The organism is Mesorhizobium sp. M0293, from assembly GCF_040321735.1.
Classification (GTDB): Bacteria; Pseudomonadota; Alphaproteobacteria; order Rhizobiales; family Rhizobiaceae; genus Mesorhizobium.
The window spans coordinates 55,686-113,356 of sequence record NZ_JAMYSA010000005.1 but is presented as its reverse complement, the minus strand read 5'-3'; the positions used below and the strand labels follow the sequence as shown (position 1 = coordinate 113,356).

Sequence of the window (57,671 nt, the reverse complement as noted above, 5' to 3'; positions counted from 1 at the left end):
ATCAACGGCATGATGGAAGAGTCGCAGACACGCAATCCCTCCAGCCCATGCACCTTCAGGTCGGTACCCACCACCGCCATCGCGTCAGGCCCCATCTTGCAAGAGCCAACAGGGTGGTGGTCCGTCTTTGCCATGCGGCACGCATAGTCGAGAAGCGCCTTCGGATCCTCTGCAACCGCGGCGCCCGGCAGCGCTTCGCGCCTAGTGAACGGCTTCAACGCCGGCTGCGACATGATCTCGCGCACCATCTCAAGACCGCGTAGGGGCATCTCACGGTCATACGGCTGACCCAGTAGTTCGGGTCGATAAGCGGCACGACCCCAGGATCGGCGCTTTTCAGCCGAACACTTCCCCTGGAGCGTGGGCGCATGAACGCCGTGTTTAGTGTCGCGCCCGGGTTATCAAGACAGGCAATCCCCTTCTCGATCCCCGAGCGCTGCCCGAAATGAAACTGCATGTAGGGCGAACGCGCGTCTGAATCCGCGTACCAGAAAACCGTCAGTCTCAAACAGCGAGGGACACGACCGGTCCACTTGAAAAGCAGGTATTGTAGCCCTGCCATGAGCGTTGGCTGCGGCCGCTGCACGCTGTCATAGGAATAGTGGCCAGCGCATTCACAAAGCACGCGAGATGTCGACATGATCTGGAAGTTAGCTCCCACTCCTGGCAGATCATGTGTTGCATCGATGCCAAGGGCCTAGATATCGTCGGCCGTCCCGATGCCCGACAGCAGAAAGAGACGCGTTGAACCGATTGCGCCTGAGATTGCTCAAGACCTCTCGCGCACATTCAATGCGCGCGACCTTGTCCTCCTGCGCAACATAGACACCGCGAGCCCGCCCCACCTCAACCGCAACGCGGATCGCCTATGCCCCGGTCTGAAAGCACTAAGCGTCTGGCGCTGAAATGTGCATATATTGTGCGTAAGGGTGTCGCATATGGGATGTCGGAGATTTGTCATGACCCACGCACAGCTCGCACATTCCACGATGGTCTCAGGCCTTGTCGATAGCCTTCAGGAGCCGCGCACGCCTTATATCTCGCCGAAGCGTCTGTCGCAGGCGCTTGGCGTAAAGGTGGCCAACCTGGCGCAGCCTACGGGGGTTCACCGCAACACCCTTCGCAATCCCTCGTCGGAGCGACTGCCGGGGCCGGATGCGCGAGATGGTCAAGGTAATTTCGGCCGCGACGGAACTCACAGGCGACGTCAAAAAGGCGATCTTTTGGTACCGCAATGAACCAATTGCCGCACCTCGGCCTCATCGTGCTGGCGGCGTTCCAGTCGAGCTACAAGAGCCAGACGGGCGTCGATGCCCCGACCCGTCGCGCAATGAGGGGAATTCGCCGCCGCGCGAGAAAGGCTGGCATGAACGAAGGACAGTATTTCGACGAGTGGATCGAGTGGAAAAGACAAAGAACAAAGCAAATATGCGTTGATTGTTCGGGTCTAGCCGCGCATTATCGCGCTGGGTGGGGACATGACGAAATTTCCGAATTCTACTGAATCCGAATGTGTGGTGGTGATACCGCCACAGTTCGAGAAATACGCCGATGCCGCGATGCTTCGGCTGCAGGCGCTCTACCCCAACTGCCGTCTTGCGTGGAAGGGCGGCACGATATCAATAGGCTCATCAAGCGGTATTGCCGAAGACCAGCTTCGAAAAGATATTTTGTATGCCGTCTACCGCGAGAAAATATACGCGGAAACCTTGTTCACGCGTGAGGCACTTGTCGCCGCGGTGACAAGCCGATGAACGTATGGCCATTGAAGTTCCGCGAGATGCCGGACGGTTCGGTCCTGTTCTCCGATGACGCAGGCGAGTTCTTCAAGTCCAGCCACGGCTTCCTGGATCGGTACGCCACCGACAACCTGTCCCCCGCCGATGAGACGTTCCTGAGGGAGGGAAATCACGGCTTCGACAAGGAGTTCGACCTTCACTGGACATCGTTCGCCTACAGGTGGGCGCGGCGCCAGTCGAGGCCGACGAGAATGAACTACGTCATCCTCGTGCCGACGCTCCGCTGCAACCTTGCCTGCGGCTATTGCCAGGTTTCCCGAGCTCCCGAAAAGGCCCTCGGGTTCGACTGGTCGCCCGAAACCCTCGCTGGTGTCCTCTCGTTTCTCGATAGTCTGGAAGGTCCCGACATCAAGATCGAATTCCAGGGTGGCGAGCCCATGCTGCGGGTCGACATGCTGGAAGCCGTCCGCGACTTCTGCCGGGAAAAGTTTTCCCAATCCCAGTTCGTCGTCTGCACGAACCTGCAGCGACTGGATCCGCGCGCATGGGCGTTCCTCGATGCCGACGACACCTTCATCAGCACCTCCCTTGACGGAGACCGGGCCACCCATGAGCGCCAGCGCACCCATGGAAGCGAAGTCACCGACGCCTTCTTTGGAAATCTCGAGGCGGCCGTTTCCCGCTATCCGAAGGGCAAGATCTCGGCATTGCCGACGGTGGACGTCGCCAACCCACCGGACTTCGAGGCGCTGCTGGACAACTACGAACGCTGCGGAGTCCGGTCCGTCTACCTTCGCCCGATAAACCACCAAGGACTCGCGCGAAAGATTCAGCAGGGCGACAATGTCCTTGCGCGTTGGAACCGCCTTCATTGCGAATTCATCGACCTGCTGATCGCTCGCAACCATCGCACTGGGGGCTTCATGGAGGAATACTACTTCAGCCAGTGCCTGAAGCGTGTGCTCCACTTCGATGCCAACAACCACGTCGACATACGTAACCCGAACTTCTTCGCCTCCGACTACGCCGTGATAGACCACGACGGCCGCTTCTACCCGACCGACGAGGCCCGGATGCTGTCCAGGATCGGCCGTATTGATCTTAGCATTGGCGATGTCGGGACGGGGATCGACCGGGCAAAGGTAGACGTTCTCAATTCGGGCGCACTCAACCACTTCGATCCGGATTGCATCCATTGCGCCTATCAGCCGTTCTGCGGCACTGACGTGATCGACGATATCTCCCGGTATGGCCGGATCGACGTTCCGCGGCCTGACACATGGTTCTGCGGTCGGCACTTGTCGCTCTTCGACAAGGTCTTTGAGGTCCTCTACCGAAACGACGAGCCGACACGCGCCTCGCTGGCCGCCTGGCTCGGCGTTGCCGGCTGGACCGGCGACATGGCCCCGGTGCACCCATGATACCCCTGCGCATCAAGGTGGAAGCAAACGCTGACCAGCCTTTCGTGGTACGGCTTCGCTCGGTTGAGCTCGCGGTCTGCGAGCAAAAGACGGAACAACTGAATCCTTTCGACGCCGCGCTGGAGCGCGTCGGCCCGGAAGGGGCTGATTACGTCGGCGAGGCCGGTCCGATACGAATCCTTGGCATCGATCCCTCCAAAGTCGATGGAGACGTGTTGTTGGTGAACCCTCGGCGTGGAACTGCGGATCGCCTTATCCGTAGTACGTCTCAACACAACACCTTCTTGGTCACGGAGCGGTGCGACCAGGTTTGCCTGATGTGCTCCCAGCCGCCCAAGAAGCACCACGTCGACCTATTCCCGTATTTCGAAACCGCGGCGTTGCTTGCGCCGGAAGGCGCGACGATCGGGATCTCCGGCGGGGAGCCGACGCTTTTCAAAACTCAGCTGTTCCGATTTCTAGAGAGGGTGCTTTGGGCGCGCCCGGACCTTTCCTTCCACGTCCTGACCAATGGCCAGCATTTCGATCTGGATGATCGGGAGGCGATGAGTCGTATCGATCGGGGAAGGGTGTTCTGGGGGATCCCTCTTTATTCCTGCGATCCCGCTGTTCATGACGAGATCGTCGGGAAGGCCGGCGCGCACGCGCAACTGCTGGAGAACCTGGCGCTCATGTGCCGCCTGGGTGCCCAGGTAGAGCTCCGCACCGTGCTGATGCGTCCGAATGCGGATGGGCTGCCTCAACTGGCAAGGTTCATCGTCTCCACTCTGCCGTTCATCCGGACATGGGCAGTCATGCAGATGGAGAACATCGGCTTCGGCCGAATGAACTGGAAGACGCTATTCTACGACAGTTCGGAAGGCTTCGATGTCGTCAGCCGTTCCATCGATCTCGTGCGGAGCCGGGGAATAGATGCCTGGCTCTACAATTTCCCGCTCTGCACGGTACCGGAGCCATACCGCCATTTGGCGCCGGCTACGATCTCCGACTGGAAGCGTGCCTACCGAGAGGAGTGCGACGGATGCTCGTTGAAGGCTCGGTGCGGGGGATTTTTCGAGTGGCATCCAGCTAACCACGGATACAGCAATTTGGGGGCTATCCAATGAAGAAGCGGCTTTTCGCGATACCGTCGCTGCTCGCGGCGGGATTCTTGCCAGCCAATGCACAAGCGCTGCCAACCAAGCCAACGTTGGACGGCGACCTTGGAAGGACGAAATCTCTCTTCGATATCTTCAAGCTCGACCACCTGTACACGCTGGCCGGACATCGGAGCCACAGCAGCCATAGTTCACATTCGAGCCATCGGTCGTCGACGGGCGGCTATTCCTACACCCCGCCGGTACCAAGCGAACAGGCCCCGGTGTATAGCGCGCCGTCAACACCCGCACCGACCTACCAGGCGCCCGCTATCGCGCCAGCGCCGGCACCGCTGAAGACACTTCCAGGCAATGCCTACAAATTCAAGGAGATCGTCCAGGAGGTCCAGTTCGCCTTGCTCGCGTTCGGCTACTACAGCGGCGAGATAGACGGCGAGATGAATCCGGAGCTGAGGGCCGGGCTACTGCGCATGCAGGCAGACTACTCTTTGAAGGTAACCGGCACGATTACGCCCGAGACGCTGACTGCGTTAAGGATAGAGGCCAGATAAGGGGCTCCTACCACGCTGGGCGCAATAGAACGTAGGAAAGCGTGAACCCACACTGCTTCTGTTCCATCTCGATCTGCTTCGTAATGCGTGCGTACCCCCCCACTAACGGACACCCGACGGCGTCGAGACACCCTAGATTGAAGAGGTCTTGTACAGCAATCCCAAAACCAACTCAGAGGCTATACTCGGCCTGCCCTGACGGTGGCCGTTTGCGGATGACATCGGCTAGGTTCTCGATGTGATCTTCAATTGACCCGATCCCGACATCGTGCCCTCCCCCAGTTTATGGAATTTGCGGCCGATCGTGTCCAGCCGATAGATGGGTAACGTCGGCGCAACGGCCTCAATTCACATGAACCGACCGGCCTTGGAGAGACATGAGAAAAGCCAGAAAATGGCTGCGCCTTCGTCCCACGGGATGCCGGCGCCCGAATTCTAGTTGCATCTGCCCTTGAAGTATACGACAGAGGCTCTGGCGAGATTCTCTTTGACGAGAAGAATAGCTGTAAGGCTTCGCGCCTAGTTGATTGACAAACACGGCGAAGATGACTCTTGTCCATTAAATCCATCGGGGATAGAGATTGGCAATCACGATCAAGCAGGTGCGCGAAGCCTTTCAGCTCCTTTATGAGAGTATCCACGATCGCGAGTTTAGAAAGACGCTCGACCTGAATAACTGGAGCGAGAAGGAGGTGCTCCCGCTGGTCCGCACTTTTCTGCTTGGCTATTTCGGTCATTGCTACCCTGAGGTTTCAGTCCGCTTGCAGAGCTCGGTATCCGGCTGGGGACGCGTCGACTTTCAGATCGGCGGCGTAGCGGTCGAGTTCGCCGTCCGCCGGCCGGGTGACCGGAAGGGACCCATATCATCTAAGGTTAACACGACCGAGATGATCAAGCTGATGATGTACCAAGGCGCTGGTCTCTTGGTGCTGTTCGACTTCTCGGCGAATCCTTTCGGCGAAGAAGACATAGAACGCTTTCGCGACTATCCCTCGCTCGGCCGGGGCAACTTTCGACGGACAGCGTTCAATGTTGCTTACTACTATGTCGAGAGCGCCAGACGCCGCGATTATCGTTGCATTTCCAGAAATATCCGCGTGCGAAATGGCGCCGCATAATCAACTCTCGATTCAGGCTCTGTCCCGACGACCGACGACCCAGCGTGAACGACGCCAGTGGGCGTTTGCGTCCCCGGAGCATATGGCACATCCCCTGTGTTCAAGCGATCCAGACGACCTGAAGACCTGAAGCGCCGCGGCTGCATTGAAGATCAGGCGCGGTCTTAAACCCAGGATTCGATCCAGTTCCGATGATCTCGAAGTGGTGCGTCAGACGGTCGAGCAGCGCAACTGTCATCTCGACGTCGCCGAAACTGCTCACCATTCTCTACAGGTGACGCCCCCGATTCCAGATGTTCAGAGAATATCGGCTGTTGGCACTGTAGGAGATCAAGCAAGTCGGGGTTGCTACAACTCTGCGGCATCCTTTCCATCTCCAAAAGGAATTACAATGGCGGACGCCTCTGTCAGCGCAACCAGCTTCACGCCGTTCAGCGGCCGTATCGTCGAGCGGTTGCCGGGTCCAGGATGAGACGGACTTCATCCTGATGGCCGTCCTCAAGGCCACGGTCATCCAACGCTATAGATTATTTAGTGGGACTTTCGGGATGAGGCCGACGCCGCTGCCAGAAAGCTGTGTCCCAACGCGCGGCTGCGGCATAGTGGGCAGCAAGCGCGGGGGCGTAGTCGGCAAAGCTCTGCGCGGCGATCATCGCGTAGCGCGTCCTTGCGAGTTCGTCGCGTCCGTCGACCATGTCCGACGCGGCATAGGCGGCGAGGATACCTGAGCGCAGCGCGTGCACGATCCCGCGCGACGACAACGGATCAGCGGCGAACAAGCTGTCACCCGTCGCCACCCAGCGCTCACCCGCGGCTGGATCCACCGTGGCCGTTCCCGCCGATTTCACCAGCGTTGCGGTTTCACGCGCACCAGGAGGCAGCAGCGGTGCGATCAGCCTTGTTTCCGCCAGTGCGCGATACCAGGATTCTGCGTCGCGCAGATCGTGACCGAGGTCAGGATCGGTCAGGCATGCCACCACCCGGCGTTGGTCGGGCAAGTCGGCGCTGTACCACCAGCCTTCGGGGCACGCCTCGATGACCATTCGACAATCGCCCGGCGCGCGGTCGAAAAAGCGGGTATATGCGGCGAGGTGACCGTGCACCCGGAGCTTCGCGCCGAAGGATCGCGCCAGCCTCCAGCTTCGGCCGGTCGCCCAGATCACGGCGTCGGCGACGATCTCTGCATCGGCGAGCTCGAGACGCCAGCCTTGGCCGTCACGCACCGCCGAACGCACGGCGCAGCCAAGCCGAACCTCGACGCCTGTTGTGGCTGCCGCCTCTACTAGCAGTTGGTCGAACCGAGCCCGGTCGAGCTGCCAGCCGGAACCTTGGGCGGAGAAGATGCTAGGACGCTCGCTGAGCGCGTCGTCGGCCCAGGCTGAAACGACAGCGCGGTTGTCGACGAAAGTGGCAGCAAGGAACGGTTCCCAGGCCCCGAGCTGTCGCAGCAGCCCTTGCGCCACTGCCGGCAGCACCTCGCCTGGCTTGGCCCGGTCGTGCCGCCCAGCCTCGATCAGCACCACGCGCCGTCCAGGCGCGTGACGGCGCAATGTCAGTGCGGCCGCGGTGCCCGCCGGCCCGCCACCGATGACGACGAATTCAGCCTGCTCTGACGGCATAGAAGGACGCCACCACCCCTGCCGGGTTGGTGCTGCCGCCGTCGCCCGAATGCGGGATCGTGCGCACCACAGAGCCGACGATCGCCGGCACTTCCAGCCGGTCGGTGCTGTTGGGCCACACCGGCACGAGCCAGCCTATATAGTCGTAGATCCACTCCTCGCCGCCGACCACGCCCTTGCCCTGGAAACGGACCTGCATCGGCGAGCCGTAACCAAAACTGCCGCGCAGATCGAGCGACCATCCTGGGCCGCCGATCGTTCCCGAGAGTTCAGTCTCCGATTGCTCCACGATTGTTAGCGTGCCCTCGCCGAACAGGAGGTCGTTGGCCGCCTTGCTGATATCGGGATCGTTGAGAAAGCTGCGATAGGTCCAGTTGCCGACAAACGGATTGGTCACGGTCATTCTCCCGAATCTTCGACGCAAATGTATTTTGTCTGGGGTGAAGGCTGATCGAGCCCGCCCGCCGGATTGCGGACGATGAAGCCGAGCTTCGACCATTCGGTCACCATCTTGAGGTCGCCGGCAAGCGTCTGCGGAATGCCGCGCGCCCAGTTGCGGAACTGGAAGTCGGTACCGACCGGGTAGTAGACCTGCATCGGCCGATGCGCCGGCCACCACAAGGTCTCCCAGACACGCCGCTCGCGCTCCATCAGCGTGTTGCCGACGCTGTCGGGATAAAGGACGTTCCACTCCTCGTAGGTGACGTCGATCGTCTGCGTGGAGCATTCGTTGAAATCGGCCTGCCACGGCAGCCCGCTGAGCTTGGTAAGATCGCCAGGCTGCAGCCCAATGTCGAAGTCGCTTCCCAGCGACAGCGGATCGGAGGCATAGGCGATATAGCCTTCCTCGCTGACGCCCGCTCCCCATCGGTTGGCGTTCTCCTGCGCCGCCGTCAGCGCAAAGCTGTACCATTCCGGATCGGCTTTGATCCGGTAAGGTCCTCGCCAGATCGCCGCGTTGCGGATGATCCAAGTCACTTCACCGCCCGGACAGAAGGCGCCGCCGAGCCCGTTCGACAGCACACCCTGGTCGAGACCGCGTCCGCCCGGCACGTTCCAGTCCTTGTAGGGCTGCCACGGATCGATCGCGGGGGCAAAGCCCGCATCGACCTCGTCTATGAAGATACCGGCAGCCCACTGCCGCAGCAGGAACAATTGCGTGTCGGTCAGCCGCAGGAACTTGCTCACCGTCTTGTTGGTGATCGGATTGTCGCCCGCCAGCAGCGGCATAAGCGGCAGGTGATAGGTGCGTGTCGCCGGATTGGCGTCGAGACGGAACAGGTTCTCTTCGCCAGGCTTCCTCAGCAGATCGAACAGATACTGCCGCGCGGAGCGGCCGGGATCGGTCGTGGCGTCCTTGGCCGCGGCAGTGAGCGCACGGTCAAGCAACTGGCCGGAGCGATATTCGAACGCCAGCCGGCGCAACGCGGCCCCGATCGGCTCGTCCGGATCGGTGGTCCGGTCCGGTTCGCCGGGTTCCTGCCGCGACGAGGCCCGGGCGAGCGTCAGCATCCGCTTGCGCGGTGGTGCGGCGGCCGCGGCGATGCGCTCGATCACGCCGGCGACCACGGCGTCGAAGGCGCTGCACGCCTCGGCATAGGCCGGCTCGGCCACCGTGTCGTTGTCGGCGAACATTTTTTTCCAGCGCGCGGCATAGCTGCGCGGCGCCTCACCATCGTCAGGCGGGCAGACCGCGGCGCTGAAAGTCGCCGCTGCCGCCCTCAGCGTGGCGGCGGCATCGCCAACCACGGCATCGTCCGCCGCGCCCGGCGCCTGCGTTGCATCGAGCAGCATCAGGCTCGGTTCCACCGCAGCCTCGAGCAGCCGCCCGCCGACATGATCGTCTTTCGCGCGACCTTCCTTTTGCGCCAGCGCACGCGGCGCGATCCGCGGCGGGATGCACAAGCGATAGGGGTCGAACGTACCCCGGCTCGACTGGTTGTGCGGGAAGTTCGATTGCTGGAGGATGTTGGTGAAATAGGAGAATTCGTCGGCGCGGAAAATGATCGGCCAGATGTCGCGCCAGAACCACGGCCGGTAGGCCGGATTCCACTCCACGGGACCTGCTTTCCAATGCAACAGGGCGACCGTATCGTTGGGATCGATCTTCCGCGGCGCGTCGAAGGTTCCTGATGTTCCAAACATGTCGGTGCGATAGGCGAATTCGCGGATCGACATGTCCTCGACCACATCTTCCAGCGTGATCATGTCGAGCACTTCCGGCGCGTAGCGCGGATACCCGACCAGCACCCAGGCAGGATATTCGACATCGATGTAGCGCAGCGCTTGGACGCGCTCCTCCATCATCACCAGCCGCGCCATCACCGGCCCGTCGGATATGTCGTCGAACCACCCGTCGCTGTTGGCGTAGGTCTCGATGCGCGGATGGCCAAACCCGTTGAGGAACGAGCCGCTGTTGCCGTGTCCGCCAAGCAGCAGCAGCCGCCCGCTGTCGTCGGTCATCAATTCGCCCAGCGTGTCGATGTCGTTTGGCACCATCCCGGTCGGCGGGAAGGTGACGGCATAGGCCGGGTTGGTGTCTCGCCCGAAGCTCGCCCTGCGGCGCGACGTGCAGTCGACCGCTTGCGGGCCGGCGTCGATGATCAAATTCTGCCGTTCGACCGGATCGGTGATGCCGGCGTTGCGCAACGGCGCATCGGCGGCATAGCCCGCCTCGCCGCGCAGCCCGTCGAAGGTGAACCATGCCGCCTTCTTGTTGGCGAGCTGAACGCGCCACTGGATGTCGACCAGCTTGCCGCGGTTGCCGCCACCCTCGACATGGTCGCCGATCTTCAGCGGACTGCCCAGTGGATTGGCGGCGTCATAGACGAAGATCTGGAAACGCGCGGCCTGGCGCTTGATGCGGCCCTTGCTGTCCTTGAAGTGCTTGATCGGCGCATCGCCTTTCGCGGCATTGCCGTTGGCGTCGCATTCGATCGGCAACTGCGCCGGCTTTTCCGGCGAGATGCAGAAACCCTCGGGGCTGTCGCCGAGCCGCGCGATGCCGACGGCCGGGTGGATGCGATAGACTGTTGGGTCGGCCATTTGATTTCCCCTCGGTGCCTGCGCCGGCCGTGTCTTGTGTTTTCAATCGAGAAAGTTGAGCGAGACCCCGTCGAGCCGCAGCAACTCGCGGTCCTCCTCATAGGAGGCGCCGATCACGACCAGGCTTACTGTCAGGCTGGTGGCGCCGGCCGCGATCAGCCGGCGTGCGGCGCGCGTCACATCGATGCGGTGGTTGCGCGGCGTGTTCATGCTGCGCTCGCGTAGATCGAACTTGCGGTTCTCCGCTGGTGGAATCTCGCAATGCCCGGGCCCGCCAAAGCATTCGCCATGGCCGAAGATCGCGGCGTAACCGGCATAGCCCGGCAGGTTGAGCGGCGTGCTGGCGTCGGCATCCGGCGTGTTGAGAAACGCGCGGATAAAGCAGGAGCGCGGCAATTGCGGCACGCGGTGCAGCCGCACTTCCGCCGACCGGAAGCTCTTGGTCGCTTCGGGCACCGCGATCGGCGCCGAGACGAAGCGTCCGACCGGACTGGTCAGCCCGACCGGCATGAGGCATCCGCCACGCACATACTCATAGCCGAAGCGGTTCATGTCGAGCGTATCGCGCACCGCATAGCTCCACGGCGTCAGCGCGGAATCGAGATCGGCGGGCAGGCCGTCGGGATGGTCCTGCTGCCAGCGCCACCAGAGCCGGTCGATATTGGCGTGCACCGGCCAGAAGATCGGATCGTAGGACGCGGTCAGGTTCGAGAACATGTCGCCGAACTGCGGCTCGGAGTAGAGGTCGTCGCGCTGGTGGAACTTGCGTCCGGCAACGCGTACCGCGCTGTTGCGATCGGCGGGCGCGCTGGTCTTGAACGCGGGGTTCATACCCCCGGTCCAGATGTGCATCGTGTTGTGCGGATTCTGGTCCAGGAAGCCGAAGCTGTCGACATAAAGGCTGCCGCCGCCAAAGTCGCGGAAGGTGCGCAGGCTGAGGATCTCGTCGATGTCCTCCTGTGCCGGATAATGATAGTGGATGACGGTGTTGATCGTGCCTTTGCCGAACTGGCTGGAATAGCGCAGCGGATACCATAGCGAATTGGCCTCGAGCAGCGCGTCGATCAGCCGCTTGCGATTCTCCCCCTCCACATAGTCCTTGCCGCAGACGCCGCTGACCGCGTCATAGGCCTGCGTTGGATTGGCCCAGAGCTTGCCCACCAGCGTGCCGATCTCGGCCGGGAAACCGTGATCGCGCAGGAAGCGCACAGAGGCCTCCGTGAGGAAACCCTTGAACGCATCGGGCAGGATTGCGCCGCTTGCCGGATCCTCCGGCTTGTAGCGCGGAGCGGGGAAATCCCACCACGGCATGGTCACATCAGGGCAGAAATCCTGCAAAGCCTGTTCGAATTCATAAAGATACACGCGATGCCACGGCAGGAAACGCTCCCAGCCATGTTGACAGTGGTTCTGGTGGATCAAGGCCAGATTGTTGTAGCTGCGTTTGTCGCCGACCCATTTGTTGAGCTTGTAGAGCTCGCGAAAAGCATAGCGCAGCCGCTCCTTCTGCGCGTCGTCCAGCACATCGACATCCATTCGCTGCCGCAGCTCGCCCTTGGCGTAGCGCCATGCCGCCGGATCGGACGCCGCGCCGAAGACGGGGCCGGCAATCCCCTTCACCTCGATGCGCGCCTCGGTCGTTACGCTCACCTCGCTGGCGAGTGCAATCGATCCGATCAACGCGCCCGGGCAGCCTTCTTCGATCCACGTCTCGATCCGGTCGATGTCGTCATCGGCGACCGCCGTGCCGCCCCAGGGCAGGCGGGGGAACTGCTTACCGTCGAATGGCGGCAGTCCGCGCAGGCCGCGGATCAGCGCCGAGCGCGCCCCGCGCCCCTTGGCGTCGCTCGTGCCGCAGCAGGTGGTCGAGAGCGGCGCGACCCGCGGCATCCCGTGCAACTGCAGCGCCAGGAATTCCGGCAGCGTCAGTCCGGTCAGGTTGCCGGGTCCCGTGGTGCCGCCCGCGGCAGTGAGGATCGCCTCTACGTCGCTCCAGGTGAACGGCTGGGCAGGCATTGGCTGCGCCTTATTTGTGGACATCGTGGCCGTCCATCTGCATCAGCATCGCGCCGCCCTGGGCGGTGTCGCCCACCTGGTCGGGCAGCACCACGGCAACGTTCTGCATCATGCCCTGGTCCTCATGGTCGAGGATATGGCAGTGCAGCACGTATTCGCCGATGTAGCGCTCGTAGCGGGTGCGGACCTTGATCGTGTAGATGCCGGAGAAGCCGGCAGGCAAGGATTGCGGGATCAGGCTCTTGATCCACAGCGTATCCTTCCACACGCCCTTGAGCCCGGCATATTGCGGATCGTAGGGCTCACCGCCGGCATCGTCTATCGCGCCCGGCGCGCTGACGTCCTTGCCGTTGGGATCGATGATCGAGACGATCTGGAACGGATTGACGTGGATGTGGAACGGATGGCTGACGAAGTGCGACTGCAGCGTCCATTCCTGCGCCTTGCCCAGCGGCAGCGAGCGGTCGATGCGAGTCGGGTCGTAGGGCCTAGCGTCGGCCGTGTTGAGCGTGTTGCCGACCTCGAACTTGGTGTCCGGTCCGGTCGTGTCGATGAAGAAGGTCAGCTCCTGCGTGCCGTTGCCCTTCACCTCGTCGTCGCTAATGTCGGGATGCGGGGTGAAGCTGGTGAATTTCGTTCCGGCCTTGAGTTCGGCCACCACAGTCGCTCTGACGTCGGCGGGCATGTTGGTTTCGGCCAGGGCAACCAGCTTGCGGTTGATGTAGGTTTCCACATTGTCGACCGGCGTTCCCGGCGCGACGTCGACCAGTGCGAGCAGTTGCGGTCCGACATTGAGCCCGTTGACCACACCCGATTTGGGTGCCGAGGAGTCGATCACGCAGTAGTGTCCGGCTTCTGGAAAGACGACCAGCGCGTCAAAGCGATAGCCGGGCTGGAAGGTTGCAAGCTTGGTCGGCTGCGCCGCCGCCATCGTCAGCCCGTCGGCCGCAACCAGCGTATAGGGCACGGGCGTGGTGCTGCACGTATCCTTGATGAACGCCGCGTTGGTGTCGGCATTGAGCAGCGTTTTCACTCCGGGCTTGAGCTTACCGTCAAGCACCTTGAAAAATTGCAGGCTGATCGTGTCGCGCACGCCGGCATGGACCATGCGCCAGCGCTCGATCTGGCCCTGCGTTGCCTTCAAGGGGTCGTTGGGATTGAACACCTTGCCATTGAGCGAGGTATAGCGCCCCGATGCCGGCCAGGTGCCCGGCCCGAACTGGTCGTAGCCCTCGATGCCGCCGACGTCGCCCGGACCGCAGAAATAGTGGCCGTTGATGTCCTGCTTGATGGGGCCGAGCTCTCCGGGTTTCGCCGCCGTCGCGCGGCAGGCATACTGGATCTGCTGCATCACCAGCACCCGCTCGGGGATAGCCGAGGTCGGGATCAGCGTATCGATGTCGCCATGCGCGGCTGGCGTCGGCACGCGGTTGCCGCGAATGATCAGCGCACCGGCCATGCCGCTCGACACCTGCAGCGCAGTCGAGCCGTGGCGATGGGTGTGGTACCAGAACGTGCCGGAAGGATGATCGGACGGGATGTTGTATTCGTAAGTGAACCGCGTTTGCGGGTTGATCGACAGCAGCACATTGTCGCTGTTGCCCGATGGGCTTACCCACAGCCCATGGGTATGGAGATTGGTCCCGTTGAAGCAGTGCGGGATGTCGGGCATCTGGCCGCCCGGCATGCAGCCGGGGTCGCCGGGCTGCGGCCCTCCCGGCAACTGGTTGTCGAGGGTGACGCGCACCGTGTCGCCTGGAATTGCTTCGATCGTCGGCGAGACATAAGGAGCATTGGGATCAACGCCCTTGCCGGTGTAGCCACGCAGATGGACCTTGTCGTAGCCGCCCGTTGACGGGTTGTAGATCTGGTTGTCGATATAGTCGATTTTGAGATTGAGCAGGCGGTCGCCGCGCACCGGCAGCGTGTTGCCGGGCAGTGGCGCAGCGGGTGCGAGCTCCGTCAGGGCGGGCTTGGCAATCGGCGCGCGGTCATCCTGCAGCACTGGTGGATTGAGGATCTCGGCCGCTGCGGGCAGCACCGCGATTGGTCCCAGGCCGCTGCCGAAAACACACGCGAGAAATCGCGCACGCACCATCGATCCACCACGCAGCATGGGGTTCCCTCACATTGGCTATAGACTTCAATCTGTAAACATAGTGCACTCGATCAGGAAATATGTCTAGCTTCAAAGGTTGGAAAATCCACAATTTACTTCTACAAAAACTGTGCAAACGAATTTTAGAACTTTCTTATACACACTATTAAATCGTTTCGCTCTCATTCTATTTTAATCGGCTAAGATGCCGATCCGCGATCGACCAATACAGCCTCTCGATCTTCACCGAAAAGCAAAATTGCCAGCTGAGCGCAGCTGATAGCAAGCATAACCACTGCCAACAAACACGCTGGAGGGAGATCGTTCACGCTGCAGGTCGTTGCCTATCCCGATCGCCTGGTTGGTAAGCGCCTGCGCGCACAGAGAAGACCGACATGCCATCTCCACCCCTTCTACCCTTCTTAGTTCACCACCAGGCTGGACAGTTTCCGCCTCTGGCGCCGGCCACGCAGCGGCCCACTGCGCAACCGCGCCCACAGTCGCTTTCCGAAGTGCCCGGCAAGCCCCCACGTCTGCAAATATCGTCTCCGGCAGCATCGCAGCTCCGCCTTAACCTCGTCTGAGGTCCCCATGAGCATGATCATCGGCCGACTTCTCCTCAGTCCATGCGCCTTAGTGGAGGACTGCAAATGACCGTGCCAAAGGAGAAATCGTTCTCAAGCAATACGATAGCCCTAAGAGCGTTCTCTGATTGGGGTCATTTTGATCAAGATGCTCCTGCACTTTTTACTGGACCGTTCCGTAGGTCACTCGCTTCTCTTCGCGGTCAGCGCTTGGGCCGCCGCATGATGTTGGGGCGCGTCAGCAGTGAGCATCAGTAAGGCCTGGACGATGCTAGGCGACGTACGTGCAATAAATTGGTCGGAGCCGCCAGGATCGATCTTGCCCGTGAGAACCAGCAAGGCGAATGACATCGCCGATCTTGTCCAGGCGAATTTCTCTCGCGCCGCATGGTCCGCCAAACGAGACGAGGTCGACTGGGCAAGCACATCCTTTACATTCCTCTTGAAACCGTCATCGCCCTGACAACACAATCTGCAACGGTCGGGCCGCGGCGCGGCTGATGCGCAAGGTAGCAGTTCGGCAGATCGGGAGGAACGAATGAACCTTGAGGCTTTCAGCAGCCCAGTTTTCGTGAAGCGTGCAACGTACGTCGTGCAGGAGATTGCCAGCCTTGCTGACGCCATCGATTTCCTCAATGAATGGCCCGAAGATCGCAGAGACCTGATCCACGAAGCCGCCCTCAGGGCGTGCTATGACGCATATGATCGGCGAAAACCTGTGAGCGTAGCGCGCAACGCCTTTGTCGGCTTTGCGAAACGGGCCGCCATATTGGAAGATGCAACCTCCGCCATACAGTGGCTCGCTGCCTGCAAGTCGGGCACGGGGAAAGTGCAAGCGTAGGCATCGGCGACCCGCTCGATAAGAGCGAGCGAGAACATGGCTCGACCGGAAGTCCGGGGCGGCAGATTGCTGCAAGCCGTCGCCAATTCCTTGTGAAGCAAGGATGTCTTGAAGGGGCTGGCGATCCCCTGCCCTTTTCATGTTCGGCGCAGGCAATGCCGGTGGCTGCCGCGCTTCGAAAAAGAGTCTCGATTGCAGAAATTAAGCTGCGACCTTCTTGCGGGTCCGCTTCGCCGGCGTCGGCGTTTCCGGCTCTTTCGGCTTGCGGCCGAGCCCCATCGTCTTGGCCATTGCCGAGCGCGCTGCAGCGTAATTCGGCGCGACCATGGGATAATCTGACGACAGACCCCATTTGGCGCGATATTCGTCCGGGGTCAGCCCATAGTGGGTGGACAGATGGCGCTTTAGCGATTTGAATTTCTTCCCGTCCTCAAGGCAGATGATGTAGTCCGGTGTCACCGACTTCTTGACCGGGACTGCAGGCCTGAGAGCCTCCGGCTCTCCTGCGGAGACGCTGCCGGCCGTGCCTTTCAGCGCTGCGTGCACGTGGCCGATCAAGGCAGGAAGATCGCCCACCGGAACCGGATTGTTGGAGACATAGGCTGAGACCACATCGGCGGCGAGCTCGATGAGGATGTCGATGTTTTTGTCGGCTTCTTCTGTCATGAAAACTCTCCGGTAGCGTGAAACATAGTCGGTGAAGCATTGCTTCATTAGTGGTGGCTGCCGCTGAAAGCAAATAAAACCCCGGCGGGTCTATCGCCATGCTCGTCGGCACTAAGGCCTATAGTGCCACGTCGCGCCTTCGTGCACGTGTTGATCCAATGATGCTGACCGCCCTTGGACCGGAGGGAGCTTGGTTCTGATCTTCTGGTCCCTCCGTGTGAACTTTGCAAAACGAAAGAGCCGACGATCTTTCGCACCACCCGTGAAGCGTCGAGGTCGAGAAGTCCTCGCTTCATGTGATGTGATTGCCCTTTTCTCCATCGGCCTTCCCGCTATCGCGGGAAAGCCGACTAGTCGCGTTGCGATCTATCTCGGTTATCGCAAGTCCGTTTCCAAGCTCTAGACACCTTTGTTGGCGACCGTGCCGCAGTGCTTGGCGCATTTTAGGACGGCATACCTGCTGAGACGACGTGCAGCCGCACGGTCTTGAGCTTTTTCCGATTCATCCGTAACCTGGGCTTGCATCGCCCAGAAGGGCTTACCCCCCTCGAGCGGACGCTTGCGCATGGATCGGGATGTCGTCTTGGGGACGATGTTCTCCCTCCCTTGGGTAGCTCTTCGAAAAGATATGTTCCGATTGCTTGTTTCCGGAGCCCGACATCATGGTCAAACACCCAGACGTTGAAGCAGGTCTTAAAGACGAAGTCCCTTGGTCCGACAGCCTTACTAACTACGACAAGGAGCACTTCACGACCTACATGAGGTTCCTGGATGCAGGCGCCGACGATGCGACCTATGAGGAGATGGCGCAGGCCATCCTCGGCATCGATCCAGTGGAAGAACCGGAGCGCGCCCGGAAAGCCGCGCGAAGCCATATCGATCGGGCGAACTGGATGATGACGGTCGGCTATAAGGAATTGTTCGCCGGATGACTGACGACGTACACGTTGGTCCCTCCCTTGCGACATGTCCGGCGGCGCTGTCGCTGCTGCGGTCCGCGATTGCGAACTCGTTCGGGGGAAGCCGAGGATCCGGTACATCAGGTCGGCGTCTGGAGATTTCCGGTCGACGTCGTTCGGGTAAGCGAGTTTCGAAGGCGACACGATAGGATCCATGACCTTCTTGGTCCGGCTCGCCGCTGTCGTAGGTCAGTTCAACGCACCCGCTGAAAGCATCGAGGATGCAGGCCACCCGGATGGCAAGTCATCGTGCATGCCAAGCCCGAATTCCCCTCCTCAGTCGAATGGACAACACCCAAGGCCATACCCCCGTACGACCTTGGCAGACCAACTTGTGGTCAATCAGTCGAGATCAAGCTCGTCATCATCCAGCGGCCCGCCCTTCAGCAAGACATCCCGAGCGGGCTTCCTCGGTCCGGGTTTCGACATTTGGAGCACGAACTGCCGTCGACGGTCGTGAATCTCCTGCGGCCCTTCTTCGGCGGCAGCCGCCAACAAATCGCTGAATCTCGCCCTCGCCTCTTTGACGGTCCAGATGCCACGCCCTGTACGACCGCCACTTGCCCCGCCGCTCGCCAATGCACGCTCCAATTGACCGCGTTTACTATTCGCCGGTGGTTCTGATTTAGGCCTCGTGCATCATAAAGCAATTCTGGCCGCAAAGGAGCCCACCGGAATGTTTCTTCTCGACACAAACGTGCTGAGCGAATTCACAAAGAAGAGACCGAATCGGCATGTCCTCGCCTGGGCGGACTGGGCGACGTCGAGTCATCGGCTGGCAATTCCATTCGGCGCGGTTTTCGAACTGCAGCGGGGCATTGAATCGCTGCGGTTGAGGAACCCCAGCCGGGCCCACGATCTCTCACGCTGGCTGAATGAAGTGCTCGAAACCGATATGGTCTTCCTCGCTATGGATGCCGCAGTTGCGCGGACGTACGCATCGATGACTACGGTCCCGAGCCTGCGGCATTTGTGGGTGCCGTCCCCCCAGAACCATCGGCGAGGTCCGGGCCAAGACCTTGCGATCGCGGCGACCGCGATTGTGTACAGAATCCCTGTCGTCTCGATGGATGTCCACGATTTCCTTCGAATCCATGCTCATTTTGAATTACCCGGCCTTTTCAATCCGATCGAGGAAACTTGGGAAGTTCCTATGAAACGAGACCTTGTGAAAGGACCATCTGCTAGGATCGACGTCAGGTCTTTGGAGACCCCGAGCCAGCATCTGAGGTGTTGCGCTTGACGCTACCTTGATCGTCCAAACGCTCGCGGAGATGAACGCTCTTGTATCCGCGGGCCCTACCGGCCGGACACGCGAGCATTGAGGTTTGAATCCCGCTCGCTAAGATCGGCGTGCAATACAAGACGGCCTGTGTGCTTCTGATGAAACTGCGCGAGGCGATCGCGTGGCGCAGGGGAAACATGTTGCTTGAGGGCGAAGACGAGATCGACGGCAAATACGCTGGCGGCAATATCCGGCCTGAGAACAAGGCCGAGGACCGCCTGCCGCCATCATGATCGGCGGGGCCGTGGAATGGCTCGATGAGTCCCGGCCTACGGAAGAAGCATGTCCAGACCGGCTCGCGATGAGGCGGTCGGTCAGACCTGGTGGCGTTTACGGCCGAAATCTACGGTGTTAGGTAGCAAAAACCACCGAAAGCGGCCTACGTATTTGGAATCGAAAAGCAAAAAGTTCCGCTCACAAGGCGCTTCACAGCGCCCGGCGCGTATTGGTTGTCCATTTGATAACGGGTTACTGAGTAGGGGTAGTCACGCAACCTTCTCGCTTGCGGCGTGATTTTTTTGTTGAATTTTACGAAGAGCTTCGTATATTGAGGAACGGATGGCTTTCAAGGGCGTCAGGTATCGCGTCATCAAGGCACTGAAGGAAGGTACTTATCAGCATGCGGCCCGCGGGAGCATCGAGGACAAGAATGCCTTGATGACTGGCGATATTTCCCCCGAGCAACTGATACCGATTATCGACAGGTGCAATGGCACGCATCATGAGAGTTCTGAGCACCATGAGTTCGAAGGCATTGAAGTCCATATCCTCAAACGAGATGGATGGTACATAAAATTCTATTTCGTTGACCCTGACACGGTCTTCATAAGTGTACACCCATCAAGGTAGGCTAACATGAAAATCTGGTATGCTGGAGATAAGAGCAAGGCGCTCTGCGAAAAGTGCCGGAAAGTCGTTGCGACGACTTTCGACTATCACGATGTGCCTTTCGAAAGCGGGATCGGCATGGCGAAGCAGATCATGGCGGCTACATGCGACGAGTGTGGCGCCGTTGTGGCTATCCCGCCGCAGTCGACGCCAGCAATCCGTGTTGCTCGCGAGATTGCTTCCAGGCCCTTGGAAGTGGTTATGGCTGCGCCGTTTATGGATACGTTGGACCTAGCATCTTATCGGATTGATCCTTCTGCTGGCGTGATCCTCCGGAAGTCGCTGATCGCGTACTTCGTGCACAGGTCTGTAAATGACGATTTCTTGGTGGAGCGGCTTCGTAAAAACGCGGCGGTTCATCGAGCGAAGTGGAAAAGCTGGCACGATACCCCGTCGAAACGTCTTTCGATGAAAATAACTCCACGCGTTGGCGCCGAGTTTGACGAACTCGTCAAGAAAAGTGCGTTAAATAAGACAACGTTGGTCAAGTCCATCGTGATGGATATTGGCTCTGAGATCGTTGAACCCGAAGAGCCGCAGATGATGCCTGAGTTGCGCAGGATGGCTGCGGCTCTTGCTGCCTAGTGGCAAGCCGTTAACCACCTGACTTCGCTCCGATCAACTCCGGACCGGGTTCCGGGTAAGAAACTTGCCCTAGCTGCGGAACGGTGCAGTGCCCATACGACGAGTCGTAACCGTTTCGAATGCACTGAAAAGACCTGCAAGACAGTGTTCAGCGTGACCTGGGGCACGGCCTTCCACGCGCGCAGGTCATCGGGAAGGGATGCCATTTTAAGCCTGGTGGTTTTTGCTACCTAATGCCGAAGCTTTGCAGGTTCTCGAGCGCCAGCTTTCGCGTTTCGAGAGGGTTCTTACCTAGGGCGGCTGCCAAGTTTGAGACGCAGACTTCGGCATCCTTCGGGCGATTAGGTCTGTCCTCACTTGCGTCGACCAAGCCGACTCGTAAAACTACCGCTAGGAAACCCGCAAAACTGCCGATAGCCAGATACTCGCCATTCGGTAGCAACCGCCATCAGAAGTTTAATCCTTGATCTGTGGTGGAACACGTACGTCGACATAGGCGCGTTGGCTCAGCGGCGAGCCTGGCGACGATCGCCCTGCGCCTTCAAGGTTTCCAGCGCTTCCAAGAGGGCAGCACGAGGCGAAGTTCAGGATCTGGGGGCGGGAGGAACGAGGAACGGCACTGACAATTCACGGAAGGGCATCAGCCCGAGAACGCTTACCATGAAATAAGTTCCTCGACCGTTTCTGCCGACAGACGGCGCTCACGAAGCAGCGCCGCCGCAATATTTTCGAGCTCGGGTCTCATCTCTTCCACAAGCGTCTTCGCGCGACGGAACTCCGCGGCAAGGAGGTTTTCCACCCTGGCCTGCAGGCCGCCATTCATATGCAGCGTCACCAGCAGTTCCTCCTCGCTTGCCCCGGACAGGAACGTGAATCCTGCACCCATCCCGTAGGCGGCTTCGACCTGCAGGGCAGTCACCGTGGCGATGTGAAGGTCCGAACCTTTCCTGCCCCCTCCGCCGGCAGACCTCGAACCGAAGACAACCTCCTCGGCTGCCAGTCCTGCAAGCGCGAGAGCGATCCGGTCCAGGAAGCCGGCCTTGGTCCGCTCCGGAAAGACCTGCTCGTCGAAAAGCGCCCCTCCTCCCCTTTGCATGGTCTCGCCTGACGAGTCGAAGGCGTCGATGATCTCCACGCTCCTGAAATCGCCGACACCCAGCGTCAGGCCGACGACAACGTGACCGGCCTCGTGGATCGCGTTTCGCCACAGCATGGCTTCGGGAAGAGGTACCAGCTCGGGCAATTCAGCGAGCAAATCCGCGGTTTCGACATCGCGCCGGGCACGGCGCGCACGGCGACGCGCCTGCCGGGCGAGCTGTTCCAGGGCTGCCCCTGTCCAGCCGTCCGTGCGAGCGGCGACGGAAGTCAGGTCCAGAGCAGACGACGCCTCGGCTAGATGCCAGCCGAGAATTCCTTGTCGTCCCGCCATGTCCGGCAGCGGAATGTTCACATGCCTGTCGAGGCGACCCGGACGGGTCAGCGCCGCATCCAGCATATGGGGAAAGTTCGTCGCCCCGACCACGACGACGCCTTCCCGGCCACCGGATCCATCGAGGCATTCCAGCAGGCCATTGACGACCTCACGGCTGTATTGCGCGTTGTGCCCGGAGAAGGTCATCCTGTCCCCTACGGAATCGATTTCGTCAATGAACACGATCGAGGGCGCATTCTTCATGCCTTCAGCGAACGCGCCTCTCATCGCCTTCAAAAGATCTCCCAAGTGGCCCATTGCCTGCCAGCGCGCCAGCGAACCCAAGACAAGATGGACTCCACAGGTCCGCGCGAGGGCCGCGGCGAACATCGTCTTGCCCGACCCCGGCGGCCCGCTGAGCAGGATTCCCCTGTCGACTTCCGACCACCCGATCTTGCCTGCGCGCCAGTCCTTCAAGTCGACGGCAAGCTCCCTTCCCCAGTCGGCCGCGGCGCCCAGTCCATGGAGGTCGTCCAGTGTCGGTCCCTGCCCTAGGCTCGTCTTTGGAGCGGTCAGGGTGATGGCGCGAGCAGCTTGCAGAACCTTGTCCAGCCCCCTGCCCTTGCGCCAGATCGCGCCGAGAACGTGCAGCGGGACGGTCGCCAGGAATGAGGCGTCCTCGTCCGACAGGAGCTGACCGCGACAGAAACGGGCGGCCGCCTTGAGGTATCGGGGCTGGACGGCCGGAAGCACAAGCACGGCATCCGCAACCGCGTCGACGTTTTCCGCGAGAAGGTCGCGGGAATGCGTGACAACGATAATGCGGTCGTTGGAACCTGTGAGCCCAAGGAGGTCGAACCGTTCGGACTTTCTCCGGCCCTCCGGTTTGACCGTCATGACGAGCGTCCGGTCGCGATCGTACACGCTTCCGGTGATGAGCGATTCTCTCTGCGCCGGGAATTTGGTCGCGCTCTCATAAATTTCCACGTCCTCTTCCCTCTGTGCGATCAGGACGATCACGGCCGGTCGTCCCGACAGGAATTCGCGTTGATGCCTGAGTGCCCGCATTACTGTGCAGTAAGCGACGAACCGCGTTGCGTTTGAGGCGAGCTTGATGCTCAGCGCTTTCGACATCTGTTTCATTGGAAATCCTGACTTGATGGTTCCCGGCGCTCGGGTGCGGCCGCGGGCGGTGGTGTTCCGAAGCCGCGTTCAGCTGCGGATACGGCGGACGGCGGTCTCGGGTCCGATCCTGGCTTCGTCGAGATCGATCTCGACGAAGCGATGCAGGACCAGCGACGAAAACCCTGCTATTGGCGGCGCTTCGCGAAACGCCGGAATGCATTCCGCAACGGTCAGCGAGCCATTATCGTCCAGCGCTGCAAGGAGGCGAACACGGTCGCCCAGCGGACAATGCCAACGGGCATACCGCAGGAGGTCCTTCGCGTTATCGAGCGTGTACCCCGCTCTGAGATCATCAGCCGACCATGCGGAGTAACGGAAACCAATTTCGGCAGCGGCTTGCTCGTTCCAACGGTCCCGAGGGTCGCTTGCCGCAGCAAATGAATCCAACAGACATGCCCCCTCTTCCCGGAGGACTAGGAAATCCGGAACGTGGCTGTCGCCCCGGCGATGCAGGACGAGCGGGAGGCATGACCATTCGACCACCGCCGGGTCGAGGTCGAGCAGGCATCCGAGGTCTCGCGCGACCTGGTTCCTGAACAGAGGCGCGCCGACACAACGAACGGTTCCGCGTGGATGAAAATGAAGACGCGCGGCATCGGCGCGGACGGACGCGAGTTGGTCGGTTTGGATTTCAGGGTGGGCGGTCATGGGACGCTCCATACGCATACGCAAGAATGATCGGCCGCTGCGAAGTGCAGCGTCGGGGCGATCAGCGTATGAGGAGCGATGCCTGTTTCATGGTGACGGGAACAAATACAGAACACTCAAGACAGAGTCAACGGCCATGGTCGCTCGAAACGTCACGCTGACGGAAGCATGATGATGGCCGCACAGGGACGACGGCGAGTCAGCGAAGCAAACGACAGCCAGTGCGGCGTCCCGTGGGAACCGACACGGCCTCACCTGTTGGCCAGAGACGACATACGAGCTAGTGCGCGGATCGCTCAATCGAGGCGAGTAACGCTTCAACCTCAAATGATGGATAGCCTCAACGATCGCTCGATTCTGCTCGCGACATTTGTCCTCAGAATCATCGAACGCACCTGTATCCTTCAGCTTTGAAAGCTCGCGCCGGGATGCGGGCCGTTCTCCGAAATGACGGTCTGGCGCCGCTCGCTCTGCTCATACAACGCCGAGTAAAGAATATCCGCGATGAACTCATTTGGTTTGCTCCGGCACCTCGAATATGCCGGAAGTTCGTCCGGCGGGCCAAAAGGAATCCCAAGGCGCATGGAGTAATCAAATTTTCTGCCATCGGCAGATCGGCCAGCGATATTCATATCGTTCAAATCGAAGCGGAACTCCAACCTCTGCTCAATTCCGATCTGTTGCGCATGGAGTGATGCCATCATCACATCGAATACACAAATGGAATTGTCAATATCGTCCGATACAAGTTTGACTTCAGAATAAGTCACGACCTCGACAATATGACTCATAGTAATATACATCATCAACAAATTTCCTCTCCTACGAAATGCCGATTCAGGCCGCGTAATACTTATATTCTACTAATGCTTCAGCGAAAATTGATCCATGTCAACGGGGAATTCCAAGGAACCCGGAAGCGCGATTTGTTCTTGGCGTTCCTACGGGTCGGGCTCCAAGCCGGCGAGCCGCTCTAATAGCTTCATCTCCTGAGCTGTGACCTAGTCCTTAAACCTCATTGCATGGAGCCCATAAAGATCTGCGGAGCCATATGCTACGATCGCTGAAACAGTCGCAGGCGGCGCAGGAACCGAAGCACCGGAGCGATCACGGAGGAAAACGAATGCAGCACTGGCTGGACAAGCTGACTGATCTCGCCGCAATCGAAGGCGATCAAAGCAACCTTGAAGAGGCTTTGGCGGGCCTGGCCGCCGGGTCGGTCCGGTCACCTACTGCGGGATCGTCGGAGACACGACCCAGTGGAAGAAGGAACACATCAAAGACATCATGGAAATGTGCCACCCGAACAAGCGGCAGATCGTGAAGGATCTCGCCCGCTTCTATCGGGTGCATCGGGTCGAGGTACTCGACAACCTCGTCTTGTGGGTGGACCGCTTCCGAGAGGAAGAGCCGGAACTGTTCCGCGCCTATGGATGGGACTTCTGTGGCGTGAGGGAGTTCGAGGAGCCTCGCCAGTACATGCGGCTGAAGCGTTCCAAGCGGCCAGTGCTTATGCCGCGGCGAAAGGGCGAGGAGCGGATGACCGGACGGCGGCGCTACAGCAAGCCGGATCAACTCGTTCCGCGGATACTGGCGCTGCCCGCACAACGGCCGGCTATCGCGCTGGCCGCTGAGTGAATGGCGGTGCGGGCGGCATATTTCGACAGCGGCATCTTGGCAGGGCCTGGGTGGTCGATGCGTGAACACCGCTTCACGATTGCGTGCTCCCGCTGTATCATCTCGTAAGATTGGAGAGAACAGCATGGCTGAGATCGTCATTGAACGAGATGTCGAGACCGCTGCAGAACGTCTTGCAGAGGCTACCCATGCAGAGGCCGTCATCCTGTTCGGAAGCCGGGCGCGTGGAGATCACCAGCCCGACAGCGACTGGGATCTCTGCGTGGTGCTGCCGGACAATGTTCGGCCACAGCAGTTCACGCCGTCGAAACTCTGGGAACTCGTTTCCGACCTCGATGCGTCCATCCAGGTGTACCCGTTGCGCCGCTCCGTATTTGAGGCCAAGAGGGACGATATCGACAGCCTGAGCCATGACATCGCACGCGACGGATACGCGATCATCGGATCGCTCGAACCGACCTCGGGCATGACGGCGCATCCGTGAGTTCCGATGCACATGCCTGGCTAGATATCGCCGACACCGATATCGACGCTGCCCGCCGCTCGCTCTTGCCGGATCCGGAACCGAACATTCCCGCAGCGGCCTATCACTGCCAGCAGGCGGTTGAGAAGCTGATCAAGACGCTGCTCGTCCATCTTGGGCTTCCCTACCTCAGGGGATCGGGCGGCCACGATCTCCGCAGGCTCGTCGGCGCGTTGCCCAACACGCACCCGCTGCTTGGCGATGCCGTTGTGCTGGTGCCGATATCGCCTTGGGCGACCGCCTTTCGTTACCCTGTCGACGATCCATATACGGCGGAACCTCTCCCGGATGCTTCAGAGGTCCAGCGCATCCTCGACAAGATCGGCGAGCTTCGCGACAAAGTGGCCCTGGAACTGGGGCCTCGACCTTCTTCTGGTCCTTGAGTTCCGTTCGGCGAGGTAGGCAGGGCGCTGGCGATCGCCGCCGAATGATCTGACGCCGTCGCGGAGCGGCGCCGTGACTGCCCATCCCGAATCGTGACACCATCAGCTGAACGATGCTGCTGTGAATGGCACCGCGCCCCTCCTTGGCATCGCCAAGGCGCCGCGCGGCAGTTTTGGGGTGCTTTCCCTCAATTCTGCTACGTCAAGATGTTGTGGTCCCCTGAGCGAACGGGATAAGCGGTTTGTCAAATATGTCTTACTGATAGTTTTGACCAGCGTCAGCCGGGTCAACATAACCCGCGCCACTGGACTTCTTCGGGTACGGCACAAACTTCGGATTCGGAGTGTATCGCCTCACCGCATTAAATCCACTCATGCCGTTCAAGGAGCTGGTGACTTTACCCGATCTCTTATTCACTCCGGGGGGCGGCCCATATTTCTTGCTATGGTTGAAGGTCGCCTGGAACTGAGGATAGCTCGACTGCTCGTCGGCCAACCCGGAAAGAGCGCGGTCATCGATATATGCGTCGCTCCCTAGTCCACCAAGCAGCCCGTCCTTCAGGCCGCCGTTCATCGCAAACTGGCTTGTGCCAGTTTGCCCCGACCAACCTGCAACCCCTTGGGGAAGTTTCTGCATGTTCGTGGGCGGTTGGGCGCAGACGATCTGAGGTGCAGGCAACTGCTGCTGGCTGCCCGAGTAGGGATGGATAAAGTAAGTGCCACCAAGGGCGAATATCGCCCCCGATGCTGGACCGACGATAGCTGCGATGTAGTGCGTACGAAACCAAGTTGCGATGTTGCCTGACATAGTGATCCAACCTCCTTCAGGTGGATGCGATCAGTCTCAGTTGGTCCCCTCTCAACGCCAAACTTAGCTGCGGCTAACATTATGAGTCAATTGTTACCCTGTAAGCAGGGAGAATTATCGTTAGGCCAGCCGATGCATAACCGACAAAAAATCCCGCTATTTCATGACATTGGAGCCCGCAATAACTCGGCCGTCGGCGGATGCGGTGAACGGCACTAGTACCTCTGCACAGAGGATTTGACGGATTGGATGGGTTGTAGCCTGGGAAGGCTATCGGGTTCGACAAGCAGTTCAATACTGCGCGCGAGGCCCGGTTGCCTGCGGATCAATCCAGTGCGCTCAAGGGTGAGCACCATCTGATGGACGGAAGGTGCGGTGACGCCGAAGAAGCGCTGCATATCGCGTTCGGCCGGCGAGCGAGCGTTGAGCAAGCCGTAGGTCCAGATGAAGGCGAGATACTGGCCCTGCTTTTCGGTGAAGCTGGGACCCGCTGGCGACCGCCCGTCAACTAATTGATTCATTTGTCGATTCTTCCGGAATCTCCGCAAACCGAAGGAGGCCTTCCGGATGAATGTACGCTATCGCGTCGATCTCGACCAACCCGAACGCGACGCACTCACAACGATGCTGCGAAGCGGCAAGCATCCGGCGCGCAAGCTCAAGCGGGCCCAGATTCTGCTCGCTGCCGATGTCGGCCTGGGCGACGAAACCATTGCGACGACGGTGGTGGTCGGCGGCTCCACGGTCTACCGCACCAAGCGCCGCTTCGTGGAGATAGGTCTGGAGGCGGCGCTCAGCGAAGAGCCGCGCCCCGGGGCGGAGCGCAAGCTGAGCGGCAAGGAGGAGCCTTGCTGGTGGCCACCGCCTGTTCCAGCCCGCCGCCGGGTCGCGCCCGTTGGACACTGGAGTTGTTGGCCGACGAGTTCGTCAAGCTGACCGAGCACGAACAGCTGTCGCGCGAGACGGTGCGTCGGTGCCTGGCCGAGAACGATCTCAAGCCTTGGCGCAAGGAAATGTGGTGCATTCCAAAGGTTGACGCGGAGTATGTCGCGCGCATGGAGGATGTGCTCGACCTCTATGCCGAAGCACCCGATCCGAAGCGGCCCGTGGTGTGCTTCGACGAAAGCCCGACCCAACTCATCAGCGAGGTGCGTCAGCCAATCCCGGTCGCGCCGGGAAGGCTGGAGCGCTACGACTTCGAGTGCAAACGCAACGGCACCGCAAACCTGTTCGTCTTCCTCGATGCGCATCGTTCCTGGCGCAAGGTCAAGGTCACCGAGCGGCGCGCAGCACAAGACTTTGCCCACTGCATGCGCGACCTCGTCGATATCCATTACCCCCAAGCCGAACGCGTCAGGGTGGTGCTCGACAATCTGTCAACCCACACGCCCGCCGCGCTCTATCAGGCCCTGCCGCCATCAGAGGCGCGACGCATCCTGCGACGGCTGGAGTTCCACTACACGCCCAAGCACGCCAGCTGGCTCAACATGGTCGAGATCGAAATCGGCGTTCTGCGCGGCCAGTGCCTCGATCGTCGTATCGACAGCTACGATCGCCTCGTCGCAGAGACCGCTGCCTGGGAGCACCTGCGAAACACCAGTGGCGCCCGCATCAACTGGATGTTCTCAACCGAAAACGCGCGCCTCAAATTGCCAAGGCCTATCCAAAGCCAACGGCCAAAGAGTCATAATCCCTGTGCAGAGGTACTAGCCCCTGTTCGGGCGTAATGTCGAACTGGATTGGCGGAGACTCTACGATAATGGGGAAACCAAGCCTGTGGACCCCATGCAGGCGTAGGTGAGCGTCACCTGATATTGCGCCGGCCCGGTAGCGGCCGCGGTCGGGATTGTGATCGACCGGCGATAGGTTTCCCTGCCTGCCAGATACTCCAGCCCGACGGTGTAGGATGACCGAACAAATCCTGGAGTATGTGAAGCGGCTGCCGGGAGGCACGCCCGTCGCAGCGAAGAGCTTGCTTCACCTAGCCAACCGCGCCGCGTTAGACCAAGCCTTTGTCGCGTTTGGCCGAGCGGGGCCTCCTGCTCCGAGCCGGGCGCGGCGTCTACCTGCTGCCGGTCACGGGCCGGTTCGGTTTCCGAGCGCCCTCAGTGGAACAGGCGGTCGAGGCGCTCGCCGCTCAGCGCGGCGAGGTCATCGTCTCAAGCGGTGCGGCTGCTGCCAACAGTCTCGGGCTTACGACGCAGGTGCCGGTCCCGTCGGTCTATCTGACATCGCGGCGCACTAGAATGATGAGCCTTGGCAAGCAGGTCGTCGAGCTTCGCCACGCGCCGCGCTGGCAGCTCGCCATGCTACATCGGCCAGCGGGTCAGGCCGTGCGAGCGCTTGCCTGGCTCGGACCGGAGGGAGCAGAGACTGCCCTACACACCCTGAAACGGAAACTGCCGCCCGCTGCGTTCAGCGAGCTGGTTGCGGCAGCGCCTCAGCTTCCCACCTGGCTCGCGCGCAGCGTAGGGAGGGTTGCGCATGGCTGATGCCTTCCTCCTCCTTCCGGCCGAGGATCGGCGGGAAGCGCTGAACAAGCGCACGTCTCACTTCTGCCACAGGTTCGCAGCTTGACGCCCCCAAGGCCATCCGGCCTACGAGTGCCGGCGGGAATCCCAGGTACGCGTTGGGCGGGAGCCGCGCGCCGCATGAGGAGGCGATCGCTTCGCTTTCATTCTACGGCATCTTTTGAACGGGTTGCGCCGACAGCGAATTCGAGCGCCGGCACGACGTCGTTCACTAGCCATGCTCCCAGTTCGCTGGCGTCGGGCCAATCCTCGCGACCGCCGAGTTTGTAAAGAACCTGGGAAACCTTCCACCACTGGCTTCCATGCGGTAAGCGCGCCGGATGTACGATCCAATCGCTGCTGCTTTGGGCGTTCGGTTCGACGAAGACCGCCAGGCTCTGCAGCTCGGCTCCGGCTCGGCGTGCTGGATGCTCCACTTTCCCAACGAGGGCTCCCTTGGCGACCTTCTTGCCTTCGAAATGCGGCTCGAGCGCCTCCTGGATATCCTTCAGGATACCCCAAAGCCGCTCGACGAGGATCGGAACCGCGTTCTGGATCTTCTGCCGCGACAGCGCCCTCAGGCCCTCGGATCCGGCGGTGTCGGCAGGCTCTCGTTTCAGGCTTTGGGTTTCACCGGAAACGAGCGTCTTGATTTCGCGAACGGTTGGCCGCTTGCCTGCCTTGAGGTCTGCGACTACGGAAGCGAGGAGTTCCTGTTCGGCGGTCGCCAGAGTGTACATCGCCGCTGCCGGCATGCTGCAGTCGACGAGGACGTTCCGATGCTCCCGTAGATTGTTATGAACCGCGATGTAGTTGCCCGCCCCTCGCCTCGTCAGGCTGCACGCACGTTTCGACCATCGCTCGAACGCTTCCTGGCTGGGGGCGCTTTCGCGCACCCTCGAGAGCGCCTCCCCGCAGGTGAAGACCTCGTCCGTTCTCTTTCGGCCGATCGAAGAAAACATCTCCCGCGCCTCTTCGAACAACGGCACCGCGGCGCTGGGAATGCCGAGGCTCTCGTAGTCGATCGTCTGCTCATTCCTCTTCTTCAAGCCCGACTGACCGCGACGTCCCTGCCGAGACGGGACGGCGTCCCGTCGCGGCAGGGTCTGGTCCAGCTCGTGCGAGGTTCCGTCCGGGCCTTTCGAACCTTCCATTAATATAACCTCCTCAACGATGTTATCGAAACAACGGTCGATCCGACCAGAGCTATCGTCAGAGCTCGCCCCGCCGACTGTCGCGACTTACGGCATATTCGTTTAAGGACGCGGACGAATCCCGGGAAATGTTTTCCCAACTTCGCAACCCTTGGTAAAGTAATCGAGGACGTATCCGATCCCGGTGTCCTGCGAAGGCGACGAACGTCTCGATGACCGCAGCGTCCCCTGCTTGTAAACGGCGAACCTTGTGCCGCATTTCCTCGCGGACGGAACCCGGTACAGGCAGCTCAGCCGAAAGGTCGTCGGGCGCAATGCTTCGACGCGTCCGCCTTGCCTGTCGGCCGGTCTCGCGGATTGGAAGGCCGGAAGATCGGCTGGTCGGATGTTGACCAAGGCGGTCATGCATCCCCCGCCTAGCACGGGAAAGACAATTTTTGCGCGCGTCCCATAGGTGTGGTCACCATGAGGTCGCACTCCAGTTCGGCAATGCGCGCACGCACCTGTCGGGCCTCTTCATGTAGTCTGCGCTAGCGGGACTAGCGCTTCTTTCCCCGCAATTGCTGACAGCGCTGCACGCACGCAGCTTCCTTTCGACCTTTTCATTTAGCCTGTGCAGTTTCCTGGGGACAAATGACAGGAATTGGCACCCGCTGCCGCTATGGCGTGCAACGTACGGTTCCTTGGGAATCAGCGGCAGCTGATTGGTTGCGGGAGGCAGCGTAAGTGGCGTATCGGTTTGTTCACGCGGCGGATATCCATTTGGATTCACCACTCAAGTCTTTGGCTATGCGAAGCCCGGAGCTCGCCGACCTGATCGGGAATGCGACCCGGCAGGCATTTGTCCGTGTCATTGATCTCTGCCTTCGAGAGCAGGTCGACGCGCTGCTGCTGGCTGGCGATCTCTACGACGGCGAGCAGACATCGATGAAGACCGCGCGGTTTCTCGCGGAACAGGTGCGTCGGCTGCACGAAGCGGGCATTCGTGTTTTCATTATCCGGGGCAATCACGACGCCGTCTCGCAGATCACGAAGGAATTGGTCTTTCCGGAAACGGTGAAGGTGTTCAGCGGGCGGGCCGACGCCATCGCGGTCGACCGGGCGCGAGGCGACTTCCCCGTCGTCGTTCATGGCCTGAGCTTTGCCGATCCGCAGGCCCCTGAAAGTCTCGTCGGCAAGTACAAGCCCGCGATCGACGGAGCCTTCAACGTCGGCATCCTTCACACCAGCCTCTCGGGATCGAGCGGCCACAATCCCTATGCCCCATGCAGCCTCGCCGACCTTCAGGCGGCGGGCTTCCAATACTGGGCGCTCGGCCACATCCACAAACGATCGGTGTTCGAAGGAAAATGTACCGTGGTCATGCCCGGCATGCCCCAAGGACGCGACATCAACGAATCCGGCGTCAAGTCGGTATCGCTCGTAACCGTTGCCGACGACCTGTCAGTCCGGATCGAAGAGCGCTTCACCAGCGTCGCACAATTCGAACGCGTCGAAGTCGATACGAGCCAGATTCAAGACTGGGCCGGCCTGGCTCGGGAAATCGGAAAGGCGCTGGAACGAACCCGGACGGATGCCGCTTCCGATCACCTGGTTGCGCGCGTCCGCCTGACGGGCATCACTCCCCTCGCCTGGCGCATCCGATGCGACATCGACCTCCTCAAGGCCGAAGCCGATGACCGGGCATCCACGGTGGGTCGCTGTTGGGTCGAGAAACTGGAGGTCCAGTGCCAGCCACCGTCGGCTGCGCAAGCCGATTCCGGAGATCCGCTGAGCGAGCTGCGGCGTCTGATCTCGGACGAGATTGCAGGTTCGGATGCGTTCAAGGCGGCGGCATTCGAGGTCGCGGAGGAACTGAGAGGACAGCTGCCTCCGGAATGCCGTCATATACTCGGAGAGGACGAGGCCGCATTCGACCTCGTCGTTGCCGACCTGCTGAATGAGGGCGCGGACAACGTAGTCGCACGCCTGCATGCCGACTCGGACGTGGAGGCTGCCTGATGCGTATTCGTCGTCTCGATCTCGCCCGTTACGGAAAGTTCACCGACCACACGATCGACTTCGGCCAGCGCACCAAGGGCAGCTCGGACCTGCATATCGTCTATGGCCCGAACGAGGCCGGGAAATCGACCGCGCTCGCGGCCGTCCTGGACCTCCTGTTCGGGATCGAGACGCGCAGCCCCTATGACTTCCTGCATCCCTATGCCTCGATGCGGCTCGGCGCGGCTTTGGAACTAGCGGCGGGTGAGCGAGAGGTTTTTCGCATCAAGCGCCCGCAGAACAGCCTTCTTGACGCGGATGACCAGCCTATCTCCGAAGCCGTGCTGCGCGTAGATCTCGGAGGCATCGATCGGGGGTCTTACCGGACGATGTTCTCGCTCGACGACGACACGCTCGAGGCAGGCGGTGAAAGCATCCTGGCGAGCAAGGGCGACCTCGGAGAACTCCTGTTTTCGGCCAGCGCTGGCCTGGCCGACCTGAGCCACCGGCTTGGCGACCTGAGAACGGAAGCGGACGCCTTCTACAAGAAGCGAGCGCGGAGCGGAGAATTGGGCGAGCTAAAGAGCCAGCTTGACGCGCTCAAAGAGGAGCGGGCGAAGATCGACACACTGGCCAGCCGATATGCCCAGTTGGTCGGCACGCGAGAAAGCGCCGCCTCACGGTATGAAGAGACGATTGCCGCTCGCGGCCGCATACAGTCGCGGATCGACCAGATCCAACGCCTGCTCATCGCGCTTCCTCGTCTGACAACGTTGCGAGCCGCCCGCGAGAAGCTCGCTCCCCTTGAATCCCTTCCGGAGCCCCCGATCGGGGTGGCCGAGGAACTTGCGACGCTCCAGAAAGACGAGATCGAACTGGCGACGCGCTCAAGAAGCGCCATCGAGAACATCGATGAACTTGTGTCGGAGTTGGAAAAGGAGACTGTCGACGATGCTGCACTGAGGCTTGCCGATCGCGCGTCGCGGCTCCCGGATCTGCGGGCGCGCTATCTCACGGCGGCGAAGGACATTCCCGAACGTCGATTGCAGATGCGCGAGGCCGACGCTGCGATCGCAGGGATTCTGCGTCGGATTGGCCAGGAGGACGAGGCCGATCCGGCGCGTCTGGTTCTTGGGACGTCCGTCGTCGGCGCCCTCAGCGACCTTATCGAGAGCCGCTCCGGCGTGACGTCGTCGCTCAGGTCGGCAGAGAACGAGGTTTCAGGTGCGCGGCGACGCATGGCCGAAGCGCGCGAAAAATTCGAGGCCGCGGGACAAGGCACCGGAGCCGCATCCTATGCCTCTGCCGACGCCGGCATGGCAGGCATGACGGCCACACTGGCTGTGCTGCGAGCCGACGACCATGGCGTTCGTCTGCGACTGGCCGACCGGACCCTTGCTTCACACCAGGAGACGCTCTCGTCCAAGCTGCGCGAACTGAGGCCGTGGGCCGGGAACCCGCAGCAGCTTCTCGACATGGCCGTACCGGACAAGTTCAGCATCGAGCGGTGGAAGGCCGACCTCGCAACGGCTCGAAAGAAGGTCGAACGCCACCAGCAGGAGGTGGAGCGTCTGGCATCGGATCGCAAGCACCTGACCGCCGAACTCGAAGCATTGGAAGCCGTCGCAGGCATCGTCACCGAACAGGAGGCTGGCACCGTCCGAGCGGCCCGCGAGGAGGCATGGGCAGACCATCGCCGGAAATTGGACGAGAGCACGGCCGACCTCTTCGAAGAGACCCTCCGGCGCGACGACCTCGCAACCAACGCCCGCTTCGTGCATGTCCATGAACTGGCGAGACTTCAGCAGAGCCTTCAAGCCGCTGTTGTCATGGATGCGGACATTGCCCGCGCCCAAGAGCTCCTCCAAGCCGCGAGAACGGACTTTCAACGCATCAACGACGAAATTGCGGAGGCCTTCTTGCGCATCGCGCCCGGCTTTCAGGCAGACGGTTCCCCCGAACGGCTGGAGGCTTGGTTGGGTTCGCGCGATCTGGCTCTCGAGGCATTGTCCACGCTTCGGGCAGCTGAGCGGGATCGGCAAGCGGCGAAAGCCGATGGTGTGGCCGCTGGCGACCGGCTGAAAGCCGCCTTCGCCGCTGTTGGCGCGTCATATGATTCGAACGCGAGCTTCGAGACACTGGTGGCATTTGCCCAAGCCCTCGTCGACCGGGCGTCCGAAATCAAGCAGTTCCGGCGAGACTTGGAGGACCGTCAGCGGGAACTGGCAGACCGCGAGCGTATCCTTGAAGAAGCCACCGCGGACGATCAGCGTTGGACATCCGAATGGACAGCGGCGTGCTCTGCGTCGTGGCTGGGCGATCAAGGCCCGCGGCCGGTCGCGGACGTTCGAGAGATCCTGTCAGCCGTCGGCGATCTCGGATCCTTCATCGAGAAGAAGAGCGGACTGGCAGATCGTGTCACGAAGATGGAGAGGGACCAGGCAGATTTTGCTGCCGAAGTGGGCCGCCTCGCTGATGAACTGAGCATATCCGTACAACAGTCCGCTGCGCTGGATCTCGCCGCGGCGACAGAAAATCGCGTTCGCGAGGCCGCGTCCGCTTGGGCCCGTCGCGTTGAGAAAGAGCAGGCTATCCAGGTCGCTAAGGAAAAGCAGCGTGAGTTGTCTGACGCCATCGCGATCCATGAACGGCGAAAAGGCGAACTCCTCCAGTTCTTCGGCGTGACCTCGCTTACGGATATCGGAGTCGTGCTGCAGCAGCTCGAGCGGCGAGCCACGCTCAGAGGTGAAGCTGATTCCGCCGCGACAGACATCATGAACGCTGTTGGATCACCTACCCTGGACGAAGCTGAACGGTCCCTCGAGAACACTGATCGGGCGGCCCTTGAAACGGAGGCGGCAGAACTCAAAGGCCGTTTCGAGGATCAGGATCAACGGAACCGGGAACTGTTCACCGAACACAGCAAGGCGGCTGACGCGGTCAATGCAATAGGAGATGACGATGCCGTCGCCCGGGTCGAAGAGCGTCGCCGGACTGTGTTGCTCGAAATCGAAGAAAAGGCTGTCCGCTATCTTAATCTACGCATTGGAGTCGCGGCAGCCGAACAGGCGCTTCGAATTTACCGGGACCGCCATCGGAGTTCCATGATGGCTCAAGCGTCTGAGGCGTTCCATACTATCAGCAGGGGCAACTACCGGGGTCTCGCTACCCAGCCTGACAGGGACACGGAGATGCTGGTCGCGGTGAGCGCGGACGGCGGATCGAAGATTGCGTCCGCGCTGTCGAAGGGAACGCGGTTCCAGCTCTATCTTGCGCTTCGCGTTGCCGGATATCACGAGTTCTCCTCTTCGCATCGGTCGGTGCCTTTCCTTGCCGATGACATCATGGAGACCTTTGACGATTTCCGTGCAGAGGAAGCCTTCCGACTCTTCGCGGAAATGGCAAAGGTGGGCCAGGTAGTCTATTTCACCCACCATCAGCACCTGTGCGACCTTGCGCGGAAGGTGTGCCCGAGCGTGACGATCCACGAACTGCCGCATGTTGCCCCGGCCCTTCATCTCGTGGCGAGTACCCAGCAGGTAGCGTAGTCCGGCGGCCGCGACATCGCCGTCGCGGTTCGACGATGAGCCGAGAAGGTTGATACTGATTGCGGGATTCGTGACAGTCGCTCGATTGGGAAAAGCATGAAGAAAGCGATATCGGCACTGGCACCCGCACTTAGCCTATGGGCAGCTGCGGCAATTGCCTCGTGCGTCCAGATGAGCTCGCCCGCTTCAAGCGCGAGTTCGTCTCGTAGCGCGCCCGTAGCACAGCCCGAAGCTCTTCCGGTGATCGCCGCAAACCCCCGGCCCTCTGGGCCGGGGGTTTGCTTATGGCTGAGAGTTGGTCGGCTCAGATGGAGCGAAGATTCTGAGCAGCCTTCGTGCGAGTGGACGATGAGGAAGCGTGAAGTGCCGCTGATAAAGATAGGGGCTTACACGCCGAAGTGAGCGATATTCAGTGACGCGTCAGGATTGCTCGTCGTCCACGTTCGGCAGCGAGTCTTCGGCCACATGGTCCCCATCAGGCAATGCGCTTGCCCTTTGTGTCGACGACAACCTCCCCATCCTCTTTGACGAACAGCCCGATATTGGGGTTGGGCAGGATGTCGAGAACCGCTTCCGAAGGCCGCGCGAGGACGACGCCGAGACGCGTCACCACGATCGGCCGATTGATCAGGATCGGATGCGCCATCATGAAGTCCAGGATTTCATCGTCGGTCCACTTGGGATTGCCGAGATCGAGTTCAGCGTAAGGCGTGTCCTTCTCGCGCAGCAATTGGCGAGGCGTCTTTCCCATCGCAGCAATCAGTTCGACGAGCTTTTCGCGCGGTGGCGGGTTCTTCAGATATTCGATCACTTGCGGCTCGTCGCCGGACTGGCGGATCATGGCCAGCGTGTTCCGGGAGGTGCCGCAGTCAGGGTTGTGGTAGATCGTAACAGTCATTCGGCAGCCTTCATCTGTCTGATTGGTTTCGGTTCGGCAAGCAGCCAGCCCGCCAGGGCCATCGCGAGCAAGGCCCCCAGCAATTCGGCAGCTATGAAACCCGGCAGGTCGACCGGTCGGATGCCAGAAAACGTGTCTGAAAAGGCGCGGGCGATCGCGACGGCCGGGTTGGCGAAGGACGTCGAGGCGGTGAACCAGTAGGCGGCTGTGATGTAGAGCCCGACCAGCCAGGGGATCGCGTCGGAGCGGAAGCGCAGGCCTGCCAGGATGGTGAAGATAAGGCCGAAGGCCGCGACTGCCTCGGCGATCCACTGCCCTGTCCCGGTCCGCACCGTCGCGGAGGCCTGCAGGATCGGCAACTCGAACATGGCGTGCGCCAGAAACGTCCCGGCGATGCCGCCGACGATTTGGGCGATGACATAGGCGACCGCCGCGTTCGCTTCCATCTCGCGGCGGAGCGCGAACACCAGCGTGACGACGGGATTGAAGTGCGCCCCCGAGATCGGTCCCAGTATCGTGACCAGCACGACAAGGATGGCCCCAGTCGGCAACGTGTTGCCGAGCAGCGAAATGGCAACGTCGTGGGTCATCCGGGATGCCATGATGCCGGAGCCGACAACGGTCGCGACAAGCAGCGCGGTTCCCAAGGCTTCCGCGACGATGCGGCGTGGCAGGTCGTTCGCCACGGGGTTCAGCCGGCCTTCGGCAGGTTGCGGCCGATCTCGTCCAGGCACTTCTGCAAGGTGAGCTTGTCGACCATGTTCATGGGCAAGCTCACGAAGATCGAGATGCGGTTGTTGAGCATGCGGTAGGCTTCGGCGAAGGCGAGATGCTTTTCGGCGTCGGTGCCTTCCACCGCGGCCGGGTCAGGAATGCCCCAGTGCGCCGTCATCGGCTGCCCCGGCCAGACCGGGCAGGATTCGTTGGCCGCGTTGTCGCAGACGGTGAAAACGAAATTCATCTCAGGCGCGCCGGGGACCGCGAATTCCTTCCAGTCCTTGGAACGGGCGAAGGACGTGTCGTAGTTGATGGTTTCCAGAAGCTGAAGGGAGTACGGGTGCACTTGCCCTTTGGGATGCGATCCGGCCGAATAGGCCTTGAACTTGCCAGCGCCGACGCGGTTCAGGATTGCCTCTGCAAGGATGGATCGCGCCGAATTGCCCGTGCAGAGAAACAGGACGTTGTAGATTTGATCGCTCATGGCTTCCTTCCTCAGCATTTGCAGGTCACAGCCTGAATGACTGGCTGACAAAGTTCCGGCGCGCCGTTGCAGCAATCCTCCATCAGGTATGCCAGCAGATCGCGGAACCCGGTCATGTCGGCGACGTAGCGGACGATGCGTCCATCGCGTTCGGCGCGCACCAGCCCCGCGTGGTCAAGAACCTTCAGGTGCGCCGACATGGTGTTCTGCACGGTATCAAGGCGCGAGGCGATCTCGCCGGCGGGCACGCCATCGGCGCCTGCCTTAACGAGCAGGCGGAAGACTTCGAGCCGGGTATCCTGGCCGAGCGCTGCCAATGCGAGGAGAGCGGACTTTTTATCCATGTATCCATAAATCCGGAATTAAGGGTATTTATCGCCAACATATGACAGCGGGATGACAAATAGCCAAGTCCGCTGATCAAAGTTGTAGGCCGCTACGAAGTCAGCTAGGTGCCGATGCAGATTGTTCGTGGCTTTCGTAGTGGAAGCGCTTGACCGTCGAGTCTTTGATGGTGCGGTTCATGCGCTCGACCTGGCTCATTGGATGCCGCAGCGGCAGGCTGACCTCGGTCGATAGAACTCGCGTCTTTATATTAATTATGGCTAATATCGGCAGCGGGGCAATGCTGGTCCAAGGACAGCCCACCTTACAAACCTATCTCTGAAGAAGTGGTGAGAACCGTCAGCGCCCGGCTGTATTCCGATATTCTGAAGGCAGCATGCTGATGCTGGTCCAGGACGGGTACGCCATCGTGCCTAACGTGACTGAGAACAACTCATCCCGGTTACTCTCGGAAATGGCATTTGACGCCAGACGTCGGCTTGGTCTCCCGCCACAATTCGGTTGCTTTCGTGCATACTGGCACGATGACAATCCGGACTGGTAAACGATCAATAGGCTGCCTGGCTCGTTGCAGTATCTCGGGCACTTGGCAAAGCTTGAACCGTCGGCGCTCTTGCGACGCAGGGGGGTGGCCAGTCCACATGCGATCCCCCACGAACCACTGACACGTCTGCCATCTATACATTAGCACTGTCTAATGTATATTGACGTGACCGCCGTAGATTGCGGTGGTCATTTAGGGACTGAGCGCGCGTTGCAGGGGGAACCGACAGGAGATGAAAACTCTCTCGTGTTCTGTTTTGACAGCGGGACTGCTTATCCTGGTGATTGTTGATCGGCCTTTTCGTTCTGCTGATACTGGAATTTTTCTTAGTGAAGTTGCAGACAAATCACTCCTCGACTCAATTAGTGAAGTCGACGTTGCTATAGTGCTTGCCGCTGACATGTCCGGTTCCATTAACGAGGCAGAGGCGGCTCTACAACGCGAGAGCTATGCAGCCGCGTTGGAGTCCGACACCGTGCTGAAGGCGATCAAAAAGGGTTTGCACGGTAAAATCGCCGTCACCTTCGTCGAATGGTCGAGCTTCGGCTCCTTGAAAACTCGCTTGGACTGGACCGTCCTCTCCGATGCAAATGATGCGTCCGTTGTCGCTGAGACGATCCGCAAAAAGTCGGATAGGCAAGGTCCAGGACCGCACGGTGCGAAAACGTCGATCTCGTACGCGATCGACGTTTCTGTTGATGCGTTGGAGAGACTGCCCTTTCCAACGTCGCGCAGGGTCATCGACATCTCAGGCGACGGAGCCAACAACGATGGATCATCATTAGAAGATAGCCGCTGGAGAGCGCTTCAGAAGGCAATCATAATCAACGGTCTGCCAATCGGGCGCGAAGTGGAAAATGGCGAGACAACCGCGGAGTACTACGAGCGGCATGTGATCGGAGGGCCTGGATCATTTGTAATTCCGGCCGACAGCCTCGCCGAGTTTCAATGGGCGATCTTAAACAAACTGATCCGAGAAGTTGGATCCATTCCTGACGGAACACGTTCTTAGGATCGCCATGTGGCGAGAGGCAGAGACAAGACCAAGCCGACCGATCAGGAAGGGTTGACCTGATAGCCGAGGTCGATGATCTGGTTGATTGGCGCAACGACAAGACCGTCACTCCCGACAAGCGAGCGGTCGCCAATCCGCTGTCGCTCGCGCGGGACGAGTGTCTGCCCGTCGAGAAAGCTAGCGAAGAGGCCTTCCTCAAGGCCGACGAAACGGACGAGGTTCGGATCTGGCAGGAGAGCGGTCAGCTCCTTCGCGCGGTCAAAGTCCAGATCGAGAGGGCCGAACGGCGTCATGACCGCTCCGGTAAAGAATCGCTTCTCCTGATCATCGGCCAATCGCACGCGACGGCGCGGGGTGACTGCGAACTCGCCGTCGAACGCCTCTATAAGGCCAAGGCCAAGCGCGGTCTGGCCGACATGGGTTCGGGCGACTGCCTGGACGAGTTGTTCCAGTTCCTTGGTCGAGAGTTCCTGACCGTCGGTTTCCGGGTCGAGCGCGTAGAGAAACGGATCACGCGGAGGATTGGCCAGCCCCCACCGTGACATGACCGCCCATCCTTTCACGCGCTTAGAACGCCATGTGGTTCGCGGGCGGTTGCGGACACGCTTTTGCACGCGCACGCCCCTAATCTGGCCATCCGCCGTCTTAATGGGGCCGGGCATTCCGCCGCGGCTGGCGTTGCTCTTCTGATGGGAGCCCTTTGCCTCTCCGATCGCCAGTTCTCCGGGCCGTGCGCAGATCCAGTCCGGCATTTCCGTCTGCGAACGCGGCTTGCGGCTGATCCGCCAGTTTGGCGAAAGATGAAAGTTGTCCCCGTCGATCGCGGCAAACCAGACGAACTCATGGTGCACCTCAAGATAGGCGCGGGCGAAGAAGCGCCCGAACAGTCCCGAGAAGGAACGACGCATTTCGGTGCCCCGTCCGGGCCCTCGGCCGCGCCAGACCAGGTTCGGACTGGGCTCGAGCAAGTCTTCGAGGAACGCGAAGAGGGAATTCGAGCGCGGGGCGGTCTGAAGAATCTCGTTCCACGCAGAGCGGGCGACTTCATCGATGTCGAAGGAAACCCGCGACATCGGCCGACCGGCGGGCGTTTGCAGATGCGCCGGACAGGCCGATGGCGGATTGATGATGAAGCGCTGCGATCGGATGCTCATATAAAGGCACTCGCCTATCCTTTGGTGCGGGTATTTGCGTCAGCTGCTACTCGCGGGTTTTGCAACGCTGCCGTGTCAATAATCTTGGCGGCGAGCGCAGAGCAATCCTTATTTCCGAAATCCACACGAGCGGCTTTCGGTGTTTCGCGCCGACAGCGCCACTAGAACTTAAACTTTCGCCAGGACTCGACATCGTCGTCGGCCCGAATGACGCCGGGAAGAGCGCGACCATCGACGCCCCACACTATGTGCTTCGGAGGCGTGGCGACGAGTTAACCGTGCCGTCGGCATCTGTTCCCCGCCGACCAGCCGACCGCGCGGCAGGGATTGAGAGCGGCGAAGCTTCCGCCAGTCTAACGGCTACATCTCACCGGTATCTCGGCGATGCATTCCTCGAGACGCTCCAGGCGGAACTTCGCATTGGGAAGTTCATGTCCGGCTTCGAAACGTCGATGGCGCCCCTGAGGTGTGGTTGCGATGAGGTCGCGCTCCAGTTCGGCAATGCGCGCACGCACCTGCCGGGCGTCGTCCTGACGCAACGCCTTGATCCATCCACCGCCCGCGCATCGGTTTTCCTGCTGCCAGCACCCCAAAAGCCATGCGGGAGTATGCCACCGAGATTCTAATTTCTGGCAAGCCGAAACGCTCTAAATTTAACATCCGCTAATATACATCCAGAGAAGACAAAGAGGCTCTTCGAGAAGGAGATCGGCGCCGCTTGGGAGGAAGCACTTATAAACCCCCGGACTTGACGTCGCGTCGGCCGATGAGCGGCAGCGCCAAAGCGCAGTGACAGGCCGTCAAGCGCCGGGCAGCGTGCCCTTCGCCGACATCTCGAAGACATCGAGCAGGATGGCCAGCCCGACGCCGCGCGCGGTCGGGATGAGGCCCGCCATGAAGATGCGGTTAGCGCGTTCGTAGATGGGTCGGCGGAGCGAACTCATGTCGAGCAGCATGGACAGCGTCCGCATCTGCAACGCGATGCCGACCAGGATCGGCACAACGGCGAACAGGTCGTAGAATCGCCATGGCATGGGGTTCGCCGCCCAATGCGTGACAAAGCCGAGCGAAAAGGCAAGCAGGATGCCCACGACGGTGATTGTTCCGTTGCGGAAAATCGTCTCGATCAGATCTTCCTTCGGATCGTGCTCGTCCAAGCGTCCCTCCCCTCCCTAAGCCGTTGCAGGCCTTTGCACGGTCGACCTAAGCTCTCGGGAAATCCCTGTACATCGCCGCCAATTAGTCAAGGGCAGAGGCCCGAAGCCATACGGCAACGTTTCAGGTTTGCGTTGCCCCTCATCGCCCTGCCGGGCATTTCTCCCCGTTTACGGGGCCGGAGTTGTACAAAAGGAAATTTGAATAACACCGGGCGGGTCTACACCGGAGCCGCATCAGGACTCTCTCACAGTTCGCCTTTTTGCGGCAAGAAATTACTAGAGCCCGTCCAGTTTAATCGGGATCACAATCCAGCAGCCGGCGGGCTGCGCCATGAAGTTCCATCCCATGGCTGCCTGGCTGAGGCTGATTTTTCGAGGTGCGGCTGATGTCGTCGCTGGGCGCTCGCCCGAACTCGGGGGCCTGCACAACAGTTGGGACAAGAACGATACTGGCAGCATTCAAGTGTTCAACTACCGAAAACCTCAGTCAAGTAGTCAATGAACACTCGTATCTTCTGCGGTGTATGGCGCCGTTGCGCATAAAAGGCGTAGATTGGTTGCTCCACGGGTCCGTAGTTTGGCAGCAGCTGCACCAGACGGTTTTCTGCAATGTCGTCTGTAATCAAAAAATCCGGTAGCAATGAATAGCCGTATCCGGTCAGGCACGCATTTTTCACTGCCTGTGCGGAGTTCATTGCAAAGTGTTGCAGAACTTCGAAATCGATGATTTCACCCAAATGTCTAAACTGGTGTGTTCGCCCCCATTCTCCGCTGACTTGCGAGACCGATGGATAGCTTCTGATTTCGTCGAGCGATTTGGGCATCCCAAACCTTCGACAGAATTCGGGAGAGGCGACAAATATTATCCTTTGCGTAGATATCTTCTGCGCAATCATAGATGAATCGCTTAATGGACCAACTCGAATTGCAACATCGTAATGCTCTTCGATAAGATCAACCAAGCGGTTGCCGACATCCAGTGAGATGCCTAGCTGGGGAAACCTTTGCAAAAACTCAGGCAAGGCTGGCGCTAGGCATTCGTTGCCGAACGCCGTAACGCACGACACGCGCAATTGCCCGCGCGGGGTGTCGTGGCGCTCGCGAACCACGCTCCGCATGTTATCGAGCTGCTCAAGTATGCCGGAACTTTTTTCCACAAAGTCCAGGCCGGCATCGGTTAGATTGAGTTGACGGGTGGTACGGTTGAAAAGACGCACCCCTAAATCGGCCTCCAGCTCAGCCATAATTCGACTCACTGACGGCGCGGAAAGCCTTAACTCCCGGCTTGCTGCGGTGAAACTTCCAAGGCGCGCAACTTCGACAGCGATGCGCATTGCCGCCACCATATCCATCAGCCACTCTTTCATAATGTAAAACAATGTTTCTCCAAGTTGCCCATTATCACGGGATGCGATCTATTGCATCAAGAAGAAAGGCGGTTCGGCCATCAGGGTTTGAGTGGCGGAACCGGCCGAGACATCGGGGCACCTGTACTCGTAAGGAGGACCGCCATGGCCAAAAATCCTAGCTGGGTACTACGGAGTTATCCGTCGGGAATGCCGACGGTCGGCAGTTGGACGCTGGAAGATCGCCCGATTCTGGAACCCGCAAACGGAGAACTGCTACTCAAAACCCTGTGGCTTTCGGTGGATCCGTACATGCGCGGTAGGATCAGTCGGGCAAAAAATTACGCCGCTGGCTTCGGATTGGGAGAGCTGATGTCGGGAGGTGGAATCGGGGAAGTGATCTCATCGGAATCTCCCGATTTCAAACCCGGTGATATGGTCATGAGTGACTATTTTGGATGGCAGCCTCTTACTACCGTTCCTGCCTCGTCAGCCAAGCTTGTGACCGTTACCGACGCCCCAATGCAAGCCTCGCTCAGCTACCTAGGGATGCCAGGTCTGACCGCGTATTTCTCGCTACTCAAGACCGGCAATCCGAAAAAAGGCGAAACAGTTTTGATATCGGCGGCCTCTGGTGGCGTGGGGCAGATTGCGGGCCAAATCGCGCGGATCAAGGGGCTTGATCCGGTTGCTGTTGCAGGCACGGACGCAAAACTCGAGTGGTGCAAAAAACTTGGGTATCGCGAAGGCGTCAACCACCGAACGTCCACTGACTTGGTGGCCGATGTCGCCGCTGCATGCCCGAACGGAGTGGACGTTTTTATCGATAATACCGCGGGACCGATACATGATGCGGCAATGTTAAATCTAAATACGTTCGGTCGAGTTATCGTGGTCGGAACGGTTGCTTTGGCTGATCGTTTCGATCAACAGGATATCGGTTTGCGGCATCTCCGGAAAACCCTGATCACCCGCGCTCGGATCGAGGGTTTTTTGCTTGATGACCATGAAAACGAATTTGAGACAGCAAAGGCCGACCTTCTATCCTGGTATAAACAGGGGCTTCTTGAGACAAGAGAAGACATCGCTGAAGGGATCGAATCGGTGCCGTATGCCTTTGTCCGCTTGTTGAATGGCGAGAACTTCGGCAAGCAGCTAGTAAAACTATGAACCTAAATGATGTTTTGTCATTAATTGCCGCGGGAAGCCGTGAGTTCTTTATCCGACTGAGCGGCCGATTTCATGGACGGCCCTACTTGAGATTCCCGTGCGCAACGAACCGCTTTGTTCGAGGATTCGTTCCCGCGATCCTAATAGCGAAACAGCGGGAGCGGCGTGGCGGACTGTACGATCGCCGCTTTCCGACATTGATTGTCGCGTTTCCACCGTTCGCCATGTCGTTAAGCTGGCCCTGCCTCAACCAAAATAGCTGAAAGCGGCGAAAAGATCCTCTTCAGGGCGAGCGGATAAATTGGCACGGATCTTGATGCATTTTTTATAAGGGAACTGACCGTCTCATAAGAGCAGATCAGCGCCCAGTTGAAGTGTCATCATGGAAGAATCGCGTCGTGCCGAATCCACGCGCAAAGAAATGCGCCTCTATCTTATCAGACGATGTTGGCTGTGCCAGGAGAATCAATGTCCGCAACGTGACGGTCCGCGACACGGGCGACGAGAGAGGACGCGGCGTGTTCGCCGCTCGTCATTTCTTGCCCGGCGAGATCGTTATGATTGGGCTAGTCCAACGCATGGAAAAAGCTAGGGCAATATATACAATTCAAATGGATTGGAATGTTCATGCGCTCTTTGAGGAGCCGACGATATTCTCGAATCACTCTTGTGATCCCAATCTCGCCATCGTGCCTAACCGATTCGGAGCCTATAGTTTCATTGCAATTCGGGAAATCTCGCCTGATGTCGAGGTGACGTGGGATTATGCCACCTCGGAGATCGAGTGCATCGGGGTATCAGCCTGTCTTTGTTCGGCAGCAAATTGTCGAAAAACAGTCGGGGGCTTCCCCAAGTTGCCTCCGGATCATCCGCTGCTCGCGTCAGCATTCTACGCACCTTATCTCCAACGAAACCCTAGGCATTTCCCGAGGGGGATAGGGATGTTGGCAAAGATCGTAGGCTCCTAGCGCCTGGAGACATTACTCACAGATTGAGTTGAATGCCAACCTACGCTCATCCGGCCACACAGCAGGCAAAGGAGACGAGGCCAACAGCAAAAAACAGCGCTCATCTTGGTTGAAGGTCATGGAGTAATGGTCTGCTAATCGCAAAGCTGCCCAGCGGTCTTCATCCTATTACCTCGTCGGCTGATCCAGCTCCCTACGAGTATGCTGCGGCGAAGGGGCTTGCGGCAGTCCGTGCCAATACAGATTCACCCGACGTCAGCTCCTCAACAGAGTCCGGCGTTCAATACCCGCTTATCGGTTGGCGGCGGCTTCCAAGGAGGTAGAAAGCTTTGCTTCGGAGATCGGCCTGCCGATGTTTAATACGCAGCTGACCAGAGGGCTTTTGCCATGAAGATCGATGTTCCGTACCCACCCCAGGAAGTGGCCCATTCGAGAACGTTGCCGGGTAGTTTCTACGCCGATCCCGCCATTTTTGAGGCCGAGAAACAGGGCATCTTCATGAAAAGCTGGCACTACGCTTGCCATGAAAGCGCCCTGTTGGAGAAAGGCGCATTCGTTACGCTGCAAATCTTTGATCAGCGCGTGTTCGTGGTTTGCGAACAGGACGGGCAGATCCGGGCTTTCTTCAACGTCTGTGCTCACCGCGGACATCTACTGCTGGAAGGCCGCGGTGAGAAGAAGGTCATCACCTGTCCGTATCATGATTGGAGCTACGACCTTACCGGGCGGCTGGTAGCAGCTAGGGAAAGTGGCCAGGACAAGAAATTCGTGCGTTCGGCCATCTGTCTGAAGCCTGTCCAAGTGGGTTTTATCGCGGGTTTTGTCTTCGTGAACCTCGACGCGGGCGCCGCCCCGTTCTCAGACTATACTGCCGAGCTGGCAGCAAGCATCGCCAGCGTCATCCCCGACCTGAGCGGCTACAAGGTGCGTGAAGGCGTCGGCTATTTCGGGGGCGACTACGAGTGTAACTGGAAGATCGCGATCGACAACTATCTCGAATGCTACCACTGCGAGACTGCCCACAAGAGCTTTTGCGACATGATGGACGCAAAACGCTCGACTTTCACTCTGCACGATAATTTCATCTATCAGTTCGTCCCTTCCGGCGGGAAAGAGACCAGCGCCGCCTATCCGATTAATCTGGAGGAGGATGCCGTTGACGGACATTTCTGGCTCCTCTTCCCCAACATCATCTTCTCGATCTTTCCGGGCACGAAGAACTTTTCGGTCTCGTGGGTCGAGCCCGTCTCGGCCGAAACTTCCATACGGCGGTTCGTGACGCTCACGCCCGACAACATCTCGAAGGAGCGGGAAGCCGCGCGCTCGAAATGGGGGTTAGACGTTCTGAACGAGGAGGACCGGCAAATCTGCCGCAGTGTGCAAAAAGGGATGTTCCAGCGCGGCTTCGACATGGGCTATTATGTCCTCGATTCGCTGAACGGCAATTTTAGTGAGGACACGGTTCGACAATTCCATCGCATGTACATGCGATGGATGTTTCCCGATGCGGGTGTCAGGACGTGATCGGGGCTATCCTGTGACGACAAATCAGGCTGTCGCAAAGGAGGATCAGGTAGGGCTTGCCATCATGGCGATGGTCTTCACCGACCTCACGCTCTCAATCGCCGATGCTATCATCAAGGTGACGATTTCCGATATGCCGTTATTGCAGTTCATCTTTCTGCGATGCGGCATCACGGTTCCTCTCGTGGTTCTGATCCTCAGGCTGCGCTACCCGCAGGTCCCGCTACGCCCGGTTTTTCCTGCCTGGGCGATCCTGCGAAGCAGTCTGCTCCTGGTCAGCCTGCTGCTCTACTATGCCTCGCTGCCACGGCTCGACTTCTCTACGGCCGCTGCCGTCTATTATACGATCCCGCTCTTCACAACCCTGTTCGCTGCGGCCTGGCTCAGGGAGCCCGTCGGTGTTCAGGGCTGGACCGGGGTCGGGATCGGTTTTGGGGGCGTGCTTCTCATGCTCAAGCCACAAACCGGGGATCTGAACATCTTTGCCTTGCTGCCGCTGACATCGGCGATGCTCTACGCTCTCGGGGTGGTAGTCACTCGCACGAAGAGCCGCGGCGAGCATCCCCTGGTCCTAGCCCTGACATTCAATCTGATTGCTGTTGGCCTCGGTGGTGCCGTCACCTGCGTAGCCGGGTTCGGCGGCACGGCCGAAGCTTTAGACGCTACCGGAAGCCGTTTCCTCGGTGAGTGGATCGCGATGGGCTGGTTCCAATGGGGATTGGTCATGCTTTTGAGCTTGACCATGCTGATCGGCAGCGTCGGAACGGCATTCGCCTATCAGCTCGGGCCGCCTTCGGTCATCTCAACCTGGGATTTCTCATATCTGGCCTTTGCGGTTTTGTGGGGCGTGGTCCTGTTCTCCGAACGCTTGGATGCGGCATCGATATTGGGCATCGCGCTTATTGCTTTGGCAGGCATCATATCAACCCGCCGCCGTCCAGCCCTTCTGTGTTAGGTTATCCTATGAGACGGCGTTTGCCCTGTTGGTAGAGGCATACCGACGCGACGGCAGATCCTACGCGACGAGGTCATGAAGACCGTCGCCTTCAATGAGCACGCTGGAGCGGTCGCGGCTCCCGACGAGGTGATCTGGCGGTTCGTCGACACAACGGCCAGCTGGCGACTTACGGTCACGTGCACGTTCCTGACGCTTGAAACCCGGAGTTACCTCTCCCGCGCCGATTTCGTGGGGCGCTTTGATAAAGTGGTCAGCAGGGCGACTAAAGCCTCGACATCCCGCAAGGTAGCGCGTTCCCACGCGCATTACGTGGGTAGGCCTTACGGTCTCTTCTAGTCCGTTGTAGACGTATGCTGTAGTGGGCCGGGTCTGACGGGCCTCTCAACGTTTAGACTTTGGGTGAAGCACGCAAAGCGGCTGGTATTGATCTAAAACTTCAGATATCGTCTGCATTGGTTTTATGTAGGATAGCAACAAATGTTTTCCTATAGAATACTGATCGTAATATACGCCGACTAACATAGCTTCAGTCGCATACTCCTCGTTACATTTGCCAGGATATCACCGTAAGATTTTGGTGGAGCGTACAAAATGACAGTCGCTGACTCGCAACGCCTGCGCACCATAGCGAAGCAAATCGCCGACGCGAGCTCGCCGGAAGTCCTGGCCAATATCGGCGAAGTGCAGAGACACGCGGAGAATTCTGTATGGGTGGCCGATGCCACCAAGGCGATGAACGCTCGCTATGGCCGCGTGTCGCAGGCCGCGCCGCAGCCGATCGATGAGGGTGTGGAGCCGGCTGGCGGCGGGGCGCCCCATCCTCCAGGCCTACCACCGCCCAGCGGGGCGGGTGGCGCACCAATGCGGCCTCCGCCGCCGATCACCAATGACGAAACCATCGTATTCGCCGTGGGCACGCCGGTCTTCCTCGTCCAGAATAACACCATCGACATCGACAGCGCCCGCGCCGAGGCGACGGCTTGGCGACAGATTCTGACAACCAACGCGCCGCTGCTCAATCGCAGCATGGCTTCGATCGGTCGCGTCGACGTGAGCAATTTCGACAACCCGTTTGTTGGCACGGCCTGGGTTATCGACGACGGTCTGGTGGTCACCAACCGGCATGTTGCCAACCTCTTTGCGGAAACTAGCGGGGCAGGCTTCACCTTCAAACTCGGCTTCGACGCGCGCACGCCGATCGGCGCCGACATCGACTTCCTCCAGGAATACGGGAACACAGTTTCCGATCCTGTGGCAGTTGAGCGCGTCGTCTGGGTGGCACCGGAAAACCTACCCGACATCGCCTTTCTAAAGCTCGCGCAGAACTCGTCGTCCGTCGGTCGAGTGAAGCTGCAGCTTGCCAACGACCCGCCGCGGGCAAAGCTGCCCGTGGCCGTGGTTGGATATCCGGCAAGCGACATCCGGTTCTCGGATCAGCAGCTGGCTAACAAGATTTTCGGTGGCGTCTACGACAAGAAGCGGGTGGCGGTGGGCAACCTGCTCGGCGTCGGCGACGACAACATCACCCATTCTTGCTCGACGTTGGGCGGCAACTCCGGCTCCCCGGTCATAGACATTGGTACCGGGCAGGTGGTGGCGCTGCATTATCGTGGCATTGAATTCATTGAAAACGACGCGGTGCCAATTGACCAGCTCAAGCGCTGTCTTGCCCGCGCACGCGGCCTACTGGAAAACACTGGAGGATTTGTCATGGCCGACAACAGCAGCGGGGGAGGCAATCCAAGCTCTGGACGGGGTGGGATCACCTTCACCGTGCCGCTCAGGATTACAGTCGAGATCGACGGCGCTGCGTCGCCGATGTTTGCTGCGGCCTCGCCGATCGGCCCTACACTAGCTCCTGCCGCCGGTTCGGCCTCGACCACCGCGGCACCACCGCCGGGCAGCCCACCTCCCGACAGGGAAAAGACGCTCGCCGCCATACGCACCGCGCGCGCGCTTCTCGCAAACCGCGAAGATGTCGTTGCGGTCAAACCGGGCTATCGCTTCGAGAATGGCGAGATCACCGACCAGCGCGCGGTGGTGATCGCGGTCAAGCGCAAGATCGACCTCGGCGCACTTGAGTCCCGCGGGGTGATGCCGCTGCCCTCTTACATCGACGGCGTACGGACCGACGTTACGGTTGCCTCGACGGCTGATCTTACGGGATTCAGTGCCGGGGACGAGGCACCGCCGAGCTGGCATACCAGCTACAAGCCGCGGCCTGATCTGCCTCTCACGCGGCGCAAGACGTCGACAAAGTTCACATTACATACCGGACCCGACGCAAGCTGGCCCGTGCTGGGGCCGTTCCTTGCAGCAACGACGAAGTCACTGGTGGTGGCGATGTACGATTTTGGAGCCGTCAACGTGGTGAGCGGCGTTCTCGACGCGGTCAAGACCAAAGCGGAGACGATGTCTCTCGTGTTGCAGATGGGCGGCAAGGTACACGCAGGCGATTTCACCGATTACGAAGCCGTGGATAAGATTCGCGACGAAAAGGGTAGCAAATTCAACTTCGCTCCAGCGAGCGTGGGCAAGACGGGCATCTTCGATTCCGCCTACCATATCAAGGTTGCTGTGCGCGATCGCTCGGCAATGTGGCTGTCAAGCGGCAACTGGCAGAGCTCAAACCAGCCCGACGTAGCGCCGCTAACTAATCCGGGCGATGCGAACGCGCTAAGGCTATACAACCGTGAATGGCACGTGGTGCTTGAAGATAAGGAGCTAAGCCAGCTCTACGAAGCGCACATCCTGCGCGACCTCGAGGAGGCTAAGGGAGCGCCAGAATCGGTGATGGACGAGCCGCTGGTGTGGGTGCCGGCTGACCTGACGTTCGACACGCTCGAAGCGGCGGCGAAGCCGCGTTACTTCCAGCCGATGACGGACACGCGCGAGATCGATGTGCAGCCGATCCTTACGCCCGATAACTACATCGACGTAGTGCTGCCATTCGTCCGGTCGGCGAGACGCACGATCTTTTTTCAGAACCAGAGTTTCAGCACCAAGACCGTGGGCGACAACTACCGCGCACTGCTCGACGCCCTCTTGGCACAGCAGAAAGCAGGTCTCGACGTCCGCATCATCTTCCGTTCTTTCGGCTCGGAAGACCGCGATACGATCAGCAATGCCAAGGACTACGGCTTCGACACAGGCAAGGTCCGCAAGCAGAGGAACTGTCACACCAAAGGCATCGTAATCGACGGCGAAGCGGTACTTATCGGAAGCCACAATTGGACTACAGCCGGAACCGGGTTCAACCGCGACGCCAGCCTGATCTTCTACGATCGTGATATTGCCAAGTTCTACGAGGACATCTTCCTCTACGATTGGGACCGTATCGGACCGGCCAAGATCGACGAGTCGCTGCCAGCCCCTATGATCGTGACCGCGGCCAACGACACAACGCCACATCCCGGCTACGTCGCAGTGCCGCTTTCAGTCATCCTCGGGCGTTGACCAGCGGGCTATTCGAGACTTCGTCAGGGAAGCATTCCGACGACATCGGCCCGGCGACGGGCGGAAAAAGTACTGCATGCTTGCGGGATTTTCCGCTGTCATCTGGCTCGTTTCGCCGAGAAGATGCCCTGACCCAGCAGGTCCGGGCGCAGCGCGATGCGTTGGGCAGCGACCAGGCGGACGACGCCAGATGACCGCCTGCCCTAGCAGCCTGTCGGACTTGAGCGGAGGGCTCGGATGAGATTCAGTTTCATTGATTGATTCCTTCTCGATGAGCGGAGCAACGATGAACAATTTTCGCCAGGTCGACCGCCAGACGGGTTTTCTGCTGCCACCCTCGGTGGATGAATGGCTTCCGGAGCGGCATCTGGCGCGTTTCGTGGTGGAAGTGATCGAGCAGCTGGACTTGTCGGCGATGGTCAAGGCCTACACGGCTCGGGCTCGGCCTCCTATCACCCGAGCGTCCTGCTGGGGCTTTTGGTCTACGGCTACGCCACCGGGGTGTTCTCGAGCCGCAAGCTGGAGCGGGCGACCTACGATTCGGTGGCGTTCCGCTTCATTGCGGCCAACGATCATCCCGACCACGACACCATCGCCACTTTCCGGCGGCGCTTTCTTGCCGATATCGAGCAACTGTTTGTCGAGGTGCTGGCGCTGGCGCGGGAGGCCGGCATGCTCAAGCTGGGCACGGTGGCGTTGGACGGCACCAAGGTACACGCCAATACCAGCCGGCACAGCGCGCAGTCCTATGAGCTTGCGAGCAAGATCGAAGCGCAGTTGCGGGCCGAGGTTCAGGAACTGATGGCGTTGGCGGAGGCGGCTGATCAGGCGGACGTGCCGGACGGCATGTCGGTGCCCGAAGAACTGGCCCGGCGCGAACAGCGCCTGCAACGGATTGCCGCGGCCAAGGCGGCGATCGAGGCACGGACCAAGGAGCGGTTTTTGCGCGAGCAGGCCGAACATCAGGCCAAGCTGCAGGCGCGCGAGGAGAAGGCGAAGAAGACCGGACGCAAACCGGGTGGCAAGCCGCCGCAGCCGCCCACGGCGGGTCCGGGGCCGACGGACCAGGTCAATCTGACGGATGAGGATTCGCGCATCATGCCAGTGGCTGGCGGCGGCTTCGTGCAGGCCTACAATGTCCAGGCCGCAGTGGCGACGGGCAGCCTGCTGGTGGCCTCGAAAAGGTGAAAGGCGAGTGGAACCTGGTGGCCCTGGCCTGGAACATGAAGCGGATGTTCGCCCTCAGCCAAGCCTGAGCCAGCAGCCGCCCTCCCCGTTCCTCAAGAGAAGTCCTGAAACCATGAAATCTTCACGTTCCAATGTGTGCTCAGTCCACTTCGCATGCCCCAGCCCGACAGGCTGCTAGTGCAGGCCGAACTCGCGCAACAATTCCTCACGATAGCGCACGAACCTGGTTTCGCTGCGGTCGCGCGGACGTGGCAGGTCGACGTCGATCAACCGCGCCGCACCGCCTTTCTCCTTGGGCAGGATCAACACCCGGTCGGCAAGATAGATCGCCTCTTCCAGATCGTGGGTGACCATGACCATGGTGACGTTCTCCTCGCTCCAGATGCGAGCCAGTTCTTCTTGCATGCCGATCTTGGTCATGGCATCGAGAGCGCCTAGCGGCTCGTCGAGCAGCAGGATCTCGGGCTGCACCGTCAACGCCCGGGCAATGCCGACGCGCTGGGCCATGCCGCCGGAAAGCTGCCGAGGAAAGGCGTCGGCGAATTCGGCGAGACCGACGAGCGCGATGTAGAAGCGGGCCTTCTCCTCGGCGTCCGCCTTCGCGATGCCCCGCACCTCGAGACCGAAGGCCACATTGCCGAGTACGGTCAACCAGGGAAGCAGGCGCGGTTCCTGGAAGATCACCGCCCGTTCGGCGCCGACACCGTCGACCGGCTTGCCGTCGATCGCGACACGGCCACTGTCGGCGGCCTCCAGCCCGGCAAGGATGCGCAGCAGCGTGGTCTTGCCCGACCCGCTGGCGCCGACGATGACCAGGCATTCGCCGGAACGGACATCGAGGTTGAGCGTACGCAGAACGGCAAGCTGACGTCCGCCGAGTGTGAATGATTTCGACAAGTCGCGGATCGAGACCTCTCCACCGCCTTTGGTGCCAGTCATTTCAGTCCCCAGTCCATCTCAGCTGTCAGTTCGTCTTGGTTTCGCCGCGCCGATACAGAATGTCCGCGGCCTTCAGTTTGCCCTTGGTCAGGCGGCCGTCCCGCTCCAGTACGCTGACCCAGAAGTCGATGTCGCGATCGGTCGCCTGTGCCCCTTCGCGCAGACCAAAGCCGGTCCAGTAACGGGCCAGGTCGCCATTTTCGCCCCGCTTGTCGAGGATACTGGCGAGCACCTTGCGCGCTTCGTCCGGGTTCTGCCTCGACCAATCGGCGGCGCGGGCAGACTGTTCGACGAAGTGGCGGGCAGCTGCCGGGTTGGCGGCGATGAAGTCGCGCCGCAGCACGACGAAGCCGCCGGCGAGCTCGCCCAGCACGTCCGTATCGTTGAACACGCCGCGCACGCCGCCATTGGCGACCAGCGCGCCGGCGAAAGTTGCCTGCCAGTAGCCGAGCCCAGCAATATCCACCTGATGCGAGCGTAAGGTCTGCTCGAGCTGTGGACCAGGCACGACGACGAGGTTGGCGGCATCGGGCGACAGGCCAACGCTGTGCAGTGCTTCGCGCACCGTATAGTCGAGATGGGCGCCGAGCGTGTTGACCGAGATGGTCTTGCCGGCAATATCGGCGATCGATTTGATCGGGCTGTCCGCGAGCACGTAAAAGACGCTTTTCACGTCCTTGTTGATGCCGTTGCTCGGATAGGCAGCGACGAAGTCATTGCCGCCGGAGATCGAGTTGATCACAGCGGCCGTGGCTGCCGAACCGAGATCGACGCTGCCGGAGGAAAGTGCAAACAACGATTCCGGGCCGCCGGTGGCGTAGCCGACATTCTCCAGCTCGACACCGAGGTCCTTGTAGTAGCCGAGCTCGTCGGCGAGCTCATGCGGGGAGATGCTGCCGCGGCTGGCGAGGTAGCGGAATTTGACGGCTGTGGCTTGCGCAAAAGCGAAACGGGGCAGGCCGGCGGCGATGATGCCGGCGGCAACGGGGGCGCTTGCAAGCAGGGAACGGCGCGTGATTTTCATGATCCGGTCTTTCCTAGGATGAGAGGAGGGGCTGCTCAGTTGACAGGATTGCTCCAGCGGCACAGCCGCCGCTGCAGGATAACCAGAACCTGGTTGGCGATCAGGCCGAGGCTGGCGAGGATGACGATCGCCGCGAACATCAGCGGGATCTGGAAGTTGTACTGCGCGTTCATCACCTGAAAGCCGATACCTTTGTTGGCGCCGATCATTTCGGAGGCGATCAACAGCAGCAGCGCCGTGGTAGCGCTCAGCCTCAGCCCGACGAAGATCGACGGAACGGCGCCCGGAAGCACGACACGGCGGAACACGGTGAGGCGCGCAGCACCATAGACGCGGGCCATCTCGAGCAGCTTCGGATCGACTTCCTTGACGCCGCTGATGGTGTTGAGCAGCAGCGGAAACAGCGTCGCCCAGAAGATGACGAACACCTTGGAGGCCTCGCCCAGGCCGAGCAGCAGGATAAACACCGGGTAGAGTGCCAGCGCTGAGGTCTGCCGGAGAACCTGCAGGATCGGATCGAGCGCCGTTTCGACGGCCCGCACCTGGCCCATGATCAGGCCGAGCGGAATGGCGACGACGACCGCCGCCACGAAGGCTAGGCCAGCGCGTTGCAGGCTGATGGCGATGTCGCCGAGCAGGCTGCCGCCAGCGAGACCCTTCCAGAGCGCTACCAAGATCGTATCGATCGGCGGCAGCACTGCTGCGTTGACAAAGCCGCTGCTCGCCGCCACCTGCCAGAGCGCCAGGAAACCAAGAAGCAAGCCATAACGCGACAGGGTCCGCGCCGTGGACCGGGCGGCCGCACGCAAGGCCTCCGCGCCGAGGCCGTTACCGCCTTGATGGGAGCCTATGTCGACCGAGCGCTCGATGTGCTGCAAAGTCATCGTCTTGCCTTTCGCTTCAACGGGTCATTCGGCAGCCAGCACAGTCGAACGAGCGACCGTCCACGGGTTCTCCGGCCGCCTGAGGCCGAGGTTCTCGCGCAGCGTCCGGCCTTGGTAAGCCGTGCGGAACAGGCCGCGGCGCTGCAGCTCCGGAATCACCAAATCGACAAAATCGTCGAGCGCGCCCGGCAGCCACGGCGGCAGGATGTTGAAGCCGTCGGCCGCCTCATTGGTGAACCATTCTTCCAGTTGATCGGCCACCTGCGTGGCGCTGCCGATGACTGTGTAGTGGCCTCGCGCCGTCGCCACCCACTGGTAGAGCTGGCGGATCGTGAAGTTGTGCTCGTCGGCAATCTGGCGGATCAGCGCCTGACGGCTCTTCATGCCTTCCGTTTCCCTGCTCGGTGGCAGCGGTCCGTCGAGCGGATAGCCGGTGATGTCGAGCGTCTGGCCGGCCAGCGCGTTGAGCAAGGCGACGCCGTCCTCGGGCAGGATGAGACCGGTCAACTGCTCATATTTGGCGCGGGCTTCTTCCTCGGTACGGCCGACGAAGGGTGCCACGCCAGGCATGATCAGCACTTGGTCGGGATCGCGACCGACGCCCGCCACGCGCGCCTTGATGTCGCGGTAGAACTCTTGTGCCGTCTCGAGCTTTTGATGAGCGGTGAAGATCACCTCGGCCGAATGCGCGGCCAGCCCGCGCCCATCCTCGGACTGCCCGGCCTGCACCACCACCGGATGCCCCTGCACAGGGCGCGGCACGTTGAGCGGACCCTTGACGCTGAAATGCGCGCCCTTGTGATTGACGTCGTGCAGCTTGTCCTTGTCGTAGAAGCGGCCCGACTGCTTGTCGCGGATGAAGGCGTCGTCCTCCCAGCTGTCCCACAGCGCCTTGACGGTCTCGACATGTTCATGCGCCCGGGCATAGCGGTCGGCATGGTTGGGCTGGACATCGCGGTTGAAGTTCTGGGCGGTCTCGTCGCCGGCCGAGGTCACCACATTCCAGCCGGCACGGCCGTTGGACAACAGATCAAGCGACGCGAATTTGCGCGCCAGCGTATATGGCTCCTCATAGGTGGTTGACGCGGTGGCGATGAAGCCGAGATGCGTGGTGAGCGGCGCTAGGGCTGCAAACAGCGTCACTGGTTCGAAACCGGCGATCTTGGCATTGCCGCCCTCGCGGGCGCCGAGCCCGACCGTCAGATTGTCGGCGAGGAAATAAGCGTCGAACAGGCCGCGCTCGGCGGTCAAAGCAAGCTGCTTATGGAATTCGAAGCTCGTGGCGCCGTCGGCCGGCGCGTCGGGATGGCGCCAGGCGGCAATATGCTGTCCACCACCAGGCAGGAAGGCGCCAAGCTTGATCTTTCTGGATCTGCTGGAGCTGGTCATGGCTGAGTCCTCCGTTCAAACGGCTGCTTGGGCATCAGGCTGCAAGGCCGACGCCGTGGGTCGCGCCGACAACGCGGGAAACTTCGGCAACCGCCTGTCGCGCGCGGGCCTGGATGGCCTCCGACGCCGGCATGCCATTGGCGAAGTCCTTGTCGGAGGCGTAGATCGCCGTCGGCATGGTCAGCGCCTCGAAGAGGCCGAACAGCGGCCG

Annotated in this window: 48 protein-coding genes and 8 pseudogenes (2 of these 56 cut by a window edge); 29 read left to right on the top strand and 27 right to left on the bottom strand. The window is 60.4% G+C overall.

Annotated elements, in window-relative coordinates; translation table 11 throughout:
• Positions 1–296, bottom strand: a pseudogene (locus NKJ06_RS03815) (GMC oxidoreductase); its annotated part reaches 172 nt to the left of the window's first position; the annotation flags it as partial.
• Positions 297–959: 663 nt separating this feature from the next.
• Between NKJ06_RS03815 and NKJ06_RS03810 the strand changes: the two are divergent.
• From NKJ06_RS03810 to NKJ06_RS03780, 7 genes and pseudogenes are all read left to right on the top strand, one after another.
• Positions 960–1,248, top strand: a pseudogene (locus NKJ06_RS03810) (hypothetical protein); the annotation flags it as partial.
• Positions 1,235–1,504, top strand: coding sequence for a hypothetical protein (locus NKJ06_RS03805; protein ID WP_352809165.1), 270 nt, complete (start codon positions 1,235–1,237; stop codon positions 1,502–1,504). The pseudogene NKJ06_RS03810 and the gene NKJ06_RS03805, both read left to right, overlap by 14 nt.
• Positions 1,479–1,754, top strand: coding sequence for a hypothetical protein (locus NKJ06_RS03800; RefSeq protein ID WP_352809147.1), 276 nt, complete (start codon positions 1,479–1,481; stop codon positions 1,752–1,754). The genes NKJ06_RS03805 and NKJ06_RS03800 overlap by 26 nt, the downstream gene beginning before the upstream one ends.
• Complete coding sequence (gene hxsB / locus NKJ06_RS03795; protein ID WP_352809146.1) at positions 1,751–3,160, top strand: His-Xaa-Ser system radical SAM maturase HxsB; 1,410 nt, start codon at positions 1,751–1,753, stop codon at positions 3,158–3,160. Before NKJ06_RS03800 ends, hxsB begins: the two co-directional genes overlap by 4 nt.
• Complete coding sequence (gene hxsC / locus NKJ06_RS03790) at positions 3,157–4,266, top strand: His-Xaa-Ser system radical SAM maturase HxsC (protein ID WP_352809145.1); 1,110 nt, start codon at positions 3,157–3,159, stop codon at positions 4,264–4,266. Before hxsB ends, hxsC begins: the two co-directional genes overlap by 4 nt.
• Complete coding sequence (hxsA, locus tag NKJ06_RS03785; RefSeq protein ID WP_352809144.1) at positions 4,263–4,808, top strand: His-Xaa-Ser repeat protein HxsA; 546 nt, start codon at positions 4,263–4,265, stop codon at positions 4,806–4,808. The genes hxsC and hxsA overlap by 4 nt, the downstream gene beginning before the upstream one ends.
• A gap of 581 nt (positions 4,809–5,389) precedes the next feature.
• Complete coding sequence (locus tag NKJ06_RS03780) at positions 5,390–5,926, top strand: hypothetical protein (RefSeq protein ID WP_352809143.1); 537 nt, start codon at positions 5,390–5,392, stop codon at positions 5,924–5,926.
• Between the two features lie 527 nt (positions 5,927–6,453).
• Here NKJ06_RS03780 and NKJ06_RS03775 read toward each other — a convergent pair.
• From NKJ06_RS03775 to NKJ06_RS03755, 5 genes are read right to left on the bottom strand one after another with little or no spacing between them, the layout of a single operon-like run.
• Complete coding sequence (locus NKJ06_RS03775; protein WP_352809142.1) at positions 6,454–7,545, bottom strand: NAD(P)/FAD-dependent oxidoreductase; 1,092 nt, start codon at positions 7,543–7,545, stop codon at positions 6,454–6,456.
• A complete protein-coding gene (locus tag NKJ06_RS03770) occupies positions 7,526–7,948 on the bottom strand; it encodes a hypothetical protein (protein ID WP_352809141.1) in 423 nt (140 codons plus the stop codon). Before NKJ06_RS03770 ends, NKJ06_RS03775 begins: the two co-directional genes overlap by 20 nt.
• The gene (locus NKJ06_RS03765; protein WP_352809139.1) at positions 7,945–10,590 is read right to left on the bottom strand and encodes a LodA/GoxA family CTQ-dependent oxidase; all 2,646 of its coding nucleotides are present in this window, start codon (positions 10,588–10,590) and stop codon (positions 7,945–7,947) included. Before NKJ06_RS03765 ends, NKJ06_RS03770 begins: the two co-directional genes overlap by 4 nt.
• Positions 10,591–10,632: 42 nt before the next feature.
• Complete coding sequence (locus tag NKJ06_RS03760; RefSeq protein ID WP_352809138.1) at positions 10,633–12,630, bottom strand: tyrosinase family protein; 1,998 nt, start codon at positions 12,628–12,630, stop codon at positions 10,633–10,635.
• The gene (locus NKJ06_RS03755) at positions 12,617–14,722 is read right to left on the bottom strand and encodes a multicopper oxidase family protein (protein WP_352809137.1); all 2,106 of its coding nucleotides are present in this window, start codon (positions 14,720–14,722) and stop codon (positions 12,617–12,619) included. Before NKJ06_RS03755 ends, NKJ06_RS03760 begins: the two co-directional genes overlap by 14 nt.
• Positions 14,723–15,826: 1,104 nt before the next feature.
• Here NKJ06_RS03755 and NKJ06_RS03750 point away from each other — a divergent pair.
• On the top strand, positions 15,827–16,129 hold the full coding sequence (locus NKJ06_RS03750; RefSeq protein ID WP_352809136.1) for a DUF982 domain-containing protein: 303 nt from the start codon (positions 15,827–15,829) through the stop codon (positions 16,127–16,129).
• A gap of 201 nt (positions 16,130–16,330) precedes the next feature.
• Here the strand turns inward: NKJ06_RS03750 and NKJ06_RS03745 are convergent, their stop codons facing one another.
• Positions 16,331–16,795: a Ros/MucR family transcriptional regulator gene (locus NKJ06_RS03745; RefSeq protein WP_352809135.1), complete on the bottom strand. Its 465-nt coding sequence runs from the start codon at positions 16,793–16,795 to the stop codon at positions 16,331–16,333.
• A gap of 662 nt (positions 16,796–17,457) precedes the next feature.
• Here NKJ06_RS03745 and NKJ06_RS03740 point away from each other — a divergent pair.
• From NKJ06_RS03740 to NKJ06_RS03720, 5 genes are all read left to right on the top strand, one after another.
• Positions 17,458–17,727: a DNA -binding domain-containing protein gene (locus tag NKJ06_RS03740; protein WP_352809133.1), complete on the top strand. Its 270-nt coding sequence runs from the start codon at positions 17,458–17,460 to the stop codon at positions 17,725–17,727.
• A 703-nt stretch (positions 17,728–18,430) separates the two neighbouring features.
• The gene (locus NKJ06_RS03735) at positions 18,431–18,997 is read left to right on the top strand and encodes a PIN domain-containing protein (RefSeq protein ID WP_352809132.1); all 567 of its coding nucleotides are present in this window, start codon (positions 18,431–18,433) and stop codon (positions 18,995–18,997) included.
• 140 nt (positions 18,998–19,137) lie between these two features.
• A complete protein-coding gene (locus NKJ06_RS03730) occupies positions 19,138–19,272 on the top strand; it encodes a hypothetical protein (RefSeq protein WP_352809131.1) in 135 nt (44 codons plus the stop codon).
• A gap of 325 nt (positions 19,273–19,597) precedes the next feature.
• Positions 19,598–19,888, top strand: coding sequence for a hypothetical protein (locus NKJ06_RS03725; protein WP_352512707.1), 291 nt, complete (start codon positions 19,598–19,600; stop codon positions 19,886–19,888).
• Between the two features lie 6 nt (positions 19,889–19,894).
• Entirely contained in the window at positions 19,895–20,512 is a 618-nt protein-coding gene (locus tag NKJ06_RS03720; protein ID WP_352809129.1) for a hypothetical protein, read from the top strand.
• A 655-nt stretch (positions 20,513–21,167) separates the two neighbouring features.
• Here the strand turns inward: NKJ06_RS03720 and NKJ06_RS03715 are convergent.
• The 3 genes from NKJ06_RS03715 to NKJ06_RS03705 form a co-directional block, all read right to left on the bottom strand.
• Complete coding sequence (locus tag NKJ06_RS03715; RefSeq protein ID WP_352512710.1) at positions 21,168–23,066, bottom strand: AAA family ATPase; 1,899 nt, start codon at positions 23,064–23,066, stop codon at positions 21,168–21,170.
• A gap of 69 nt (positions 23,067–23,135) precedes the next feature.
• Positions 23,136–23,756: a hypothetical protein gene (locus NKJ06_RS03710; protein WP_352512711.1), complete on the bottom strand. Its 621-nt coding sequence runs from the start codon at positions 23,754–23,756 to the stop codon at positions 23,136–23,138.
• Positions 23,757–24,160: 404 nt separating this feature from the next.
• A complete protein-coding gene (locus NKJ06_RS03705) occupies positions 24,161–24,562 on the bottom strand; it encodes a hypothetical protein (RefSeq protein WP_352511140.1) in 402 nt (133 codons plus the stop codon).
• 317 nt (positions 24,563–24,879) lie between these two features.
• Here NKJ06_RS03705 and NKJ06_RS35780 point away from each other — a divergent pair.
• The 4 genes and pseudogenes from NKJ06_RS35780 to NKJ06_RS03690 form a co-directional block, all read left to right on the top strand.
• Positions 24,880–24,966: pseudogene (locus tag NKJ06_RS35780) on the top strand (transcriptional regulator TraR); the annotation flags it as partial.
• 77 nt (positions 24,967–25,043) lie between these two features.
• Positions 25,044–25,394: a hypothetical protein gene (locus NKJ06_RS03700; RefSeq protein ID WP_352511141.1), complete on the top strand. Its 351-nt coding sequence runs from the start codon at positions 25,044–25,046 to the stop codon at positions 25,392–25,394.
• A gap of 124 nt (positions 25,395–25,518) precedes the next feature.
• A complete protein-coding gene (locus NKJ06_RS03695; RefSeq protein WP_352511142.1) occupies positions 25,519–25,878 on the top strand; it encodes a nucleotidyltransferase domain-containing protein in 360 nt (119 codons plus the stop codon).
• The gene (locus NKJ06_RS03690) at positions 25,875–26,300 is read left to right on the top strand and encodes a HEPN domain-containing protein (protein WP_352511143.1); all 426 of its coding nucleotides are present in this window, start codon (positions 25,875–25,877) and stop codon (positions 26,298–26,300) included. Before NKJ06_RS03695 ends, NKJ06_RS03690 begins: the two co-directional genes overlap by 4 nt.
• Positions 26,301–26,556: 256 nt before the next feature.
• Here the strand turns inward: NKJ06_RS03690 and NKJ06_RS03685 are convergent, their stop codons facing one another.
• Positions 26,557–27,108: a hypothetical protein gene (locus tag NKJ06_RS03685; RefSeq protein WP_352511144.1), complete on the bottom strand. Its 552-nt coding sequence runs from the start codon at positions 27,106–27,108 to the stop codon at positions 26,557–26,559.
• 215 nt (positions 27,109–27,323) lie between these two features.
• Positions 27,324–27,629, bottom strand: a complete 306-nt coding sequence (locus NKJ06_RS03680) for a LexA family protein (RefSeq protein WP_352511145.1) — start codon at positions 27,627–27,629, stop codon at positions 27,324–27,326.
• A 46-nt stretch (positions 27,630–27,675) separates the two neighbouring features.
• Here NKJ06_RS03680 and NKJ06_RS03675 point away from each other — a divergent pair.
• Positions 27,676–28,798, top strand: a pseudogene (locus NKJ06_RS03675) (IS630 family transposase).
• Between the two features lie 216 nt (positions 28,799–29,014).
• A pseudogene (locus NKJ06_RS03670) lies at positions 29,015–29,600 on the top strand (DUF6088 family protein).
• A gap of 182 nt (positions 29,601–29,782) precedes the next feature.
• Here NKJ06_RS03670 and NKJ06_RS03665 read toward each other — a convergent pair.
• Positions 29,783–30,772, bottom strand: a complete 990-nt coding sequence (locus NKJ06_RS03665) for a hypothetical protein (RefSeq protein ID WP_352809127.1) — start codon at positions 30,770–30,772, stop codon at positions 29,783–29,785.
• A gap of 726 nt (positions 30,773–31,498) precedes the next feature.
• Between NKJ06_RS03665 and NKJ06_RS03660 the strand changes: the two genes are divergently transcribed.
• Together NKJ06_RS03660 and NKJ06_RS03655 are read left to right on the top strand one after the other, a co-directional pair.
• Positions 31,499–32,773, top strand: coding sequence for a metallophosphoesterase family protein (locus NKJ06_RS03660; RefSeq protein WP_352511148.1), 1,275 nt, complete (start codon positions 31,499–31,501; stop codon positions 32,771–32,773).
• Entirely contained in the window at positions 32,773–36,300 is a 3,528-nt protein-coding gene (locus NKJ06_RS03655) for an AAA family ATPase (protein ID WP_352511150.1), read from the top strand. Before NKJ06_RS03660 ends, NKJ06_RS03655 begins: the two co-directional genes overlap by 1 nt.
• 475 nt (positions 36,301–36,775) lie before the next feature.
• Here the strand turns inward: NKJ06_RS03655 and arsC are convergent, their stop codons facing one another.
• The 5 genes and pseudogenes from arsC to NKJ06_RS03630 all read right to left on the bottom strand — a co-directional run.
• Complete coding sequence (arsC, locus tag NKJ06_RS03650; protein WP_352511151.1) at positions 36,776–37,198, bottom strand: arsenate reductase (glutaredoxin); 423 nt, start codon at positions 37,196–37,198, stop codon at positions 36,776–36,778.
• On the bottom strand, positions 37,195–37,884 hold the full coding sequence (locus NKJ06_RS03645; protein ID WP_352511153.1) for an aquaporin: 690 nt from the start codon (positions 37,882–37,884) through the stop codon (positions 37,195–37,197). Before NKJ06_RS03645 ends, arsC begins: the two co-directional genes overlap by 4 nt.
• Positions 37,885–37,889: 5 nt before the next feature.
• Positions 37,890–38,399, bottom strand: a complete 510-nt coding sequence (locus NKJ06_RS03640; RefSeq protein ID WP_352511155.1) for an arsenate reductase ArsC — start codon at positions 38,397–38,399, stop codon at positions 37,890–37,892.
• Positions 38,400–38,410: 11 nt separating this feature from the next.
• On the bottom strand, positions 38,411–38,743 hold the full coding sequence (locus tag NKJ06_RS03635; RefSeq protein ID WP_352511157.1) for an ArsR/SmtB family transcription factor: 333 nt from the start codon (positions 38,741–38,743) through the stop codon (positions 38,411–38,413).
• A gap of 69 nt (positions 38,744–38,812) precedes the next feature.
• A pseudogene (locus NKJ06_RS03630) lies at positions 38,813–38,942 on the bottom strand (IS481 family transposase); the annotation flags it as partial.
• 578 nt (positions 38,943–39,520) lie between these two features.
• Here NKJ06_RS03630 and NKJ06_RS03625 point away from each other — a divergent pair.
• On the top strand, positions 39,521–40,300 hold the full coding sequence (locus NKJ06_RS03625; protein ID WP_352511159.1) for a DUF1194 domain-containing protein: 780 nt from the start codon (positions 39,521–39,523) through the stop codon (positions 40,298–40,300).
• Positions 40,301–40,344: 44 nt separating this feature from the next.
• Here NKJ06_RS03625 and NKJ06_RS03620 read toward each other — a convergent pair whose 3' ends face one another.
• Entirely contained in the window at positions 40,345–41,376 is a 1,032-nt protein-coding gene (locus NKJ06_RS03620; RefSeq protein WP_352809126.1) for a hypothetical protein, read from the bottom strand.
• Positions 41,377–41,516: 140 nt separating this feature from the next.
• Between NKJ06_RS03620 and NKJ06_RS03615 the strand changes: the two are divergent.
• Positions 41,517–41,699 (top strand): annotated as a pseudogene (locus NKJ06_RS03615) (AAA family ATPase); the annotation flags it as partial.
• A 111-nt stretch (positions 41,700–41,810) separates the two neighbouring features.
• On the opposite strand, the gene NKJ06_RS03610 reads toward NKJ06_RS03615, so the two are convergent.
• The 3 genes from NKJ06_RS03610 to NKJ06_RS03600 all read right to left on the bottom strand — a co-directional run bounded on the left by NKJ06_RS03610 (position 41,811) and on the right by NKJ06_RS03600 (position 43,993).
• Positions 41,811–41,996 carry a hypothetical protein gene (locus NKJ06_RS03610; protein WP_352511162.1) on the bottom strand — a complete coding sequence of 62 codons (186 nt, stop codon included), beginning with the start codon at positions 41,994–41,996 and terminating at the stop codon, positions 41,811–41,813.
• Positions 41,997–42,257: 261 nt separating this feature from the next.
• Entirely contained in the window at positions 42,258–42,614 is a 357-nt protein-coding gene (locus NKJ06_RS03605; protein WP_352511163.1) for a hypothetical protein, read from the bottom strand.
• Positions 42,615–43,081: 467 nt separating this feature from the next.
• Positions 43,082–43,993 (bottom strand): LysR family transcriptional regulator, encoded by a 912-nt coding sequence (locus tag NKJ06_RS03600; protein ID WP_352511165.1) that lies wholly within the window; start codon positions 43,991–43,993, stop codon positions 43,082–43,084.
• A gap of 132 nt (positions 43,994–44,125) precedes the next feature.
• Between NKJ06_RS03600 and NKJ06_RS03595 the strand changes: the two genes are divergently transcribed.
• The 6 genes and pseudogenes from NKJ06_RS03595 to NKJ06_RS03570 all read left to right on the top strand — a co-directional run.
• Complete coding sequence (locus NKJ06_RS03595; RefSeq protein WP_352809124.1) at positions 44,126–45,130, top strand: NADP-dependent oxidoreductase; 1,005 nt, start codon at positions 44,126–44,128, stop codon at positions 45,128–45,130.
• A gap of 374 nt (positions 45,131–45,504) precedes the next feature.
• Positions 45,505–46,098, top strand: coding sequence for an SET domain-containing protein-lysine N-methyltransferase (locus NKJ06_RS03590; RefSeq protein WP_352809122.1), 594 nt, complete (start codon positions 45,505–45,507; stop codon positions 46,096–46,098).
• Positions 46,099–46,485: 387 nt separating this feature from the next.
• Positions 46,486–47,622, top strand: a complete 1,137-nt coding sequence (locus NKJ06_RS03585; protein ID WP_352511168.1) for an aromatic ring-hydroxylating oxygenase subunit alpha — start codon at positions 46,486–46,488, stop codon at positions 47,620–47,622.
• A gap of 13 nt (positions 47,623–47,635) precedes the next feature.
• Positions 47,636–48,577 (top strand): DMT family transporter, encoded by a 942-nt coding sequence (locus NKJ06_RS03580; protein WP_352511169.1) that lies wholly within the window; start codon positions 47,636–47,638, stop codon positions 48,575–48,577.
• 594 nt (positions 48,578–49,171) lie between these two features.
• Complete coding sequence (locus NKJ06_RS03575) at positions 49,172–52,036, top strand: phospholipase D-like domain-containing protein (RefSeq protein ID WP_352511170.1); 2,865 nt, start codon at positions 49,172–49,174, stop codon at positions 52,034–52,036.
• Between the two features lie 286 nt (positions 52,037–52,322).
• A pseudogene (locus tag NKJ06_RS03570) lies at positions 52,323–53,209 on the top strand (transposase); the annotation flags it as partial.
• A 189-nt stretch (positions 53,210–53,398) separates the two neighbouring features.
• Here NKJ06_RS03570 and NKJ06_RS03565 read toward each other — a convergent pair.
• The 5 genes in view from NKJ06_RS03565 to msuE are tightly spaced (at most 35 nt apart) and all read right to left on the bottom strand, a layout consistent with a single transcriptional unit that may run on beyond the window.
• On the bottom strand, positions 53,399–54,163 hold the full coding sequence (locus NKJ06_RS03565) for an ABC transporter ATP-binding protein (protein ID WP_352511172.1): 765 nt from the start codon (positions 54,161–54,163) through the stop codon (positions 53,399–53,401).
• Between the two features lie 25 nt (positions 54,164–54,188).
• On the bottom strand, positions 54,189–55,187 hold the full coding sequence (locus tag NKJ06_RS03560; protein ID WP_352511174.1) for an ABC transporter substrate-binding protein: 999 nt from the start codon (positions 55,185–55,187) through the stop codon (positions 54,189–54,191).
• Positions 55,188–55,222: 35 nt separating this feature from the next.
• Positions 55,223–56,071, bottom strand: coding sequence for an ABC transporter permease (locus NKJ06_RS03555; protein ID WP_352511176.1), 849 nt, complete (start codon positions 56,069–56,071; stop codon positions 55,223–55,225).
• Positions 56,072–56,095: 24 nt separating this feature from the next.
• A complete protein-coding gene (locus NKJ06_RS03550; RefSeq protein ID WP_352511178.1) occupies positions 56,096–57,460 on the bottom strand; it encodes an LLM class flavin-dependent oxidoreductase in 1,365 nt (454 codons plus the stop codon).
• A 34-nt stretch (positions 57,461–57,494) separates the two neighbouring features.
• On the bottom strand, positions 57,495–57,671 hold the 3' end of the coding sequence (gene msuE, locus NKJ06_RS03545) for an FMN reductase (RefSeq protein WP_352809118.1). It continues 381 nt past the right edge of the window; 177 of the gene's 558 nt are visible here — the last part of the coding sequence; the start codon falls outside the window, past its right edge; the stop codon is at positions 57,495–57,497.

Coding starts and splice junctions, on each gene's coding strand:
- NKJ06_RS03805 (WP_352809165.1), top strand. CDS start 1,235: ATGAACCAATTGCCGCACCTCGGCCTCATCGTGCTGGCGGCGTTCCAG.
- NKJ06_RS03800 (WP_352809147.1), top strand. CDS start 1,479: ATGACGAAATTTCCGAATTCTACTGAATCCGAATGTGTGGTGGTGATA.
- hxsB (WP_352809146.1), top strand. CDS start 1,751: ATGAACGTATGGCCATTGAAGTTCCGCGAGATGCCGGACGGTTCGGTC.
- hxsC (WP_352809145.1), top strand. CDS start 3,157: ATGATACCCCTGCGCATCAAGGTGGAAGCAAACGCTGACCAGCCTTTC.
- hxsA (WP_352809144.1), top strand. CDS start 4,263: ATGAAGAAGCGGCTTTTCGCGATACCGTCGCTGCTCGCGGCGGGATTC.
- NKJ06_RS03775 (WP_352809142.1), bottom strand. CDS start 7,545: ATGCCGTCAGAGCAGGCTGAATTCGTCGTCATCGGTGGCGGGCCGGCG.
- NKJ06_RS03770 (WP_352809141.1), bottom strand. CDS start 7,948: ATGACCGTGACCAATCCGTTTGTCGGCAACTGGACCTATCGCAGCTTT.
- NKJ06_RS03765 (WP_352809139.1), bottom strand. CDS start 10,590: ATGGCCGACCCAACAGTCTATCGCATCCACCCGGCCGTCGGCATCGCG.
- NKJ06_RS03760 (WP_352809138.1), bottom strand. CDS start 12,630: ATGTCCACAAATAAGGCGCAGCCAATGCCTGCCCAGCCGTTCACCTGG.
- NKJ06_RS03755 (WP_352809137.1), bottom strand. CDS start 14,722: ATGCTGCGTGGTGGATCGATGGTGCGTGCGCGATTTCTCGCGTGTGTT.
- NKJ06_RS03750 (WP_352809136.1), top strand. CDS start 15,827: ATGAACCTTGAGGCTTTCAGCAGCCCAGTTTTCGTGAAGCGTGCAACG.
- NKJ06_RS03745 (WP_352809135.1), bottom strand. CDS start 16,795: ATGACAGAAGAAGCCGACAAAAACATCGACATCCTCATCGAGCTCGCC.
- NKJ06_RS03740 (WP_352809133.1), top strand. CDS start 17,458: ATGGTCAAACACCCAGACGTTGAAGCAGGTCTTAAAGACGAAGTCCCT.
- NKJ06_RS03735 (WP_352809132.1), top strand. CDS start 18,431: ATGTTTCTTCTCGACACAAACGTGCTGAGCGAATTCACAAAGAAGAGA.
- NKJ06_RS03730 (WP_352809131.1), top strand. CDS start 19,138: ATGAAACTGCGCGAGGCGATCGCGTGGCGCAGGGGAAACATGTTGCTT.
- NKJ06_RS03725 (WP_352512707.1), top strand. CDS start 19,598: ATGGCTTTCAAGGGCGTCAGGTATCGCGTCATCAAGGCACTGAAGGAA.
- NKJ06_RS03720 (WP_352809129.1), top strand. CDS start 19,895: ATGAAAATCTGGTATGCTGGAGATAAGAGCAAGGCGCTCTGCGAAAAG.
- NKJ06_RS03715 (WP_352512710.1), bottom strand. CDS start 23,066: ATGAAACAGATGTCGAAAGCGCTGAGCATCAAGCTCGCCTCAAACGCA.
- NKJ06_RS03710 (WP_352512711.1), bottom strand. CDS start 23,756: ATGACCGCCCACCCTGAAATCCAAACCGACCAACTCGCGTCCGTCCGC.
- NKJ06_RS03705 (WP_352511140.1), bottom strand. CDS start 24,562: ATGATGTATATTACTATGAGTCATATTGTCGAGGTCGTGACTTATTCT.
- NKJ06_RS03700 (WP_352511141.1), top strand. CDS start 25,044: ATGGAAATGTGCCACCCGAACAAGCGGCAGATCGTGAAGGATCTCGCC.
- NKJ06_RS03695 (WP_352511142.1), top strand. CDS start 25,519: ATGGCTGAGATCGTCATTGAACGAGATGTCGAGACCGCTGCAGAACGT.
- NKJ06_RS03685 (WP_352511144.1), bottom strand. CDS start 27,108: ATGTCAGGCAACATCGCAACTTGGTTTCGTACGCACTACATCGCAGCT.
- NKJ06_RS03680 (WP_352511145.1), bottom strand. CDS start 27,629: ATGAATCAATTAGTTGACGGGCGGTCGCCAGCGGGTCCCAGCTTCACC.
- NKJ06_RS03665 (WP_352809127.1), bottom strand. CDS start 30,772: ATGGAAGGTTCGAAAGGCCCGGACGGAACCTCGCACGAGCTGGACCAG.
- NKJ06_RS03655 (WP_352511150.1), top strand. CDS start 32,773: ATGCGTATTCGTCGTCTCGATCTCGCCCGTTACGGAAAGTTCACCGAC.
- arsC (WP_352511151.1), bottom strand. CDS start 37,198: ATGACTGTTACGATCTACCACAACCCTGACTGCGGCACCTCCCGGAAC.
- NKJ06_RS03640 (WP_352511155.1), bottom strand. CDS start 38,399: ATGAGCGATCAAATCTACAACGTCCTGTTTCTCTGCACGGGCAATTCG.
- NKJ06_RS03635 (WP_352511157.1), bottom strand. CDS start 38,743: ATGGATAAAAAGTCCGCTCTCCTCGCATTGGCAGCGCTCGGCCAGGAT.
- NKJ06_RS03625 (WP_352511159.1), top strand. CDS start 39,521: ATGAAAACTCTCTCGTGTTCTGTTTTGACAGCGGGACTGCTTATCCTG.
- NKJ06_RS03620 (WP_352809126.1), bottom strand. CDS start 41,376: ATGTCGCGGGTTTCCTTCGACATCGATGAAGTCGCCCGCTCTGCGTGG.
- NKJ06_RS03595 (WP_352809124.1), top strand. CDS start 44,126: ATGGCCAAAAATCCTAGCTGGGTACTACGGAGTTATCCGTCGGGAATG.
- NKJ06_RS03585 (WP_352511168.1), top strand. CDS start 46,486: ATGAAGATCGATGTTCCGTACCCACCCCAGGAAGTGGCCCATTCGAGA.
- NKJ06_RS03575 (WP_352511170.1), top strand. CDS start 49,172: ATGACAGTCGCTGACTCGCAACGCCTGCGCACCATAGCGAAGCAAATC.
- NKJ06_RS03565 (WP_352511172.1), bottom strand. CDS start 54,163: ATGACTGGCACCAAAGGCGGTGGAGAGGTCTCGATCCGCGACTTGTCG.
- NKJ06_RS03560 (WP_352511174.1), bottom strand. CDS start 55,187: ATGAAAATCACGCGCCGTTCCCTGCTTGCAAGCGCCCCCGTTGCCGCC.
- NKJ06_RS03555 (WP_352511176.1), bottom strand. CDS start 56,071: ATGACTTTGCAGCACATCGAGCGCTCGGTCGACATAGGCTCCCATCAA.
- NKJ06_RS03550 (WP_352511178.1), bottom strand. CDS start 57,460: ATGACCAGCTCCAGCAGATCCAGAAAGATCAAGCTTGGCGCCTTCCTG.